This window comes from Streptomyces sp. NPDC057565, from assembly GCF_042801455.1.
Taxonomy (GTDB): domain Bacteria; phylum Actinomycetota; class Actinomycetes; order Streptomycetales; family Streptomycetaceae; genus Streptomyces; species Streptomyces yanii.
The window spans coordinates 1-57,671 of sequence record NZ_JBHVFU010000051.1 but is presented as its reverse complement, the minus strand read 5'-3'; the positions used below and the strand labels follow the sequence as shown (position 1 = coordinate 57,671).

Genomic DNA, 57,671 nt, shown 5'->3' with positions numbered 1-57,671 from the left:
CTTCGACTACACCAAGGAACGCCACCGCAAGGTAAACGGTTATCCGATCCCGGTCGGGCCGCTGCCCGGCCGCGACGGCAAGGTCGCCGGTTCCAAGATGGCACTCTTCGGAGCTTCGCCCGAGGCGACGCCGACGATCCTGTCCTACATCGCGGCAGGTGAGAAGCTGCCCTACCCAAGGCTGAACGGTCAGTGGCAGAAGGCCTCACAAGCGAGCAGCCAATCGTGGCTCGTGCTCGGCGACTTGCAGACCGACAATATTCCGGCGGCGGCCCGATTCGCCAAGGCAGCCGGTATGGACCGCATCTACTCACTTACCAGCAACTACGGCCCATGGGAGTCGAGCGGCCACTACAAGTTCGACTCGAGCCTGGGCGGGAGCGACGCCGGGGCCGCGGCAGCCGTGGACATCGCCGAGGCCAACGGCGTACAGCTCGGCGTACACACCCTGTCGGACTTCATCAGCACCGGCGACGAGCCCTACAACTGGTCCTGGTTCCCGCGCGACGACTACCTCACGCCACCCGCCGACGACCGGCTCGTGACAGGGGGCAGAGCCTCGCTCACCCGCCCGCTGACGGCCGGCGACACCACCGTGTACCTCGACTCCGGCGCGCTGCTTGCTGCGGGAGTGCACCACAGCTACTTGCGCATTGGGGACGAATTCGTCAGCTACGGAGCGGCCGAGCAGGTCGGGAAGGAGTGGAAGCTGACCGGTGTGCAGCGCGCGCGATGGGGATCGGTCGCGGTCTCACACGCTGCGGGCGACCGCGCCGCCCGAGTCGTGGCCAACAGCTACGGCGGCGCGATCGGTAACCATGCCGTCCTTGACGAGATCAGCGACAGGCTGACCACCGCGTGGAACAGCACCGGCATCACCGGTATGTCGTGGGACGGCCTGGAGTCGGCATCGGAGTCCGGCTGGGGCGCTTACGGCATGGCTCACCTCGTGAACGGGACGTTCCGGCGAACCAATGCCAAGGACCGATTCATCTCCGAGACCAGCCGGATGACCTCGAACACCTGGGACGCGCTGACCCGGGCCAGCTGGGGCGAAGTCGGCAGCACCTCGATGGAGCAGGTGTTCAAGAACAACAAGTACCTCCAGGCGAACTACCTTCCCGGAATGCTCGGCTGGATCAGCCTCAAGGGCTCGGACAGTCTGCTCACCATGGAGTGGAAGCTGGCTCGAGGCGCGGGTCTGAACGCCGGGGCAGGTTTCCAGAGCTCGGTCTCCAGCCTCGTGTCGGGCGGGGAGAACACGACGCGGCTGCTCGATGCCATCCGGCAATGGGAGACGGCCCGCAACCTGGGTGCGTTCACCGCGGAGCAGCGGGCGCGATTCCGCGACCTGTCGACGAACTGGCACCTGACCGTGGTCGAGCCGGGCAAGCGATGGTCCTTGCAGGAGCTGGACGCTGACGGCAAGCCGGCCGGCAACCCCCAGGCCGTCGTCGCTCCGACCCCGAAGCTCGACGCCGGACCACTGCCCGCGGCGGCCAAGGGAGCCCTGTACGAGGCGACCGTGAAGACCAACACGCCGGCGACCAAGCGATACGCGGTGACCTCGGGGGTTCTGCCCTCGGGTCTCGTGCTCAACGCCGACACCGGAGGGATCGTGGGTACGCCCACCAAGACGGGAACAGCGCGGTTCACGATCACGGCATACCAGAACTCCGGCCAGCCGCGCACACAGCGCGACTACGAGATCGACGTCGCCAATTAGCCCGGTCGGGCCGGACGTGCGCGGTGGATCACCGTCACGCTGAAAGCAACTGCACGTGGCGTACGCCGAGGGGCGTACGCCACGTGCTGCGCACCATCGGCATTTACCAGCAGGACTTCGGGGCGGTGTTCGCCTTCATGCTGTCTGGCCACACTACCGGTCCTGGCCTTCTACCTCGCGTTTCAGAAGCAGTTCGTGCGCGGCCTGGTCGGCGGCACCACGAAGGCTGACCGGCACGACCGGCCGGTCCATGCAATGTCCATCGAGAGGTCATGGGAGAAGCATCATGCAATTCTCGGAGCCCGCACCCAGTTCCCAGCAAACCCCGAGGAGAGCCATACTCCGCCGAACAGCCGGTGGGCTAGCAGCCGCGATGCTGCCTGCCGGCACCCTGTCTGCGGTCGGCGCACAGCCGGCAGCAGGAGCCACCGGCGCTTCCGTCGCGAAGCAGACCGCCGGGAAGAAGGAGCTGGCTGCCACCGTCGTGGACCGTCTGCTCCCCGCCTACAACGAGGTCTGGACGTCGAAGAGCGCCGACGTCACGGGCTCGATGCCGATCGGGAACGGTGTGCAGGCCGCCAATGTGTGGGTCGAGGGCAACCAACTGCGGCTGCTGCTCGCCGCAGGCGACGCCTGGGAGGAGAACGTCCGGCTGGCCAAGCTCGGACGGCTCGACATCACCTTCTCCCCCAACCCCTTCGACTCCGGCGAGTTCCGTCAAGAGCTCAGGCTCCACGAGAGCGAGGTCGTGATCACCGCGGGCAGGGACCCGGTGATCACCACCAGGGTCTGGGTCGGCGCCGACGAGCAGACGATCCACGTTGAGAGCGACGCGCCCGGCGCGTTCACGATGGACGTGCACTTCACCAACCTCCGACCCCAGGACAACCCGTCCCCGTCGCTCAACAACTTCACCTTCTACGACCTGGTCAGCTCCGAGGACGGTTACGTGGGCGTCCAGCCGAAGGTCCACGCCGACCGGGTCCTGGACCGACCCGGGACCATCACGTGGGCACACCACAACGACGAGTCGGCGTACGACGAGATCATGCGCCTGCAGAAGCTCGACCCGGGCATCCACCACGACCCGCTCACCGGTCGCACGTTCGGGGGGCAGGTTCGCGGCGAGGGCTTCGCCAGCGCCTCCGCCTCCGATCTGCGCTCCGACCACGACACGTCGCACCGGCTCGATATCACCTTGCACTCGAGCATCGACCAGTCCCCGAGGTGGCAGAAGAGGTGGGAGAAAGAGATCGGTGACCTGGTCGGCGAGAGCGCGCGCACACCCATCGACCTGCTACGCGCCGCCCAGCGCAGGTGGTGGGACCAGTTCTGGAACCGCTCGTACATCTTTGCGACCGGCGACGCCGACGCGGACAAGGTCACCAAGGGCTGGCTGCACACGCGGTACGTCCAGGCCATCGCGGGCAGGACTCCCGCGATGCCGATCCGCTTCAACGGCTCGCTCTTCGCCCCCGGGCGCCCTGACGATGCCGACTTCCGCAAGTGGAACAGCTATCACGGGTTCAACCAGAGATTCGCCTACTGGAACATGCTCGCGTCTGGCGACTTCGATCTGATGCATTCCTACCTCGACCAGTACGCCGAGTCGTTGCCGCTGGCCAAGGCGAGGGTCCAGGCGTTCTGGGGCAAACCGACCGTCGAGGAGCCTTCCAGCGTCGAGCTGCCCGCTACGCAGGGGGCAATGTGGCCCGAGGTGATGGGCCTGTGGGGCCAGGCTGTCGGGGGCGAGTATGGCTGGGACCGCACGGGCCATGCCGACAACTGGTTCGCCGGCAGCTGGACCCGCTGGCTCTACGCGAGCAACGTCGAGATCGTCACGATGATGCTCGACCACTTCTCCTACGCCGGCGACACGAAGTTCGCCCGCGAGAAGCTGCTGCCGGTGGCTCGCGAGGTTGTGAGGTTCTACGACACACACTGGCACCACAACCACGGAACGATCGACATGTACCCGATGTACTCGGGTGAGGGCGACCGAAACCTGCACAACCCCGCCGCCGACACGGCGGGTCTCCACCGGATCCTTGGCGAGCTGCAGACGTTGCCGACGTCGCTCACAACTCCCGGTGACCGGGCCTACTGGGCCGAGGTGGAGGACCGCCTCCCCAACCTGCCGGTGGGCAAGAACGCGCACGACAACGACACCTCGTGGGGGCCGGGTGACCGGCTCAAGACAGCCCACGATGTCTTCCTGGGCACCGACACCAATAACCAGAACCTCTATCCGATCTTCCCGATGCGGTTGTTCGGCGCCGGTCAGCCTCACCTCGACCTCGCCGTCGCCTCCTACCAGGAGCGGCGCGGCAAGTACCCGACCGACGGAACCCAGGACTGGCGGCACGACGCCATCCACGCGGCCTACCTCGGACTGACCGCGGAGGCGAAGTTCCAGACCGTCGCCGCGTTCCGTACCGGGGCCTGGCGCTACGCCGGCTTCGGTCCCGGGGCCGGCGACGGTGAACCCGGGGGGGAGCCTTACGCCATCGCTAAGATGGCCCTCCAATCGATGCTGCTGCACCCCGGCGCCGACGAGGACGCGATCCTCTACAACGCCTGGCCGAGTGAGTGGGATGTGCAGTTCAAGCTGCACACCACCCGCGGCCGCACGGTGCAAGGTCGGCTCGTCGACGGCAAGTCCGACCACACTGTGACCCCCGAGGGGGTCGGCAACCTGGTCGTCGACGAGCCAGAGGTCAGCACCAGTACCACCGCCGACCTCAGCTGAGTCGGTAGGCATCTCCGTTAGGGCCTGTCCGGCGGATCTTGTTGCCGTCTCGAGTCGTTGGCATGGTCATGGGGCGGGGAGAACTGACCAACCCTGCGCCGCGAGATCCTCGACCGGACTCTCATCCTCAACGAACGGCACCTGCACCGAACCCTCAGCAGTTACCTGGAGCACTACAACGGGCACCGGCCTCACCGCGCACTGAGCCAGCTCTGTCCATCGCAGGCTGAAGCCGGACCTCCGCGCCCCATCGACCTCGCCGAGCACCGCGTCCGCCGCACAGCGGTCCTCGGTGGACTCATTAACGAATACCAGATCGCCAGTTGACACCGCTACGAACCCGCAGATCAGCGGCCGAATCCTGTATTTGAGCCCCACAGGACCGGACGTTGATCTGGAACCAGCGCCACCTCTGCCACGTTCTGAGGGAGTTCGAGCGATTTTACAATTCCCATCGGCCGCATCAGGGCATCGCAAACGCCCGACCGCTGCACCCCTTGCCCAAGCGATCAACGAGCCAGGCCAGATCGCCCGCTTCGACATACGCAGACGCGAGCGCCGCGGCGGCATCCTCCACGAGTACGAACACGCCGCGTGACCTGGACGGACGAGGTTTCCGGCAAGGGCAGTGTTCAGCATCGGCGAACACCACCCCCTGCTCCGCCAGCGGCTCGGTGTGGGAGATCGCCTCGGGCTCAAGAAGTCGTCGAAGCCCGCGAGCGCGGTGCTGGCTGCCGAACTGGACTGCTTCGTCACCGAGTTGTCAGCTGTCCCCGGACACCTCGAACAGCGCTCGTTCCACCACGTCCAGCGCCAGCCGGACTCCGCCGAGCGCTGCCGCCTCGTCGCCGAGGGCGGAGGCGGCCATCTCGACCGGAAAGAGGCACAGGTGCGAGAGGTGGTCCCGGAGGGGGGCGAGTAGCGATTCGCCCGCGCGGGAGAGGCCGCCGCCGATCACGACCAGCTCCGGGTCGATGGTGAGGACCATCGCCGCCACCCCCTGGGCGAGGTCGGCGGTGAAGTCGCAGAGGTCCTGTTCGGCATGCGGGTCCCCGTCGCGTGCGGCGCTGAACAGGGCCTCCGGGGAGCCCCAGTGTTCCAGGAGGCGGCCCGGAGCGGTGTGCCAGCCGGAGCTGCGCAGTACGCCGATCTCGCCCGCCGCGCCGTTGCGCCCGGCATGCAGCCCACCGCCCAGCAGAATGCCTGCGGCGATGCGGTGGCCCGCGTGGATGTAGATCACGTCCTGGTGGCCCGTGGCCACACCCCGCCAGTGCTCGCCGAGCGCCGCCAGCGAGCAGTCGTTGCCCACGGCGACCGGGGCGCCGAACGGCTCCGTGAACGCCGCCACCAGGTCGGTGCCCGCCCAATCCGGCAGCCGCCCGCTGACGGTGACCGTGCCGGCGGCGGAGACCACACCGGTGGTGGCGACTCCGACGGCCTGTACGTCGGCGGCACGAAGCCCGGCCGCGCGCAGGGTACGGTGGCCCAGCCCGCGGGCGGCGGCAACGCGTTCGGCGGGGGAGTGGTCCGGTCCGACGGCGGTGCGGCGGGTGGCGAGCACCGTACCGCGCAGGTCGGCGACGACCGCCAGAGCCTTGTGCACGCCGATGTCGAGGCCGAGCACGCAGCCCGACTCGCTGCGGAAGCGGTAGCGCTTGGCGGGGCGGCCTACCTGGCGCGGGCCGTCGGTCGCGGGGGCCTGTTCCGTCACCCACTCCAGTTCGACGAGGGCGGTGAGCGCGTTCTCGACGGTGGCGCGGGTGACTGTGGTTGCCTGCACCAGCTCGGTGAGGGTGAGTTCTTCGGCTTCGTACAGCGCGCGCAGCACTGCGACTTGGTTCAGGCGGCGCAGCAGCGACGAGTCGCCTCCAGCGGTGGTCACGGTTTCTTACTCCCCCTTGACGCGGTTGCGTGGCCGGGTCCACGATGCTCGGGCTGAGTTATTTCAGATGGTAGCAAAAATATTTCCGGCCTCGTTCCGCTCCTGTGTCCCGGTTTCCAGCCTGGCACCGTCGCCCGAATCGAGAGCATTCGTGAATCGAATCGTCAGAACCACCCTGCCTCTCCTCGCGCTCGGCCTCACTGCCGGTGCCTGCTCGCCCGCCGGGACCGACGCCGGAGTCGGGGGCGGCAAGACGGAGATCACCTTCCTGACCTTCGAGACCCCCAACCTGGACGCTGAGTACTGGGACGACGCGATAACCAGGGCCGAGAGGAAGGTACCCGGAGTCAAGGTCAAGAAGCTTGTCGCGCCCAGCGTCGACCGTACCGGGTACGCAAAGCAGCTGCTGGCCTCCGGACAGTTCCCGGACGTGATGATCGCCGTGTCGCCCGCGGGCTTCGCGGAGGCCGGCGAGATGGCGGCATGGACGGACAAGGAGCTCGAGCCGTTCACCTTCCCCCATTCCAACACCATCGGCGGCAAGGTCTATCAGCTGCCGTACAACACTCAGCCGACGCCGCTGGTCTACTACAGCAAGAGCCTGTTCAAGAAGGCCGGGATCACCGAGACCCCCAAGACGTACAAGGAGCTTGTGGATGTCTCGGCGAAGCTCAAGGCGAAGGGCATCAATCCCTTCGTCGTCGGCGGTGGCGGTAAGGACACCTTCGCGGCCTCGTACCTGTGGACCGCGTTGGTCGGCACCGATGTCTACAAGACGACGCCGGACTGGATGAGGCAGCGCCACGCCGAGAAGGTGAAGTTCAGCGACCCAGACTTCAAGGGTGCGACGCAGAAGTTCGTCGACATAGCGAAGAAGGGATACATCGACAAGGCAGCCCTCTCCCGCGACTACGCCTCCACCGAAAAGGCATTCCTCGCCGGCAAGGGTGCCATGTACCCGATGGGCTCGTGGTTCGTGACGGCCGCGGACAAGAGTGAGAACAAGGACGCCATCGGCGTATTCGCCTTCCCGACCGACGACGGCTCTCCGGCACTCCCCTCGTACACCGGCGGCGGCATGTCCGTGAACGCCAGGTCCAAGCACTTGGACCTGGCCAAGAAGTTCGCCCTTGCCTTCCAGCAGGACAAGCAGAACCTGGATGCGGTGGTGAAGGGTGATGGCGCGATCATCGCCATCAAGGGCTACACCCCGCCCGCCGAGATGGGACCCGTCTACCAGGAGACCGTCAAGGTCTACGACCAGGCGGTCAAGGACAAGGGCATCGTCAACGCCTTTCTCGTCGAGACCGGTGACAACTCCCTGCTTCCCGGACTCGTCGACAAGTCGTTCGCCTTCGCGCAGGACATCATCGCGGGCCGCAAGAACGCCGACCAGGTCACGAAGGGCCTGGACGCGGATTGGGAGAAGGGCAAGTAAGGCGATGTACAAGACCACCGTGGAGGCCCTTCACCCATGACGATCGTCGAGGAGGGGGCAGTCGTTCGCGGGGGCGCTGCCCCCGGTTCCAAGGCCAGGACCGGCCGTCGGAGCCCGTGGCCCGGCCTCCGCCACTTTCTCAGCTTCGGGGCGCCCGGGCTGCTGGTGTACGCCTGCTTCGTCCTCGCTCCGATCCTGCTCAGCGTCGGCTACAGCTTCACCAACGCCAACCAGTTCCAGCCCAGGACCCGCTTCACCGGCTTTGAGAACTACATCGGTCTGCTGACCGACGACGCCTTCCTCACCGCCCTCAAGGTCACCACCATCCTTACCCTGATCGTGGTGATCGCCCCCAATCTGGGCGGCCTCGCCGTTGCACTCCTCCTGGACCGGCGCGGTCGGCTCTACTACGCGCTGCGCGGTGTGTTCTTCGTACCCGTCGTGCTCAGCTCGGTGGTCGTCTCCGTCGTCTGGCAGGCGATGCTCACCGACGGCGGTCTGGTCGACACCCTGCTCTGCACGCTCGGGGTCACCGCGCTGCCGGGCTGGCTCTCCGACCCCGATCTCGCCCTGTACTCGGTCGGGTTCATCATGAGCTGGCAGATGCTCGGCTTCTGCACCGTCGTCTACCTCGCCGGCCTGCAGGGTGTCCCGCAGGAACTGCACGAGGCCGCCGCCCTCGACGGCGCAGGCTCCTGGCTGCGCTTCCGTAAGGTCACTTGGCCGATGCTGGCGCCCGCGCTCACCATCAACACCGTCATGCTGCTGATCACCGGCTTCAAGACATACGACCACATTCAGGTGCTCACAGCTGGAGGCCCGGGCACCGGCACCACCGCCACCGTCGCCTTCTCCATCATCCAGACCGGCTTCACCGCCAACCGCACCGGCGAGGCCTCTGCCATGGCGATCCTCATGCTGGTGATCGTTGCGGTGATCTCCAGCGTCGCACTGCGTCTGCTGCAACGGCGGGAGGAGGAACTCTGATGCACCGCGTCCGTCTTCCGTGGCTGCGGCCCGTGGTGGCCCTCGCCGTGACCGCCGTCTTCTTCCTGCCGCTCTATCTGGTCCTCTCCAACGTCTTCAAGCCCGGCAAGGACATCACCGACCATCCGGCGTCCTTCCCCTGGCCGCCGACCCTCGACAACCTCTCCGCCGTCCTGAACCGTCCCGACGGGCTCTTCTGGAACGGCCTGATCAACTCCGTCACCATCACCTTCCTCTCCATAGTGGTCCTCACTGTCGTCTCCGCGATGCTCGGCCATTACCTGAGCCGCAGCCGCTCCCGCTTCGCACGCGCCGCCCTGCTGATCCTGCTCGCCGGTCTGATGATCCCGCCCCAGGTGATCCTCGTACCCGTCACGGACGTGCTGCAGCTGACTGGGATGATGACCACAATCCAGGGCATGGTCGCCTTCAACGTCGGCTATTACGTGCCCTTCGGCGTCTTCGTCTTCTCCGGCTTCATCCGCACCGTCCCGCTGAAGCTGGAGGAGTCCGCGGCGATGGACGGGGCCGGGCGCTGGCGCACATTTTGGCAGGTCGTCCTTCCACTACTGCGACCCGCTACCGCCAGCGTGCTGATCTTCCTCGGCGTCTGGATCTGGAACGACTTCCTCAACCCGTTGATCATCCTCGGCCCGGCCGGCGGCACTACCGTCACCGTCGGCGTCTACCGGGCGATCGGCGAACACCAGCAGGACTACGGCCAGGTCTTCGGTTTGATGTTCCTCGCTGCCCTGCCCGTACTGATCTTCTACCTCGCCCTGCAGAAGCACTTCGTCAAGGGCCTCACCGGAGGGGCCGTCAAGGGATGACCATGACCCAGCGCAGCACCGCCCCCGTCACGTCCACAGGGCAGTTCGCCAACCTGCGCGACCACCACGGCACACCGCTCGGCCGCCCGCTCACCCTCGCCATCGCCGGCGCGGGCGCGCGCGGCGCCGGGTACGCGATGCTCGCAGTCAAGGGTGACATCCCCGTCACCATCACCGCTCTCGCCGAGCCGCGCACCGGCCGCCGCGACCAACTTGCTGCCCGGTACGGTGTCCCGGCCGCGCACTGCTACGACGACTGGCGGGTGATGGCCGCTGGGCCTCGTGTCGCCGACGCCGTGATCATCGCTGTGCAGGACGCCGAACACCTCGAAGCCGCTGAGGCGTTCGCGGCCAGCGGCTACGACATCCTGCTGGAGAAGCCCATGGCGACCTCCGCGGAGGAGACCGACCGCATCGCGGCGGCGGCCGAGGCCGCCGGAGTCTCCCTCAGCGTCTGCCACGTCCTGCGCTATACGCCGTACACCATTCGCCTCAAGCAGCTCCTCGACTCCGGCCGGATCGGTGACATCGTCACGGTCCAGCACCTGGAGCCCATCGGTTACTGGCACTTCGCGCACTCGTTCGTACGCGGGAGCTGGCGGCGCGAGGACACCTCCGGCTTCCTGCTGCTCACCAAGTGCTGCCATGACATCGACTGGCTCAGCCACATCGTCGGCCGTCCGGTGCGGGCCGTCTCCTCCTTCGGTGAGCTGACCCATTTCCGGCCCGAGAACGCCCCCGAGGATGCGGGGGAGCGGTGCGTGTCCTGCACGATCGAGCCGGGATGCCCGTACTCGGCGCGCAAGCTCTATCAGATCGGACTGCGTGAAGGCGGCGTCAAGCGGTACTTCACCAAGATTGTCGCCGACGAGCTCACCGAGGAGTCCGTGGAGCAGGCGCTTGTCGAAGGCCCGTACGGGCGGTGCGTGTACCACAGCGACAACGATGTGGTGGACCACCAGGTGGTCAATCTCGAGTACGAGGGCGGGGTGACTGTCTCGTTCACTGCCATCGCCTTCACCCCACAGGAGAACCGCCACACCAAGATCTTCGGGACACGTGGCCAGATCACCGGCGACGGCCAGCACATCGAGATCTATGACTTCACCACCAACGAGCGCACCGTCATCGACACCGACAACGGCGGATCCACCGCCGCCGAAGGCCATGGCGGCGGTGACGCGGGCCTGATCACCGCGTTCGTCCGCGCCCACTACGAGGGCCGGCCCGAACTCTTGCTCTCCGGCGCCCGCGAGAGCCGCGACAGCCACCATGTGGTCTTCGCCGCCGAGGAGTCCCGGCGCACCGGACAGGTCGTACAGCTCTGATCCGTGGCGTCCATCACCAAGGGATTTGCCCACTCCGGACCGGAGCAGGCGTTGTCTGCCGCGGGCGTACATCCTTTCGCACCTCACGCCCCGGGAGGACCGGCCTCCCGGAGCGCGACGCCGCCGACAGAGGCGGGAAGGAGAAAAGATGAGACCTACGCGCATGTGGAGCGCTGCTGTCAGAGCCAGTGCGCTGGCGCTGACCGTCGGCCTGGTAGTCACCGTGCCGGCCGGCGTCGCGGAGGGCGCTGATACGAGGCCCATCGGGACATCGACGTTCGGCAAGAACGCCGCAATAGACATCTCTGCCGGATACCTGACCATCCACCTGGATTCCACCGGGACCGTAACCGGTCTCAAGGACTCCCGGACCGGAGCCGACCACCTGGCACACGACAAGTCCGCCCCGCTGGTCAGCCTGGTGATCAACGGCAAGCAGGAACGGCCGACCAAGGTGACCCGCTCCGGGAGCCACCGCGGTCTCCTCACCTTCACCAACAAGAAGGTCGGCTTCAAGATCGTCGTGAAGGTGAAGAACAAGGCCGGTTACAGCACGCTCGAGGCGGTGAAGGTCGAGGGCCCCGCCGGAGCAGATGTGCAGACGCTGCTGTGGGGTCCGCTGCCGACCTCCATCACCCAGACCATCGGTCAGACCGTCGGCGTGGTCCGCGACAACGATTTCGCCATCGGGTTGAGGCCGCTGACCGATCGGACCGAAGGTGCCTGGCCGCAGGAGTACCAGCAGTTCGGCTGGGAGAACGAGGTCGAGGACAACCCCTCTGACCTGCAAGTCGCTCTCCCCCACGGGGTCGAAGAATGGAGCGCCGCGGGCAAGACCGCATGGGGTTCGGTGCTGCGGGCCTTCACCTACGACTACACGAAGGAACGCCAGCGAAACAACATCGACGGCTACCCGATCCCGGTCGGCCCGCTGCCCGGCGACAACGGGCAGGTCGTCGGCTCCAAGATCGCTCTCTTCGGCGCCCTGCCCGAGCTGACCCCGACCGTGCTGTCGAACATCGCGACCGGGGAGAACCTGCCGTACCCGACACAGAACGGCCAGTGGCAGAAGACTGCCCAGGCCAGCAGCCAGTCCTTCCTCGTGCTCGGCGATCTGCGCAGCGACACCATCCCGGACGCGGCCCGCTTCGCCAAGGCAGCCGGGATCGACTACATCTACTCCCTGCCCAACGCAGTCGGGCCATGGCAGTCGACCGGGCACTACCAGTTCAATTCCAGCCTGGGCGGCAGCGACGCCGGGGCCGCAGCAGCGGTGGACATCGCCAAGGCCAACGGCGTCCGGGTCGGAGTGCACACCATCTCGGGCTTCGTCAGCACCAACGACCGCTACGTCATACCGACGCCTGACGACCGGCTCGCGACGGGGGGCCGCGCCTCGCTGACCCACCCCTTGACCCCCGGCGACACCACGCTCTACCTCGACTCCAACGCACTGCTCGCCGACGGACTGCACGGCCGTACGCTCCGCATCGGTGACGAGTTCATCGAATACAGCACAGCCGAGCACGTGGGATCCGAGTGGGTCCTTGCCGGAGTGCGCCGCGCCCGGTGGGGCTCTGTCGCCTCCAGCCACGCCGCAGGCGACCGCGCGGCCCGTATGATCGTCAATCAGTATGGCGGTGCGACCGGCGGGCGCGGCATCATCGAGGAGATCTCCACCCGGCTGTCCGACATCTGGAACAGCACAGGGATCATGTCCAACTCCTACGACGGCCTGGAGTCGGCTTCGGAGTCCGGCTGGGGCTCCTACGGCGTAGCCCGGCTGGTGAACGGCACCTACGAGAAGACGCGGGCGAAGGACGGCTTCATTACCGAGACGAGCCGGATGACGTCCAACACGTGGGACGCGCTCACCCGGGCGAGCTGGGGCGAAGTGGGCTCCACCAGCATGAATCAGGTCTTTATCAATAACAAGTTCTATCGGGACAACTTCCTTCCGGGGATGCTGGGCTGGATCAGCCTGCACGGCTCGGAGAGCCTGCTGAGCATCGAGGGCAAGCTGGCGCGGGGTGCCGGCCTGAACGCTGGCGCCGGCTTCCAGTCTTCGGTGGCCAGCCTCACCGAGGGTGGTGAGAACGGCAAGCGGGTACTCGACGCGATCCAGCAGTGGGAGACGGCGCGCAACCTCGGCGCCTTCACCGAGGCACAGAGGGAGCGCTTCCGCGACCAGTCCACCAACTGGCATCTCACGGTCGTCAAGCCGGGCAAGGAATGGTCTCTGCAGCAGCTCGACGCCAAGGGCAACCCCGTCGGCGCCGCCCAGTCCGTCGTAGCTCCCACCCCGGCGTTCACCACGCGGGGCCTGCCCGCGCTGAGCGCGGGTGTTCTGTACGAGGCGCAGCTGACCACCAATGCCCCCGGAACCATCCGCTACACCGTCACCTCCGGCGCCCTGCCGGCGGGCCTGAAGCTCAACCCCGACACCGGCGGCATCACCGGCATCCCGAGGTCCTCGGCGAATGCCACCTTCACCGTCACAGCAAAGGGCGGGCCTGGAACCGCCGACGCCGTCGGCACCTTCACCACCGGCACCCTGGCCACCTCCCCACATGTGACGCTGTCGTCGAAGAACCGCTTCGCCACACGCGGCGGCACCGTGACGCTGACCGCTTCCATCACCAACCCTGGCACGACCACGATGGCCGGGACGACGGCGACCATCACGCTGCCGACCGGCTGGACCACGCCCACAACGACGGCCACCGTCGGCTCGATCGCCCCCAAGGCCACCGCGACGGCCTCCTGGACCGTGAACATCGCCGCTGATGCTGCCCACGGACCCCAGACCAGCACCGTGTCAGTGGCCTACACCGGCGGGCCCGGCAACACCACGGCGCCACTGACCATACCTGTGGCGTACTCGAACCTGGCCGCGACCTTCAACAACATCGGTATCACGGATGACTCCAACCCGACACCCGGCAACTTCGACGGCTACGGCAACAGCTACTCCGCGCAGGCCCTGTCGGCGGCTGGGGTGAAGGCCGGGGCGGCGCTGACGTACAACAACACCGCATTCACCTGGCCGAGCGCGGCCTCTGGGACCAACGACAACACCACCGCCTCCGGGCAGATCATCCAGATCTCCGGCAGCGGCGCGAAACTGGCGTTCCTGGGTGCCGGCATTGGCTCCTCCTCCGGCACGGTCACCGTCTTCTACACCGACGGAACCACCTCGACCGGCACCCTCGGCTTCCCGAACTGGCTCACCGACACACCCACAGAGTTCGGCGCCCAACCGGTCATCACCACCACCTACCGGAACACCCAATCCGGCCCGGCCAATCACGGCTACGAGTACCGTGTGTACTACAACAGTGTGCAGCTGACCGCCGGTAAGACGGTCGAAGCCGTGCAACTGCCAAACCTGTCGGGACTGCACACCTTCGCCATCGGCGTCGGCTGAACCGGCCGCCGACGCGTAACCTGGGCGGGACGCCTCCGTGGGAGGCGTCCCGCCCCTTGTTTCCGGATGAGTCTGCGGCAGGTCTTCACCCGGAGCCGCACTCCAGGCCACGGCGAACAGGGGCCGTTCGCCGTGGCGGAACTGCATCCGCTCGCCTAGGAAGAGGTTGCGCCCAGGTGCGCCAGTGACCTTGTGTAAGAAGCCATCCGCTTTCCGAACGTGATCGTTGGGTTCGGGCTGGGTGGGAATGAACTCCGGCTGGCGGCGGGAGAGATGGGGCGGATTCGTTCACGTCATTTGTGGAGGCGGCTGGTGTCGTCGGTGCTCGGTCTGCTGGAGGCCCGGGAGAAGAACGCCCGGGAAGAGGCGGGGCGACTGCGGGAGGAGGCCGAGCGGGTGCAAGCCGCGCTTGGCGAGGCGGAACGTGTTCTGCAGCGGCTGGTGGATGCCCGTGTAACGGTGGCCGAGGTACTGGCCGAGCCGACCTCCGCGGTCGCGGAGCCGGCGCGGAGCGCGGTGACGGGATCGGTGGTGCCGCACCGGGCCAAGGGCATGGCGGCGTCGGTCCTGGAACCGGACTACCAGCAGATTATGCTGGTACTGGAGTCGGAAGCGGGCTGGGAGGGCATGCGCTGCCAGCAACTGGCCGTGGCCCTGGGACTGGAAATGGTCCCAGCGAAGGTCGAGGGGGGATGGCGTCGGGGGGCGCGCTGCGCTCCCCGACTGCGGTCGAAGGTGCAACGTCTGGTGGAGCGGGGCTGGTCCCAGGTCAGGGCACCTTTCTGCTGTCAGGGTGTCAGCTCGCCCAACTCCGCTGAATATCCGGGGTCAGGTGTCAGCCGCGTGGCGGGGCGTGCAGGGCGGCGAACATCTGCTGCCAGGCGTCCTGCCAGGGCCAGTTCTTTGGCAGATGGAGCCTCAGACGCCGGGCTCCGCAGGCGATCCGGGCCGGAACGCAGATGAGCTGGGCTCGCAGGGTGCATGGCCTCGGTCAGGTCTTTTCCACACCGCCGACATTGGGACCGCTCCCAGCCGGTACTGCCGATGTCCGTCCAGGCCTGATCAGGTGCGCGCCCCCGACCTCACCGACGTGAGCACGGCCAACGACAAGGCATGGGTGATGCTGTCGCACGGCTTCCCTCTGCTCGAGCGGATGCGCCTGCAGGTCCTCGACGCGCGCGGCAGGGTGGTCGCGCCAGCATCCCAGCATCGAGCGGGGCAGCGCTCCTGCGGGGCACCTTGGGGTGCCGATTATTACGTCTGAGCTGGTCAGACCGCATGTTCGTACTCGTGGTCAACGCCGCTGAGGCCGCCTCACCCCGCACCGCAACCACGGCAGCCGCGACCTACTGAACGTTGCCTGTGCCCGCGGTTGGGAGGGGCTCATCGCCAAGCGCGCGGACTCCGCCTACGTTCACCGGCGCTCCACCCTGGGGAAGCGGTCAGTGGGCGTGGATGTCGGTGCGGAGGATGTTGGCGCGGACCAGGGCGTCGCCGGGGTCAGGCTTCTGGCACGACCGAATGACGGTCGCGGTAGCGGCCATCGGGTTGATCGCGAACACCTGCCGCTTGCTGGCCCTCAGCACGGAGACCAGCAGGCCGCGGGATGTCTCGATCGCGACCGGGATCGGGTCCTTTTCGGTGTCGCCGTACTCGGAGAGCAGGTCCATGCGAGTGACGCTGTCTCAGACAGCCGCGGCTTTGATCGCGCATGCCGTCAGCGACGGAGTGGGTCGGGGTGATCTCGACGTCCGTGAAGCCAGCCCTTCCAGCTCGCGCCCTTTGGCGCTGTTCGTCTGGTCCACAACGCTGACCGCTCCCAGATGCCAGCCGCCTTCCTCGTTCACCTCGCCGGGTGACTCATCGAGGTCGCGCCACCCACCTGTTTCGCGCGCTACTCGTCCTGACGAACATCGAGGCCACTACCGACAATTGATCTCTACCGCAGGTAGCCCGCGATCAGCACATGCCCCCCGGAACAGCGTCACCGGGCCGGGATCGGCTGAGTGAGGTTCACCGGGTTGCCGTCGGGGTCCTGGATGTGGGCGACGCGCTGTCCCCACGGCATGTCGTTGGGGCCGCCGCGGACCGAGCCGCCCAGCGCCGCCACCCGGCCGAGCGTCTCGTCGACGTCGTCGACACCGATGCTGAGCAGGATCCGCGACGCCGCCCCAGTCCCCGGGTTCGCCTTGGCCACCAGCCCGAGGTCGGTGTCGCCGATGCGCAAGCCGAGGTAGAAGGCCGGGCCTTCCGCCGGTACCCGGAAGATCTCCTCAGCGCCGAACAATTTCGTATAGAAGTCGAGTAGAACGTCCTGGTCGGCAGTCACGATCACTGGCTGGATGGTGGACATGGCACTCCTGTCGAGAACGGTCGTGTCGCTGGGTAGACCGTTCGAGGACGGTGAACTCATCGGCAAAACCACCCCGCCGGACGATCTACAACACAGACTGCCGCCCACGACCAGCACGAGCACCCCGAAACGAGGTCACGTCACCCCGCTGACCAGCCACTTCAAGAGGGCGGAGCTTCATTGAGGGCCGGTTTCACGACCACCCGCACGCCGAGATCATCCTGAGCATGCCCGGCCTCGGCCCCGTCCTGGGAGCCGAGTTCATCGCCCACACCGGCGGCGAGATGAGCGTCTTCGGCAGCCCCGACCGCCTTGCCGGCGTTTCGGGACTGGCACCCGTCCCGAAAGACTCGGGACGGATCAGCGGCAACATGCGCCGACCTCGCCGCTACTGCCGCCGACTGATGCGGGTCTTCTACCTGTCCGCCCGGGTCGCTGCCCAGCACTGCCCCGTCTCAAAGGCGTTCTACGAACGCAAGAGGGCCGAGGGAAAGACCCACAAGCAAGCTGTCATCGCCCTCGCGCGCCGCCGCCTGAACGTCCTGTGGGCGCTCCTCCGCGACAGTCGTCCCTTCGAGAGCAGTTCGCCCACCCGTGCTGCCTGCCTTGGATGAGGTGACCACACTCAGTCACGAGCCAAGTTTGACAACCACATTGGGAATCAGTAGACCCTCATCGGCTTCTACGCACCCGAGTGCTGGGCGGAGTGATCGGCGAGCAGAGATACGCGGCTTGACCAGTGGCGACGAGTTTCCGAACGGCACGGGTTGTGGTTAGCCGGCGGAACGACGCCGGTGTGCCTTCTTTGCCGCGGTCTTCTTCGCCGCCTTCCTTCCGGTCGGCTTCGCACGGCGCGTCTGTGCTGCGTCCACGCTCTGTTGTAGCACCGCCATCAAGTCCACGGTGGCTCCCTCGACGCCCCGGGACTCTGGTGCGTGCGGCGGCTCCATGCCCTGAAGCCTGGCAGCGACGACCCGCTGCAGGGCGCGGCTGTAGTCGTCGTGCTGCTCCGCCAGGTCGAAGCCGGAGCCCATGGTATCCATCAGGTTGTACGCCATCTGCAGTTCCTGGCGGCGGGCCGGTGGGGTCTCCGGGACGGTGATCTCCTGAGCAGGGCGCAGTTGGTCGGGCCACAGCATGGTCTGCATTGCGATTACCTCGTCCCGAGCCCAGAGTACGGCGAGCGATTCCCGGGTGCGCAGCGCTGTCCGTGCGATGGCCACTCGCCCGGACTTCCTCATGGCGTCGCGCAGCAGGGCGTACGGGCGCGCGCCAACGGGGCCGGTACCGAGGTAGTACGCCGTGTCCAGTGCGAGCGGGTCGATCTGGTCTGCGTCGACGAACGCCAGGATCTCGATGCGTCTGGCGGTGGGAAGCGGAAGGTCGGCGAGATCGTCGGCGCTCAGTATGACGACTCGGCCGTCCGGGGCTTCGTAACCGGGCGCCACTTCCTCAAAAGGGATTTCGACGTCCTCATGTTCGCAATAGCGGCGCAGGCGCACCCGGCCACCGCCACACCGCGTGTGCACCTGGCGCAGCGGGACCTCGTGCTCCTTGGTGGCCGCGTGCACGGTCACCGGGATGGACAACAGGCCCCAGGTGATGGCCAGCTTGATGATGGTCTGCGGCATGACTCCCATCGCACCGACGCCCGCCAATGATCGCATGTCGAGCAGGCCGCATTGAGTGGTCCGTTTGGCCTGTCTGCATGCGTCGACCGAAGCACTTTGGCCATCAAGGGGCTTGGAGAACTGACCTGGAGGATGCAACATCGGTGCGGAAAGCTGCGCTCGGCGGTGGCTCGTCTACTTCGATCAAGCAGGGGGACACAACGGGATCCCTGTAGGGTTCCAAAAGTCCCACATAGGTGCTGACCTGTCTGTTCGCCAGCTGATGTCGATCTTCGACAGGCCGTGTTGGGGTAGTCGTGGATCAGGCCGCCAGGGACGTCGTGGCGCTGGATCCGCTGCACGGGGAACGGGGTGACATCCGGGTCGTCGGCGGGAGCGTGAAAGTTCAGGGCCCGGTGCGGCCATTCGGTGTTGTCGTGGTGGGCGTACTCAGCGAGTACCTGTCGCAGGTGCCACTCGTTGTAGTCGGCCGCCGGTCGGTGCACTCGGCTCGCACGGTGCGGATGAACCTTTCGGCATGGTGTGCCGTTCGGAAACTCGTCGCTGCTGGTCATGCTGCATATCGGCACTCGTTTGATGACGCCGCCGAGCACTCGGGTGCGTCGGAGTCGGTGAGCGGTCAGGCCGGTCACGGGCGCCGGATGCTTTTGAGCAAGGGGAGGAAGCTGTCCTCGAGCCTGGTGTGGGCGATGTCCGGGCGTGAGTCTCGTTCCGGATCAGCAGATGGTCCAGGACCTCGCGCCGCAGGGTCCCGATGACCCGTTCGCAGTGGGTGTTCATCCGAGGAGCCCGCGGCGCGGTCCTGACGACCTCGATCCCCCGGCTGCGAAGGCCGCGTCGAAGGACACGGTGTACTTCGCGTCCCGGTCGCGGACCAGGAAGCTCAGCGAGTCGCTGCGTACACCCAACTCGACGGCGAGGGGGCGGGCCTGCTGCACCGCCCAGGATCCCGTCGCATGGGCGGTCACCCCGGCCATGCGCAGGCGGCGTGTGCCGTGTTCGAGGAACACCAGGGAGTACACCGGCGCAGGTCGACCAGGTCGAGGTGGACGGAGTCGCAGGCGATGATGCCCTCGGCTTGCGCGGTCAGGAACTCTCGCCACGTCGGGTTGCCACGGCGCGGGGCCGGTTCAATGCCGGCCGCCGTCAGGATCTCCCAAACCGTCGTCGCACCGACCGGGTGGCCCAGGCGTGCAAGCTCTCCCTGGATCCGACGGCAGCCCCAGCGCGGATTCTCTTTGGCCAGCCGCAGCACCAGCGCCTTCACCGCGCTCGCCGTTGGCGGCCTCCCGGGCTTGCTCCGGTGCCTGCTGTAGTCCCACTTCCAGGCGATCAGCCTGCGGTGCCACGCCAGCAAGGTCCCGGGCGTCACCGGGAACACCTGCGCCCAATGACGTTGGGGGATCAGCGAGGACAGCGCCGCGAGCCACAGTCGGTCCGCAGACTCGTACCGCACCAGGCCCGCGAGCTGCCTGCGCAGCACTGCGTTCTCATGCCGCAGCACCAGCAGTTCGGCTCTTTGGCCGCGTCCCGAAGCAGCAGCACCGCCGGGACCGCGAGTAGCTTCCGTGCCACCTGGTACACCAGTGAGACAACCACCAGGACAGGGTTCCAGTAAGCCGTTGTGGCGCGCCAGACCCACTCCGAACAGCAGCGATGAGTTCCCGAACGGCACAGGGTACCGCCGGATCCACGGTGAGCTTGCGGCGCCGGGCATTGAGGTCGCCGCCTCCACCGTCTGGGAGATCCTCAAGGAGCACGGCATTCCGCCCGCGCCCGGATGAACTCCCTCATGGAGCGCTGGATACAGACCTGCCGACGCGAGCTCCTGGACCGTGCCTTGATCTGGAACCAGAGCCACCTCCTCTACGCACTACGTGAGTTCGAGACCCATGACAACGAACACCGACCACACCTGACCCTCAAGCAAGTCGCACCACTCCGCCCGCTCCCCACCCGGTCAACGGCCCACCACAGCTCGGGGACCTGGAGGTCCGCCGACGAGACCGACTCGGCGGAACTCTCCGCGAGTACCGACATGCCGCTTGACCAGGCCGGATGAGCGCACCCGCAGTGTCCCGTGGTCCCGGGTAGGCCCGGGTGTACGTGGGCCGGGGCGGGTGTGCCGTGCGTCCCCCACCGGCCCGGGGTCACGCCCGCCCCGGACGGGGGCGGCCACCGGGGTGCGGCGGGCCGCCGGAGCCACCAGGCAGGCCGGCGCAGGGCGACTGCCGGACACGGCAGGCCGGGTGGGGTGCGACCGGCAGGCTCAGGGGCGGCGGGTGCTCGCCCGGACCCTCAGCAGGCTCGGCACCACCGACGGCTGCTCCACGCTCTCGCCATTCAGCCGTCGCAGCAGCATGCCGACCGCGGCCCCCGCCTGGTCGGAGGGGCACAGATCGATCGCGGTGATCGCCGGGACGGACTGCTGGGCGAAGCGGTTGTCGATGCCGATCGCGAGCATCAGATCCTCCGGGATACGCACCCCGCGCTCCCGGCAGGCGCGGGTCGCGCCCTCGCTGTACTGCTCGGCGGAGGCGATCAGCGCGTCCGGCGGCTCGTCCGCGTCCAGCAGGGCGCAGGCGGCGTGGTACGAGTCGGCTTCCAGACGGTCGACAGAGACATGGGCGACCTGCGGCGGCAGGCCGTGTTCGGCGCACCACGACTGGTAGGCCTGCTCACCGTCGATCGTCCACGCCCAGGAGGACTGGGCCGACAGCAGGGCTATGCGGCGCGCGCCCGCCGAGTGGAGATGGTCGAGCAGGTCACGCATGTTCTGCTCGTTGTCGCCCGAGACGTAGAACGGCCGCTCGGGGCGGTCCGGGTCCCGCTCGATGGAGACGACCGGGATGCCCATCCCCTCCAGCATGTCGATCCGAGGATCACTGGCGGCCGGGTCGCAGAGCACGACGCCGTCCGGGCCGATCAGCCGCCACTCGTCCTCGGTGCTGAGCTTCGGCGTCAGCATCAGGGCGTACCCCTCGCTGAACGCCGCCCGCGCGGACCCCGAGGCGATCGTCATGTAGTAGTCCAGGCCGATCATGTCGTACTCGTTGCCGCTGACGTCCCGGTGCGGCAGGACCAGGGCGATGGTGCCCGTACGGCCCTGGCGGAACGCCTGCGCCACGCGACTCGGCCGGTAGCCCAGCTCGTTCGCGGTAGCCCTGATGCGCTCGCGGGTCTCCTGGCGGAGTTTGCCCTTGCCGTTGAGGGCGTCGGAGACGGTCGTCACCGAGACCCCGGCCGCGGCGGCGACATCGCGGATCGTCACCCGGCCGCCTGCGGTCTTGGTCACCTTCACCATGGAACCACCAGATTCACTCGTAGTCGTGCCGTCCATCGCCATGGACCGACACAGATCGACTCGGATCGACATGAGACGCTGCGGGCAAGCGCCGCGCGCGGTATTCCGCGTGCACGCCTACGGTACGACGGCGGGCGGACAGGGACGGGCGGACGAAGCCGCTCCGGGTACGGCGGCGCCACCCGGGCGTTTCGCCCCCGGCGATCCGACCGGCGCGACCCAGCCCGTCCCCGCCCGCCCTCCCGCCGCGGGCGCCGGGCCGCTCAGGCCCGTGCCGGCTCGGGCGCGGTCCACAGCTCGCCCACCCGTCCCGCCACGATCTGTCCGCCGCGCACCAGCCGGCGCGGGCCGGGCTCATTGCGCAGCGCGTCCGTGATCGTGGTCGCGGCGAGCACCACGAAGTCGGCCTTCGCGCCGGCGCGAAGCTCGCCGAACGGCACCCCGGCGGCCCGCGCCGCGTGGTCCGTGACCAGCCGCCACGCGGTCGCGATCCCCTTGTCGACCCCATCGCCCTCTCCCTCGTCGCTCAGGGGGAAGGCATGCCAGGCCAGCCGCGCCAGGTCCATCGGGTCGAGGTTGCCGAAGGGCTCCCAGTTGTCCTGGAAGTTCCCGGTCCCGACCGTGACGGTCACCCCGGCGGCCAGCAGCTCGTTCGCCCGGGAGACGCCGCGGTAGGGGTAGGAGCCGCCGAGGTTCGACGGGCAGACGGTCACCGCGATCCGGGCGTCGGCGACCTTCTCGATGACCCGGCGGGCGTCGTCGTCGGCGTAGGTCTCCAGCGCACCGACGTGGTTGGCGTTGACCATGCCCTGCATGCCGTGCGCGACAGTCCGCTCCGCCAGCGGCTCCAGCAGCCGCTCGGTCGGGTCGGTGAAGTAGTCGATGTTGATGTCGATGCCGACGCCGAACCGCTCGGCCAGCTCGAAGACCTGGTCGAGGTGGGTGAGCTGGTCCTCCTGGGACTGTTCGTTGTTGGGCCAGCCGCCCACCCGGTGGGCTCCGGCTGTGAGCGCGGCGGCGACCAGGTCGTATGCGCCGGGGTCCTGGACGAGCCCCTCCTGCGGGAACGCGGTGACCCGCAGATCCACCAGGTCGGTGTGCTTCTCGCGCGCGTCCATCACGCCCTCGAACGAGGTCAGCCCGGTCACCGTGTCGATGTCGGCCTGGCCCGCCACCGTACCGATTCCCTGCGACGCGGCCAGCCGCAGGAAGCTCCCTGCCCGGTCGGCGACCTCGTCCCTGGTGAACGTCGCCTTGAGATCGCGCTGGCGCTGCATCAGCTTCGGGCGCTCGGTCAGCCGGGCAGGCAGGCCCAGCCGCTCGATCGAGCGGCGGCTGAGCGCCTTGTCGGGGTGGCTGTGCGGCTCGGTGAACGGAGATGTGATCAGTCCGCCGTCCGCGACGATCCGCTCGCGGGCTACGACCCCGCCGCTCGCGCCGGGGCCGATCGCGGCGATCAGGCCGTCGCGTACGACGACGTCGACGCGTACGCCGTCGTGGGTCGCGTTCTCGATGATCAGGTCTGCGGGGGCTTCAGAAGCCGTCACGGTTGATGTCCTTGTAGAGGAGGTACGACGGGCGGGCGGATCCGGTCGCGTAGAAGGATTGGGGGCAGTAGGGGGCCATGTAGACGAAGTCGCCGGCGGAGACCTCGACATGGTCGTCGCCGAGGTAGTACACGCCCTCGCCTTCGAGCATGTAGAGGCCGTGCTCCTGGTGGTGGACCTCCACCATCTTGAACCGCGAACCGACGTCGAACCGCATGAAGTTCATCGCCATGTCGTACCGCTCGTCGAGCGGGAGTAGCGGGGCGTAGGTACCGCCGATGGTGTCGTCGGGGTGGTGGACGACGTCGTCCACATGGCCGACGACGCTCTCCGGGGCGGCGACCCCGTCCACGGGCTCGTAGCGGCGCTTGACCCACAGGACCCGGGTGGCGCCGGGCGTTTCGATGCCGAACTCGACGCCCTCGGGGAAGTAGGCGTACCCGCCCGGCTCCAGGGTGTGCGAGACGCCGTCGGCGCTGACCAGACCCTGGCCGTCGAGGACGTACAGGAAGTTCTCGAAGCCCGCGCCGAGGGGGCGCGTGCTGCGGCCTCCCGCCTCGAACTCCAGCAGATACTCGCCGAAGCGCGCCGGGAGCGAGCGCGGGGTGGCGAGCGGCATCGCGTTCACGCCCTCCAGATGTGGCAGCGCGTTCTCGACGAGGTTCTCCGGGCACATGAGGGTATAAGCCGCGCGGACTCGTCCGCGGCTGGCGCTCACCTGGTGGACGCTCGGGCTGTCCGTCATGGTCGACTCCTTGGGGTGCGGAAACGAATGCTGGTGCCGGCGTGGGCCTGGGCGGGGGCCGGGACGCACGTACCGGGCGAGTGTTCCGGGCTGCGGGGCTCGGGGTGCGGGGTTCGGGCGGGCGCTTCGTGGGGCGCGCTCAGATGCGGTACCGGCCTTCGTCGAGCACCACGCCGCCGTCCACCCGCACACTGGGGCGCTCGACGACCATGTCGACATGGACGCGCGACTCCCAGTCGGCCCCGGTGTACTCGGGGAAGGGGTGGCCGAAGGCGATGTGCACCCCGGGCACGTTCTCGTCGAACAGCAGATTCCCGGTGAGGGTGGGCAGGTTCCGGTTGGTGCCCAGGGCCAGCTCGCCGAGGAGCGTGCCGTTGGGGGCCTCGGTGAGCCAGTCGCGTACCGCCCGCTCCAGTACGGAGTCGGGATGGCGCACCTCGACCGCCGCGCCGCGGGCGACCTCGATCAGCAACGGCTCGGCGAGCAGCGCGGTCTCCGCGTTGAAGGGATAGCCGACCACCGAGACCGCCAGGATTCCGTCGGCGGTCAGCGGGGTGCAGAATACCTCGCCCTGCGGCAGCCTCCCACCCTGCCCACCGCACTGGTACAGCCCCGTGAACGGGGTCCAGGGACGGTCCGGGTCGCAGGTCAGGCTCAGATCGGTGCCGGTCGCGCTGGTGATCCGCAGCGACCGGCCGCCGGTCAGCAACTCCTTCACTCCCAGCGTGAACCGGGCGACCCGCGTGTAGTCGACGGCCATTCCGACGCCGAGACAGACGTCGTCGAGCGCGGGCATATGGGCATGGCGCGCGCCGAAGCGCTCCAGGTGCTCCCAGAACGTCGGGTCCCAGGCCAGTAGATCGCCCGGATCGGCCGCCGCGAAGACCGTGACGGTCGGCCGGTGGCTGTCCAGGACCCGCCCGACCTCGCGCCGCGCGGCCTCGTAGCCGTCGGCGATGTCCGGGATCACGGCCAGGCCGGCGGAGGTCACGGTATGCGCCTCGGCGGCGATGACACCGGCGAGGTGCCGGGTGCGGAGATCGGTGAGCACGAGCACCCGGTCCGCCGGGGTCACGGCGAGACACGTCCGTATCAACTCCCGGGCGCCACGGGCGAGATCGGGGGTCGCCGAGGTCAGTTCCGGCATGCGGCCCCCTCGGTCGTACGAGGAACGGCCGGGCCGGACAGGGGCAGAAAGCGGCCCGAGCCCTTCGGCGCCACGATGTTGCCGCCGACGGCGACGGTCCGGCCGCGCACCATGGTCCGCACGACCTTCACCGTGCAGGCGCGGCCGTCGTACGGCGACCAACGCTCCTGCGCGTGCTGCTGGCTCTCGGCCCTGACCACCCAGGGTGCGTCCAGGTCGAGCAGCGCGAAGTCCGCGTCCATGCCCGGCCGCAGGGCCCCCTTCGAGTCCGCCGCGCCGCAGAGCACGGCGGGTCCGCTCGTCATCAGGGAGACGATCTCGGGCAGCTCCATCCCGCGGCGCAGCGCCTCGCCGATCACCAGCGGTACGTACTCCTGGACGCTCTGGATGCCGAACGGGCAGCCGAAGACGTCCTCGGAAGCGGCGAGCTTGTCGGCGCGGCCATAGGGGCAGTGGTCGGAGACGACCGCCTGGACGTGGCCCGCCCGTACCCGGTTCCACAGCTCCTCGACATGGTCCCGGTCCCGCAGCGGGGGAGCGCACACCGCGAAGCCGCCCAGTTCGGGCAGGTCGGCCGCGTTCAGCAGCAGATGGTGGGCGGTCACCTCGCAGGTCGCGTCCAGACCTCCCGCGCGCGCCGCGGTGACCAGGTCGATCGCCTCGGGCGTGGAGAGATGGACGAGATGGACGGCGCAACCGGTCTGCCGGGCCAGCCGCAGTACGTCACGGACCGCGTCGATCTCAGTGGACGGCGGACGCGCCTCCAGCAGGGCTGCGAAGTCGGTGCGCCCGTCCGCCCGCAGCCGGGCCTCGCCCGCCGCGAGCGCGTCCCGGTCCTCGGCGTGCACCAGCACCCGGGCTCCGAGCCGGGCGGCGGTCGTCATCCCGGTCAGCAGATCGGCCTCGGTGGCGGACGGGAAGCCCATGTCGTTTTCGGGCAGGAACGCCTTGAAGCCGGGCGCACCGAGCGCGTGCTGGCCCTCCATCTCGTCGAGCGACGGCTTGGTGAGCGCGCCCCAGAGACCGAAGTCGACCACCGCGCCCGCCGCGGCCTGCCGCCGCTTGTCGCGGTAGCGCTCTGCGGTCGTGGTCGGCGGGTCGGAGAAGGGGTGCTCGACGACCAGCGTGATGCCACCGGCCGCAGCGGACCGGGTGCCGGTGTGGAAGTCGGCTTCGAGGCTGATGCCGGGGACGTCGAAGTGCACATGCAGATCGATCACGCCGGGGACGAGGTGGAGTCCGGTTGCGTCGACGGTCTCCGCCGCGCCGACCTGGGTGTGGGGCGGCACGATCGCGCTGATCCGGCCGTCGTCGACCAGGACCGTGGCCGCCCGCATGCCCTGCGGGGTCAGCACCGTGCCGCCGGTGACGGCGAGGCCGGCGCGATGAGTGCGGTCGGCGGCGGTGCCCGCGGCGGGCGGGCCGTCACCTTCGGTGGAGGGTCCGCGCGGGGTCACGTGGCCACCAGTTCCGCGGTGTGGCCGGCGGTGTTCCGGCGGCTCACCACGCGCCCGCGCTTCAGCGTGGTCCGCGCGGACGGCATGTTGGCGATCGCGGTGGCCCGGTCCGGGGCGTCCAGCAGGACCAGGTCGGCGTCCTCGCCCACCGCGATGTCGCCGGGACGCCCGCCGAGCACGGCCGCGGACTGCCCGCACACCATGTCCCACACGGTGTCCACCGCGCCCTCGTCGTGGAAACCGGCGCCGAAGAAGGTCATCTGGGCGCGATCCAGCGGGTCGAGGGTGCCGAGTGCGTACCAGCCGTCGTTCATGTTGTCGCTGCCCGCGGCGACGACCGCGCCTGCCGCCATCAGTTCCATGGGACGGGACAGTCCGCGCGGACCGCCGTCCACCAGATTGAGCGGGACGACCACGATCCGTACATCGGCCTCGGCGACCGCCGCGACGACCCGGGCCGCGTCGGCGTCCTCGTACACCTCCAGGCCGCAGCAGTGGCTGGCCAGCACCCGGCCCTGGTAGCCGCGCCGGATCGTCTCCTGCGCGATGTACTCCAGCATGGTCTCGGCCGGGTCGATCATGCAGTCGGCGTGGATGTCCACATCGACGTCGAAACGTTCCGCCAGGTCGAAGATCTCGCGGACGTTGGCCTTCTGCGCCTCGATGCCGTCCTCGACGTTGGGCCAGCTGCCGATCAGGTCGGCGCCCGAGCGCAGCGCTTCCACCAGCAGCGACCGGCTCTCCGGGTCCCGGGCGAGTCCTTCCTGCGGGAAGGCCACGATCTCCACGTCCATCAGATGGGCCACCCGTTCGCGGGCGGTCAGCACCCCGGCGAGGCCGCGCAGGCCCGCGACGGAGTCGACGTCGACATTGGCGCGCAGCCGTGTCACGCCGTTCGCGGATGCCAGCCGCAGTGCGCGGGTGGCCCGCTCGGCGACGTCCTCGGGGGTGAAACCGGCCTTGACGAGCCGGGCGCGTTCGAAGCCGTCCCGGGCCCCGGCGGGGGCGAGGGCGCGGCTGTACGCCTTGTCCGGGTGGTAGTGCGGTTCGGTGAAGGAGCGGGAGACCAGTCCGCCGCCCGCGTCCAGGACTTCGGGAGCGGCGGCCTCGGCGGCGCGGGCCGCGTCCGAGTCGTTCGGTACGACGGCGGTGACCTTTCCGTCGCGTATGTGCACGTCCACCAGCCCGTCACGGCCGTGGACGCGGCCGTCCCGGATCAACAGGTCGAGTTCGGCAGGCATGGCGTTTCACCACTCCCATTCGTTTGCGGGGACGCGGATGTCGGACGGGTTGGCGGCCACCGCCGTCACGCCCGCCCGCAGGGCGGAGATCTGGAGGGCGAGGTCCATGCTCGGCCCGTTGTGGCCGATCCGGGCCACGTGCTCCGGGGTGTCGGGCAGATGGATGAACCCGCACCGGGTCGTAAGACCGCGCAGAGCGGCCAGATGCAGCGCGGTGTACATGACGGCGTTGCAGCCATGGGTGGAGGCGGAGTTGGAGATTAGCGCGGGGACGCCCGCCTCCCGCATCGCCGTCGTCATGGCCTTGATCGGCAGGGTGGAGAGGTACGCGGCCGGGCCGTCCGGGTAGAGCGGGTCGCCGGCCGGGCGCCGCCCGTCCTCGGCGAACTGGAAGTCCTCGACGTTCACCGCTGTGCGCTCGACCGTGACGGTGGTCCGTCCCGAGAACACCCCGCAGGAGATGACCGCGGCGGGAGGCGCGCCGTCGCCGAGCAGCGGGAGCAGCGCCTCTTCGGGGCGCCTGTCCCAGGCGAGGCTGCGCGCGACCACGCGGTGGCCGCCGATCTCTTCGCCGTCGAGCGCCAGGGCAACGGCGGAGCTGGGGTTGTCGGCGTAGTGCAGCTCGGTCCGGGCCGCCGAGATGCCGAAGGCGCCGTTCCCGGTCACCAGAATCCAGGGCTGGGTCATCACACATCTTCCGGTGGATGGAAAGCATAGATCGTCAGGCGGAAGATCGATGCGACCGCCTGGAGCAGCATCATGACTCATGTCGAGCCGAAAAGAAACGTTTCTTTTTCCGAAAGAAACGTTTCTTTCGGAGTCTTGACCCTGGCAAACGGCCGGTGTTAACTGCGGCAATCAAGCCCGAGCACGATGGCTCCGCAGCGCAGCCGAGACGTTTGGTGATACTCCCGCCGGGATGGCCTCTCCGCCGCCCGAAATCCCTCTCGCCGTTTGCTGTTCCCTGCCCTGCGTGACCCCGATCCCTCGCGGAGGTACCTCTCTTGAACGCCACCCCCGTCCCCCGCGGCGCCAGACGGCTGGCCGTCACCCTGGTCGCCGGGACGCTGGCCCTCACCGCCTGCTCCGGAGTCAGCCCGGGGAAGAAACCTGCGGGGCAGCAGGGCCTGACCGTCACCGCGCTGACGCCGAAGGCGTCCGGCCCGCTCGACCGGATCACCTGGGCTGTGACCGCCGAACCCACGTCGTTCGACTGGATCTACAACGCCAGCTTCGAGACCGGCCAGATCATGTCCAACGTCTGCGAGGGGCTGCTCCGGCTCGCCCCCGACCTGTCTCTCGAACCCGCGCTCGCCGAGTCCTTCGCCAACCCGACCCCGACGACCTGGGTCTACAAGGTGCGCTCGGGGGTGACCTTCCACGACGGCACCCCGCTGACCGCCGAGGACGTGGCCTTCAGCCTGGGCCGCAACCTCGACGCCAAGGCGGGATCCTTCTGGTCCGGCGCCTACGAAAACGTTTCTTCAGTGAAGGCCACCGGCCCGCTGGAGGTCACCGTCACGCTCAAGCAGCCCGACGTCCTCTTCAACTCGTACATGAGCAGCCCCGCCGGAATCGTCGACAGCAAGGCGACGGTCACCGCCAAGAGGAAGGCATACGGAACACCCGGCGGCGGCGTCAACTGCGTCGGCCCGTTTTCCCTCGGCAAGTGGGAGAAGGGGCAGTCCATGACCCTGACCCGCGACGACAAGTACTTCGACGCGGCCCGCCGGGCAAAGGCGAAGGAGGTCGTGTTCCGCTTCGTCCGCGACCCCGCGGCCATGGTCAACGGCCTGCTGTCCGACTCGATCGACGGCAGCTGGTTCCTGCCGCCGTCCGCGCTCAAGCGGCTGTCGACGAGCGGCAAGGGTACTGTCTACTACGGCAAGTCGACCCAAGGCTTCAACGCCATCGTCATGAACACCGACGGCCCCCTCAAGGACGTCCGCGTCCGCCAGGCCCTGTCGATGGCCATCGACCGCAAGGGCATCATCGACGCCGTCATCAGCGGCGCCGGCGAACCCCAGAAAGCACCCGCTGTCCCCGGCTCGTGGGGCTACGCCGAGAAGACGTACCGGAGTGCCTGGGACGGGCTGAAGGCCACCGAACAGGACATCGAGGCGGCGAAGAAACTCGTCGCCGAGGCGGGCAGGCCCGCGAAGCCGATCGTCGTCGCCACCACCAGCGCTGAGGCCGAAGTGCCGGTCATCGGAGCAGAGATCCAGTCCGCCGCGAAGAAGATCGGCCTCGACGTCCAGATCAAGGCCGTCCCCGCCGACCAGTACAACGGCGTCTACACGGACAAGAAGGCCCGCGAGGGCATCGACCTCTATCTGACCGGCTGGGGCACGGACTTCGCCGACCCGCTCCAGATGTACCAGTACTTCCAGACGGACCACTTCTACAACTTCTCCGGGTTCTCCGACCCGAAGTACGACGAACTGGTCGTCAAGGCGGGCAAGACGTCCGACGAGGAGGAGCGGGCGAAACTCGTCACCGCCGCCCAGCAGATCGTCGTCGACGAACTGGTGTGGATCCCGCTGTACGCGCCGTACAACACGCTCTTCGTCAACAAGCGGCTGACCGGCACCCCCGCCTCCTACATGCAGCTGCACTACCCGTGGGCCGCCGATCTGGGAGCGTCCTCGTGACGGCCGCGGCGACCGGCGCGGAGCCGGTCCAGAAGACCCCCGGGACGGCCGGAACACGCGGGGCCGGAAAGGCCCCCAGGCGCGCCCGGAAGCAGGGCGCGACGGCCGGATTGCTCGTCACCGTCACCAAACGGCTCTCCGCGCTCGTCCTGCTGATGCTCGCGACCTCGTTCATCGTCTTCTCCGCGATGTATCTGGCCCCCGGGTCCCCGGAGTCGTTCCTCGCCCGCGGCAACTCCGTCACCGCCGACACCCTCCAGGCCATCCGCGACCAGTATCGGCTCGACGACCCGTTCTTCGAGCGGTACCTCGCCTGGCTCGGCGGGATCGTCACCGGCGACTTCGGACAGTCGCTGCAGTTCCGCCAGCCCGTCGGCGATCTGATCGCCTCCCGGGTCGCCACCACCGGCTTCCTGGTGGCGTACTCCTTCGCCCTCATCCTCGCCTCCGGCATCGTCATCGGCGTGGTCGCCGCCGTGAAGCGCGGCAAGGTCGACAGCGCCGCCATCATCGCCACCACCGTCGCCATGGGCACCCCCGCCTTTGTCATGGCGATCGGCCTGACCTCGCTCTTCGCCGTCACCCTCGGCTGGTTCCCCGCCTTCGGCGCGGGAGAGGGCTTGTTCGGCCGGATCCAGCACCTCACCCTCCCGGCCGTCGCGCTCGCACTGTCGTCGGCGGCGCTGGTGGCCCGCGCCACGCGCTCCTCCATGCTCGCCGAGCTGGGCAAGGAGTACGTGGAGACCGCCCGCGTCCGCGGCATCCCGCAGCGCCGCATCATCTGGCGGCACGCCTTCCGCAACGCGCTGGTCCCCGTGGTCACCCTCGCCGGCCTCGTGGTCTCCGGGCTGCTGGTCACCACCACGCTCGTCGAGACCGCGTTCGGTCTCAACGGCATGGGCTCGCTGCTGGTGCAGTCCGTCAACGCCAAGGACTTCCCGGTCACCCAGGCGATCGTGCTGATCATCGTGGGTGTGTTCGCGCTCTGCAATCTCCTCGTCGATCTGATCTACCCGCTGGTCGACCCGCGGGTGCGCGGAAAGGTGGGTGCCTGATGGCTGTCGTCACCGACACCCCGGACATCACGACGGACCCCGAGAAGGGTCCCCACAAGGACAACGGACTGGTACGCCGCCGCTGGCTCGGCCGCATGCTCGGCGGCAGCAGGACCATGGCCCTGCCGATCGGGGTACTGGCCCTCTTCGTCCTGGTCGCGGTCTTCGCCCCCTGGCTCGCCCCGCAGGACCCCAACGCGGTATCGCTCGCCGACAGCCTCCAGGGCACCTCGGCCGACCACCTCCTCGGCACCGACCAGTCCGGCCGCGACGTGCTGTCCAGGCTGATCTACGGCGCCCGCACCTCGCTGCTCGGCCCGCTCGGTGTCGTCGTCGGCGCCACCCTGCTCGGCGTCACCATCGGCGTGATCGCCGCCTGGCGCGGCGGCTGGGTCGACAGCCTCCTGTCCCGGGTGATCGAGCTGATCTTCGCCTTCCCCGGCGTGCTGCTGGCGATCCTGCTGGTCTCCGTGCTCAGCGCCGGACTGAAGGCGACCGTGCTGGCCCTCGCCATCGCGTACACCCCGTACATGGCCCGGATGACCCGCAGCGCCGCCCTCACCGAACGGCACCGCCCCTACATCCGCGCCCTGGAGATCCAGGGATTCTCCGCCGGCGGCATCATCGTCCGGCACCTGCTCCCCAACATCGCCCCGCTCGTCCTCGCGCAGGCGTCGCTCTGCTTCGGCTACGCGATGATCGACCTCGCGGGTCTGTCCTTCCTCGGCTTCGGCGTCCAGCCCCCGCAGGCCGACTGGGGCGCCATGATCTCCGAGGGCCAGGTCGCCCTCCTCCAGGGCGCACCCCTGTCCGCACTCGCCCCCGGCGTCCTGATCGTCGTCGCCGTCGTCGCGTTCAGCCTCATCGGCGAGAGCGTCGCCGACCGCATCAGAAGGGCGGACCGATGACCACCGCACCGGAGAAGACCGCCGCGCCGGACACCGCGATGCTCGCCGTCGAGGAACTGTCGCTCACGGTCCATCGCGGCGAGATCGCCAAGCCGATCCTCGCGTCAGTCTCCCTGACCTGCGCCAAGGGCGAGATCGTGGGCCTGGTCGGCGAGTCCGGCTCGGGCAAGTCCATGACCCTGCGCACGGCCGTCGGCCTCACCCCGGCCGGCGCGGACGTGAGCGGGCGGGTACGGGTGTCGGGCCGGGACATGCTCGGCGCCTCCCCGAAGGAGCTGACCGAGGTCCGATCGCGGACCGCGTCCATGATCTTCCAGGACCCGCGAGCCCACATCAATCCGTTCCAGCGCATCGGCACCTTCCTGGCCGAGGGGCTGCGGATCCACCAGGGCAAATCCAAGCAGGATGCCGCCCGCGCGGCTATCGCCCTCCTGGCCGAGGTCGGCCTGCCCGACCCCGCCCGCCACATGCGCCAGTACCCGCACGAACTCTCCGGCGGCATGCTCCAGCGCGTCATGATCGCCGCTGCGCTCGCGAGCGAGCCCGAACTGCTCCTCGCCGACGAGCCGACGACCGCGCTCGACGTCACCACCCAGGCCGAGATCATGTCGATCCTGCTGCGGCTGCGCCGCGAGCGCGGACTGTCGATCGTGCTGGTGACCCACGACCTCGACCTGGCCGTCTCCATCTGCGACCGCATCCATGTGATGTACGCGGGCTCCATCGTCGAGGTCGCCTCCGCCGCCGAACTCGCCCGGCGGCCCCAGCACCCGTACACCGCGGCCCTGTTCGCCGCGCGGCCCGGGCCCGACCGGCAGGAACTCCGGTCGGTCTCCGGGCGTCCGCTCGGTCTGTACGAGGTCGAGGGCGGCTGCGCCTTCGCGCCGAGGTGCCCGGCGGCGGACGATCTGTGCCATGAGACACCCCCCGTGGCACGGCTGGTCGACGGCCACCTGGTGGCGTGCCATCTCGCCGGGGAGCCCGGTACGGACACCGGGCCCGCCCATGCCGCCGGTACGGCGCCGGCCGGCGGCACCGAGCCGGAGGCCGGCACGGGACCCGCCCCGGCCGCCGGGACCGATCTGCCCGGCCCGTTCACGAAGGGAGAGCGGCCGTGACCGCCACCCAGCCCGTCATCCGGGTCGAGTCACTGCGCAGGACGTATGACCACGGCAGGGTCGTGGCCGCGAACGACGTCTCCTTCGAGGTACCCGTGGGCGGCTCGCTCGGCATCGTGGGGGAGTCGGGCTCCGGCAAGACCACCACGGCCAGGATGATCGTCGGCCTGGAGAAGCCCGACGCGGGCCGCATCTTCTTCGGAGGCGTCGAGTTCGGTGCCGGAGGCGGCCGCAGGCTGCGCCGTGAGCGCGCCCGTACCGTACAACTCGTCTTCCAGGACCCGTACCAGAGCCTGGATCCGCGCCAGAGCGTCGGCGACGCGATCGATGAGGTGCTGCGACTGCACACCGGTTTGGAGACGTCCGCGTTCGACAAGCGGCGGGCCGAACTGCTCGAACAGGTCGGTCTCGGCACCCGCGAGGCCGCCGCCCTGCCGCGCGAACTCTCCGGCGGGCAGCGGCAGCGCGTTGCGATCGCCCGGGCGCTGGCCGCCAACCCCCGGCTGCTGGTGCTGGACGAGGCGGTCGCCGCGCTCGACGTCTCCATCCAGGCCCAGATCCTCAATCTGCTCTCCGAGATCCGCCGCGACACCGGAGTGGCGCTGATCTTCGTCAGCCACGACCTGGAGGTCGTGCGCTGGGTCGCGGACGACGTGATCGTCATGTTCCGCGGCTCGGTGATCGAGAGCGGGTCCACCGCCGATGTACTCCAGAACCCCGAACACCCCTACACCCGGCTCCTGTTGTCCAGCGTCCCGCACCTGGGCTGGGACCCCGCCGACGTGTCGCAGGCGCGACGCGACTTCCTCGCCGCCACCCAGTGACGTCCCGCCCGCCCCGTGGAGGAAAAGCCATGTCCCGCTACACCAAGCGACACCGCACCACGATCGGCGTCGCGCTGACCGCCTGCACGGCCCTCGCCCTCTCCGCCTGCTCAGGCGTCGAAGGCGCTGGAAAGACGGGTGGCGCGAGCACCCCCAAGCTCACCGAGTCACTGCCTCCGGCGGGGGGCGAGGTCGCCTCGCTCAGATGGGCGCTGTACGCCGAACCGTCGTCGCTCGACCCCATCTACAGCAACGACTTCCCGCCGATGGAGGTCCTCGCCAACGTCTGCGAGAGCCTGCTCCAGATCAGCCCCGACCGCACCTTCCGTCCGGCGCTGGCCGCGTCCTGGACCAACCCCGACCCGCGCACCTGGGTGTACAAGCTGCGTGAGAACGTCACCTTCCACAGCGGCGCCAAGCTGACCGCCGAGGACGTCGCGTACAGCCTCGGCCGCAACCTCGACAAGTCGCTCGGCTCCTACTACGACGGCATCTACGCCAACGTCGAGTCGGTGAAGGCGACCGGCGCGGGGGAGGTCACCGTACGGCTGAAGCAGCCGGACGCGCAGTTCAACCAGGCGATGGCGACGACCGCGGGCCGGATCGTCGGCAAGGCCGCCTCCGAGAAGGCGGGCAAGAAGCTCGGCCGCCCGGACGGCGGCGTCGACTGCACCGGACCGTTCAAGCTGGCGAACTGGTCGGCGGGCAAGTCCATCACCATCGACCGCTTCGACGCCTACTGGGACAAGGCGCGCAAGGCCAAGCCGGAGAAGGTGGAGTTCGAGTTCATCCGCGACCCCGCGGCCCGTACCACCGCGATGCTCGCCGGGGAAGTCGACGGCTCCTGGTTCGTCCCCGCCTCCGGCTACGGCAAGCTGCTGGGATCCGACAAGGGATCGCTCTACTTCGGCCGCACGTCCGGCAGTTACGTCGGCATGGTGACCGACCTCAAGGGCCCGCTCGCCGATGAGCGGATCCGCAAGGCGCTCTCCATGGCCGTCGACCGCAAGGGCATCATCTCCGCCGCCGTCTCCGGAGCCGCCGAACCGCTCAAGGCGCCCGCCGCGCCTGGCACCTGGGGCTACGCGCAGAAGGAGCTGAAGGCCGCGTACGACGCCCTGCCCGACCCGAACGCCCCGCTGGAGGAGGCCAAGAAGCTGGTGAAGGAGGCGGGTGTGCCGGGCGAGGCCATCACCATCGCCGTCACCGGCTCCCAGTCCGAGATGCCGATCATCGGCACCGAGGTCAAGCGCGCCGGCGAGTCCATCGGGCTCAAGGTCGACATCAAGACCCTCCCGGCCGACAACTACAACGCTCTCTACAGCGACGCGAAGGCCCGCGAGGGCATCGACATGATCTTCTCGCTGTGGCAGGCGGACTACCCGGACCCGACCGCGATCTACCAGTACCTCCAGACCGGCAACACCTTCAACCTCGCCCAGTGGTCCAACCCGGAGTTCGACCGTCTGATCAACGAGGCCAAGGCAACCGCGGACACCGCCAAGCGGGCCGAACTGATCGTCCAGGCGCAGAAGATCGCCGTCGACCAGGTCGTCTGGATGCCGCTGTACTCGCCGTTCAACCCGCTCTACCAGAAGAAGGGGCTTACCGGGGCGCCGCTCGCCTCCGTCCAGCTCAACTACCCGTGGGCCGCCGACATCGGCACCGCCCAGTAGAGCCACGCCGGGGGCGTGGGAGCGAGAAGGGAGGCGACTCGCCGAGCCACCGCACAGGTTGCCGCCGAGCGCACCTCGCTCAGGGGGAGGCCCCCGGTCCGATTCCTTCCGTTCTAGTGGTCGTCGCAACACCCCAGCTCAGGGGATGCGATGGACTTCAAGATCAGGGAGAACCGGGCCCAGTCGCAGGGCTGCAAGCCTTTGGTCCGTGAGCGGGAGGAATACTTCCGGCTCATGGATCAGGGGCTGAGCAGTCGGGAGGCACGCCGAGTAGTCGGCATCAACCTGCGGACCGGTAAGCGGTGGCGGACCGGACGGGCCCGCCGACGCCCCCACCGCCAGGCACACAAGCGGCAGCCCCGGTTCACCGCCCCCATGGTGATGATCAGCGACCGGCCCGCCGAAGCCGCCGATCGTGCCGTTCCCGGCCACTGGGAAGGCGACTGCATCGTCGGCGCCGGCCACCGCTCCGCGGTCGGCACACTCGTCGAGCGCACGACTCGCTTCACCATGCTGGTGCACCTGCCCAACGGACACCGGGCAGAACACTTCCACCATGCCCTCACCGCCACCATCAGCCAGCTGCCGCCCCACCTGCGACGGTCACTGCCCTGGGATCAGAGCAACGAGATGGCGGGGCACCAGCTCTTCTCCACCGCGGTGAACATGCCGGTCTACTTCTGCAACCCCGCCAGCCCCTGGCAACGCGGCTCGAACGAGAACACAAACGGCCTGCTCCGGCAGTACCTTCCCAAGGGCACCGATCTGTCCCTGCACAGCCGCGAGCACCTCGACACCGTGGCCGCCGAACTCAACAGCCGACCACGCAAAACGCTCGGCTGGGAAACCCCAGCCGAGCTCGCGGGAATTCGGCTCGCTCAATGTGCTCGTCTTCGATCAGCTCTCGCTGTCCGCTCCCTGGGAGGACCCGACGGTTGCCGTCGGCGTGGTCGCCTTCGTCGTCGACCACCACGGCGACAGCGCTCGCCTGGAGCCTCGTGATGACGGCGATGGGCCAGACCGCCGCGATCGCCGCCCTGGCACCCGTGCTCGGGCTCGTCGTGCAGCAGATCGTCCGCACCGCCCGTACCCAGACCGGGCCGCCCTCGCGGAACGGCGTGGACGCGGTGCCCGACAAGGAGGGCAGCGTCCCGTGACGACCCCCATCGAGCCACCGGTACCCCCGCCAAGCCGACGCCGCTGCGGCCCGGGCGCAAACTCGGACCGATCGCCGACGGCGTGGGTAACATCCACCGCGCCTGGCTGGAGCCGCTGCGCTACACCTACCTGAAAAGTGGACTGACCCTCAGCGACCTCAGCACCAGGGTCCCGCTCGCCAAATCGAAGCTCTCCGAGCTGCTGCGAGGAACCGGGCTCTACCCCAGGTGGGAGATCATCCTCAGCCTGTCCCTCCAGCTGCAGATGCCCGGATGGCCCCTGTACCAGCTGTGGTGCCAAGCGGCGTTCGAGGCCCAAAAGTCCAGCGACTGGGTTGAACGGTGCGGCGACAAAACCTCGGTCACCACGTCTCAGGTGCCACCCCTGGACCACCGCGCGTTCCGCGAGATCGTGGAAAACGACTACCGCCTCTATGCGCAGGTCTTCCTCGACGACGACCAGCGCGAAACCGCCGTCTCCAACACCTTCGACATCCTCTGGCTGCGCTGGAACGAGGCCCTCGCCAGCCCCGACATCCGGCGCTTCGCCTGGAACACCCTGCGCACCACCGTCATGGCCCGCACCCCGCACATCGACGGCCGGCCCGAGTTCGGCGAAGCCGCCTTCGACACCGTCGCCCTGCAGCACCTGACCACCAACACCGAGCGCCTGCGACAGCTCGAGGAGAGCCTCCAACTCTTCAAAGCCATGAGCCGACTCCCCGACCAGCAGCTCGACATCATGGTGCTGCGCCCGCACTACGGGATCTGCCTCGAGCCCGCCTCAACCCTCATGGGCGTCCCGCTGGCCACCATCCGCTCCGGAGAGCGCCACGCGATCCACTTCCTGGAAAGCGTCATCTGCCCGCCGCCCGAGACCGAAGGGAACACCGCATGACACACATTGAAGAAATCCTCTCCCGGGCCCTGCTGGTCCGGGACCGCACAGTGCCCCGCGACATCATCCCGCCCTCCACGCCCCCATCACCCGCCCTGGCCACCATCGGCGATGCACCCGTGAAGACCCACACCTCCAACGCAGCCGCAGAAGATCTGCGTGCCCCGTGCGAAACCCTCGTCTCCCACACCCCCGCCGACGACGTCGCCGACTTCGTCACTGAACAGCTGCCCGAACCTCGCAGCGCCATGATCCTCGCCTGCGTCCTACAGCTCACCGACACCGACGACGGCGCCCGCTTCTGGTGGCAGTACGCCGCAGGCGCCGGTCAGGCCGCCGCTGCGTACTGCCTCTACCTCCACCACCTCGCCCTAGGCGAGAAAGACGCCGCCGACTGGTGGCACCAGCAGACCGACGACGTCCCCCACCCCGACCAGCCACCCCAACCGGCAGCACCGTCCTGACATACAGCAGGCAGGCAAATCACCAACGCCTCCACCACCACCATGCTGCGCATCCTGCGCCACCTCGCGAAGAACACCACCCGCCCTCAATCCGCAGCAGTCACCGAACTCATGGCCTACATCCCCACCGCCGTCGCAGCCGGCTACCTACGCCAGCCCGAGATGGACCTGTCCATGCCCGGTCCCGACTTCGCCCACCGCATCAGCACCCTCCTCGACATCGCCGCAGACCGGCCCACCATCCCCGGCAGACTCCGACCCGCCGGCCTCCGCGCACACGCACCGCCGCCCGAGACACCCCCCAGTCCGCCCCCGGACCACACTCCACCGACTCGGCACAGCCAGTGCACTCACAGACCAGCGAGACCGCCAACCGATGAGCCGACGCGTTAGTTGACGGGAAGCCAGCCGAACTGAGCTGTCGTGACGGATGACGTGGTGCGATGTTCGCGGCGCAGCATTCGCACGCCACGCGGGACTGCCTGGACATGCGAAGTCCTGAGCCCCGCACCACACAGCAACGGTCCCGGCCTGGATGCAGGCGGGGACCGTCGCCGCCCCTATCACCTCTACGAACGACTGGATCGCCTGGAGGCCGCGCCCGCGATCCTGGCTGACCGGGCTGCCAGGGGCTTGCCCGGCCCTGACGGGCATCCTGCTACTCCTTGACGCCCCGGTCGTGGTGGGCCGGGAGGGTTTCTCTCCGGCGGGAGCTGTGGGAGTCACCTGACCGTCAAGGTCACCTCTGTGCCCAGGGCTTCGGCGTGAAGACACCGCAAGGAGCCGACCGAAGGCCGCCAGCCGGCGGACTCACCACGGTCCTCGTCGTCCCGGCCACCCCGACCTTCGGGCGGGCGCCACCTTCAGGCCGGCCCTGTACCCGCCGTAGAGCCGCGTGACCCTCGGCATGGGGGATTCCCTGAAAAGGCGTGGAGCCTTGGCGCGTCCTTGACGCGTCTCGCCGTGGTGGCCCGGTCACACTGGCCCCGAACAGCACGCATCCCCCCGCACCCTGCACCGCGAGGTCCCTCATGGCGTACGGCCTGGCCCGCCGCGAACTGCGGCCGAGAGTTCCGTTGCGGCCCGGGGAAGGTGAACGGCACCACCTGACCAGCATCGAGGGGCTCGCCGCGCTGTCCCTGGACGCGTTGAGCTCGGTCGCGTACGGGCCCGAGGCGATCGTGCTCGTCCTGATCGCCGCCGGGACCGGGGCGCTGACCGCCACGCTGCCGGTGACATTGGTCATTGCCGCACTGCTGGCGGTGCTCGTCGTGTCCTACGGGCAGGTGATCGCCGTTCACCCGGACGGGGGCGGCGCGTACGCGGTGGCGAAGAAGGATCTCGGCCCCAGGACGAGTTACCTCGCGGCGGCCAGCCTCGTCGTCGACTACGTGCTGACCGTGACCGTCAGCCTGGCGGCCGGCGCGGCCAGCCTCGCCTCTGCCTTCCCTCCCCTCGGCTCGCATCTGCTGGAAATCTGTCTCGTCGGGCTTGCTCTTCTCACGGCCGTGAATCTGCGCGGTGTGGCCGAGAGTGCGCGGGTGCTGATGCTGCCCACGGTGCTGTTCATCGTGAGCATCCTCGGCATCATCGTGCTCGGGCTGCTGCGCTCCCACCCCGTGGCCGTCGTCGGGACCGCCCAACCCGCGCATGGCACTGAGGTTTTGGGTGTGCTGCTGCTCCTGAAGGCGTTCTCCTCCGGCTGCTCCGCGCTGACCGGGGTGGAAGCCATCGCCAACGGTGTGCCCGTCTTCCGCGAGCCGCGCGTCAAGCGGGCGCAGCGTACCGAGCTGATGCTTGGCGCGCTGCTCGGGCTGATGCTGATCGGGCTGGCCGTCCTGATCCGCCGCGATCATGTGGCCCCCCGCGGCGGCGTGACAGTACTCGCGCAGCTCACCGCGGGCTCGTACGGGACGGGCTGGCCGTACTACACGACCAACCTCATCGTCACCCTCGCGCTGGCCTTCGCCGCCAACACCAGCTTCGGCGGCCTGCCCGTCCTGATGAGCCTGCTCGCCAGGGACCACCGACTGCCTCATCTCTTCGGTCTGCGCAGAGAGCGCCCCGTCTACCGCTGGGGAGTGGTGGCCCTCGCTCTGCTCGCGGCACTGCTACTGATCGCCGTGAACGCGGACACGCACCGGATGATCCCGTTGTTCGCGATCGGGGTGTTCATCGGCTTCACCATCAGCCAGGTCGGGCTCGTACGGCATTGGGCGCGGGAACGGCCGCCCGGCTGGGTGCGGCGCGCGGTGCTCAACGGGGTCGGCGCGATCCTGACCACCGTGGCGGGCATCGTCCTGCTGTCCACCAAGTTCCTGGAGGGGGCCTGGGTGGTGGTTGCCGCCGTTCCGCTGCTGATGCTGCTGTTCGCCCGCGTTCAGCGGTACTACACGGAGGTCGGCAGGGAACTGGGGCTGGGTGAGGTCCCGCCGCCCGTGCGCGTTACCGACTCCCTCGTCATCGTGCCGGTCGGCGAGGTCAGCAAACTCACCCAGCACGCGCTGACGGCCGCCCGCGCCCTCGGTCACGAAGTCGTCGCGGTCGCGGTGCACGGTGATCCCGCCAAGGCTCGTGCATTGGAGCAGAGTTGGACCCGCTGGGATCCCGGTGTACGTCTGGATGTCATCGACAGTCCGCAGCGCTCGCTGGTGCAGCCCATCGTCGACTACGTTCGGCGGGCGGCGGAGGGAGGACGGCAGATCGCCGTCCTCATCCCCGAGGTGGAGCCCCTCCACCGCCGCTACCAGATCCTGCAGAATCAGCGGGGCCTGCTGCTGGCGGCCGCGTTGAGGGCCCGTACCGACGTCGTTGTGTGTGTCGTGCCGTACCGGCTGAGTCTGTGAGGGTCGCAGGCTCAGCCGGTACTCGGGCCGCTACAGCAGTCCGTCTCGACCGTGGCGGGGGCGGACATCAGAACTTCTCCGGCTTGATCAGGGCAAAGATCAGATAGGCGAGCAGTGCGACGGCCACGACAAGGTCGACGGTGTTTTCGACGGTCATCGAGACCTCGTCCTCACACATTGGGGTATGCGAATAGGGGTACTTGGTGATCTTTCGGGCCATCAGCGGGTGTGTTGAGCGGCGTCCGCTGAGAGGGGGTTTCGGCGGAAGCCGGGTGTGGGGGCGGGTGTTACAGGCCGATGTCTCTGCGGCTCATGTCATCAAGTGATTCGCGGCGTATGAGTACGCGTGCGGTGCCGTCGGACACGGCGATGACGGGGGGTCGGCCGATCATGTTGTAGCCGGAAGCCATGGACAGGTGGTAGGCGCCGGCCGCGGGAACGGCGAGGAGGTCGCCGGGGCGTATGTCGCCGGGGAGTGCTACGTCGTCGGCGAGGACATCGCCGGCTTCGCAGTGCCGGCCCACGACGGTGACTAGGCGGGGCGGCGCGGATGAGGGGCGGCCGATGAGGCGGGGCGCGTACTGCACGCCGTAGAGCGCGGGCCGGGGGTTGTCGCTCATACCTCCGTCGACGGCGACGAACGTGTGCTCGCCGGTTCGCTTGACGGCGAGTACGTGGTAGACGGCGACTGCGGCTGGTCCGATGATGGCGCGGCCGGGCTCGAGGGTGAGCCGGGGGACGGGGAGCTTGGCGCGGGCGCAGCCGTCCTCGAGTTCGGCGCGGACCCGTCCGGCGAGCTCGGCGACGTTCATGGTCTCCTCGCCGGGCCGGTAGGCGATGGCGTGGCCGCCGCCGATGTTCAGCTGGGGGAGGGTGATGCCGTGCTGGTTTTTGATCCGGGCCATCAGGCCGATCATGCGCCGTACGGCGGCGACGTACGGTTTGACTGTGGCGATCTGTGAGCCGATGTGGCAGTGCAGGCCGACGAGTTCCAGGTGTGGCTGGTCGAGTATGCGGGTGACTGCGTGTCGTGCGGATCCGTCGGTGATCGAGAGGCCGAACTTCTGGTTGTCGGTGCCGGTGCGGATCTTGGCGTGTCCGCCGGCGGCGACGCCGGGGACGACGCGCACCATGACTTTCTGGCGGGTGTCGGCTGGGGTGATCGCGGCGAGGCGTGCGATCTCGGAGGGGCTGTCCACGACGATGCGTCCGACACCGAGCCGGATGGCGGTGCGCAGGTCCTCGGGGCTCTTGGCGTTGCCGTGCATCACGATGTTCTCGGCTGGGAAGCCGGTGGTGACGGCGAGCGCGAGCTCCCCTGCGGAGCAGACGTCCAGGCCCAGGCCTTCTTCTTGCACCCAGTGCGCGAGCGCACGGCACAGGAACGCTTTGGCGGCGTAGACGGCGTAGACGATGTCGGCTTCGGGGAACGCCGTGCGGTAGGTACGGCAGCGCTCGCGGACTTCCTGTTCGTCGAGGAGGTAGAGGGGGGTGCCGAAGCGGTCGGCCGCCTCGGTGAGGGAGACCCTGCCGACAGAGACGTCCCCGTCGGCCTCGGGGCGGGTGGAGCGGGGCCAGACGGAGAGGCTGTCGGCGTTGCCGAGGATCCGGGACAGGGCCTGGGGGCACGAGGGTAGGGAGTCCGGAAGGGGCGAGGAAAAGGAAAGGGTCATGGCGGGCGCCTCCTCAGCCGACCAGCAGGTTCAGACACGCGACGACAGCAGCGGCGCCAGTCACTCGCAGGGCACCGACCTGCTGGGGATGCCAGCGGCTCCAGGAGTTCTCGCGCTCACGGACCTTGGCCGCGGTGCGGTCGGTTGCGGGGGCGGAGAACTGCGGGTCGACGGTGAGGGCGGTCACACCCAGGGGGGCCGCGAGAGCGCGCAGTGCGGGTTCGGAGAGCCTGATGCAGGCCTGGTCCGTGCCCAGGGTGGCGGTGAGTTTCGCCGCCGAGGTGAATCCGACGGCCGTGCGGCCGCCCAGGGGGGTGCGGAAGAACCGGGTCGTACATCCAGAGGGCCCCGACCGGACAGGGACGTAGAGAAGTCCGGCCGGGAACCGTTCAGAAGGCTCGGGGTCCTCGGGAAACTCGACTGGAGACATGGGGTTGCTCCTCGCAGAAGGCGACTGGGGCGCCCGGTCGGTCCGGCCGTGCGCTCCACTGAAGTTATGCCCGCCCACCGGGGACGGGCCGCCACGCTGACGGATGCTTGACGCCTAGCCCGCACCCCGTAACGCGACGCTGACGGGCCACGGTGTTCCTGGTCAGCGTGGCGTCAGGGCCTTCGGGCAGAACCCACGGGGACGGCCTCCACGGCCGGCGTCGCGGACCTGGGCGAGGCCGGCGACAGAGCCGCCAGCCACTCGTTCTTGTGCAACAGGCTCTCCACAACACCCCTGGGGCCATACAGCTACGCCCTAGCCTGCCCGCTGCCCGTGGGCGCAACGGAGATCAGCCGCGCGCGACGCTACTTGTCCTGGTGCGCCGCACCACACGGTCGATCGCTGTATGCCGCGGAGCGCCAAGAGGGCGGAAGTCCGCCGAGGACGCGATACACCCCAAGGGTGCTTTTGAGGGGTCGGGGCCGGTGTCGTCGAGTGGAGCGGCCCGGAGGGGCGCACCATGGAAGGGCACGAGGACGGCATGGAGGGCGACCTGGCAGGAGTCCGTCGGTGGCACGTGGACGACGCAGTCGGAGAGGATCGCGACCGGGTACTGACCGGTGAACACCGCATGCTTGACGATCTTGCGGTGCAGGTTGATCTGGGTGCGTGAGATGACCGCCGCACGGATGTCCGGCCGCCAGGTCGGACGGGACAGTGCCCGCCACGGCTCGCCGGGCCGCCGGCCTTCGCCCCGGGGCCGCTCGCGCAGCTTGCCCAGCCCGCCCTTCACCGTTGCTTTGACGGCGGACACCACGATCGCCAGCTCCGGGTCACGGCCGCGGTAGCCGTCCATTGCCGCGAGGAAGTCCTCGGGCGACAGGGCCGCGTCGACGCCGAGGTCGGCCATCGTGGCGAGGTAGGCGTCCCTGAGCCGGTTGTACCAGCCGTCCAGGTAGCGGCCGTTCTCGTGCCGCACCCACGCCTCGGTCGGCGCGACGTCGTAGCCGAGCTCCACCGCGTAGGCGACGGTCGGCGTCGCGTACCAGGCAGACCCCTCCATCGGATTCATCGGGCTTACCACTTCATAATCCATCTGAGCCAGAAGGCTACGTTGGCCCAGATGTGACTGTCCCGTGGCGATGTCCAGCATCCGAAAGTCGAGCATGCCCCCGGCGGCGGCCGGACCGGTGAGCGGAGCCGGGTGGCGGGGACATAGTCGGGGCCGGGATGGGCGCGTTGGATGGCGCTCTGCGGCTGGTCGGTGCTTCGCTTCGGGGGGCGAGGATGAGGGTGGCGGCTGCCGTCCGGCGTGCGGCCGCGGATGCTTCGGCTTGGGGCCGAGAACGAGAAGGGAACCACTGCCTTGGGCGATTACGGGACTGCCCAGCAGGATGGCGACCGGGAGACCCAGTGTGATGCCACCGCGGTGTGGACGGTGCCCGGTGGCACGCGGGCCTACGTCCTGCTCGACGGCGTCGGTGGCTCTCCGGCTACTCCGACCATGCCGCCCACGTCCCCCTTCCTGCGGCCGACCGCGCCGCCTTCGCAGGCCACTGAACGCTCAGGCCCGCGGGGGTGCCAACCACCGTTCCGCGCGGCCTTGCTTGTCGGAGTCCCCAGAGCGGCGCGCGTGCGCCAGCAGACGGGCGCGCAGCGGTTCGGGCAGGCCCGCGACGTCCCGCTTCTGGCGCGGGCGGGTCTTCCATCCCACCAGATGCCGCACGGCTCCGGCGTCGTGCCGCTCCTCAGCCTGCGGGTCGGCCAGCCCGGCGAGCAGTTCGGCGATCGGCACCCTGCCGAGCAGCTCGCCAGGCACGCCCTCGTGGACGGGGTAGCCGGAGCAGCGCCCGCTGCCGGAGCCATACCAGTCGAGCAGGGCCAGCACCCGCTCCACCGGGTCGGGGAACGTCAGCTGCAGTCGGTCCGTGAGTTCCGCGAGCAATTCGGGGGAAGGCCTGCCGCCGGTGCGGGAGAGGTCGAGGATTCGGTCGGCGAGCCCCTCCAGTCCGGCGGGCATCGCGGCCAGCCAGCTGCGCTCCTCTTCGGCCCCTTCCTCCGCTCGTAGCCGGTCGGCCTCGAACTGCTGCATGGGGCCGGGCATGCCGTGCCCGTCCAGCCACGCCAGGAGCAGTCGGCCGTCGGCGAGGACGGCGTCGCTCTCCCACTGCCCCCACCTCAGTGTCGCCCCGTGGTGCAGGACAACGACTGCAAGCTGCCCACCGGACCGGTCGAACAACTCGAAGCGGACGTCCCCAAGGCACATGCAGTGGAACCCAGGCAGCGATTCCACGGCCATGGCCGTCCTGAGCTGCGCCGACTCCGCCGGATCGGAGAGGTCCACCCGGATCTCTCCGTCCATCCCGAACCCGCCCACCGAGCCCACCTGGACCATGTGCGCCTGCTGTAGCACTCTGTCCAGCGCTGCCGTCCCGTCCATGAACAGCCCTCCCCGCCCGGGCCGCAGGCCTCCGCTGCGCAGCCCGCCCGATTCCACCGCAGCCCCGACCGCCTCGCAACCCGGTTCCCCCGCGCCCGCACTTCAGCTCGTGCGCCGACAGGCGGATCCCTCCGGTGTGAAGGTGAAGCCGTCCGTGAACAGGGTGCCACCGTCGCAAGCCACCCTGATTGGGGCCTGTTCGGGGCTGGGGAGGGTTGCACCCACGGTTGTCTGCACAGGTGGCTTGAGAGGTGCGCCCAGGGTTGTACCGGAGGTGTGACCGGACGGCGCCCCGATCTACGTGATCTTGGACAACCTCTCCGCCCACAAGGGCGACAAGATCCGGCGCTGGGCGAAGAGGAACCGTGTCGAATTGTGCTTCACCCCGACCTACGCGTCATGGGTGAACCCGATCGAGGCGCACTTCGGGCCGCTGCGGCAGTTCACCATCGCCAACTCCGACCACCGCAACCACACCGTCCAGGCCCGGGCCCTGCACGCCTACGTGCGCTGGCGCAACGCCAACGCCCGCCACCCAGACGTCCTGGCCGCTCAACGCCGCGAGCGGGCCCGCGTCCGCAGTGAGAAGGGCGTCCGCCGGGGCGGGCGCCCCGTCCCTGAAGCCGCGTGACCTTCGGTCCCCAGGCCTCAACGATCAAGGCCCAGTGCATTGGGAATGCCCCGGATCCAGGCGGCCTGGCCCGGCTCTTCCGCGGCGATGCGCTCCAGCACCTCGATGAACCGCCGGCGCTCACCCGAATCCATCCTGCCGAGTTCATGGGCGATGTCTTCCAGGGTGCTCAACGCCGAATGCGAGTCATGCCCCACCTTGACGAGATCCTCCAAGGTCGCCATCGCCGTCAGAAGGGCCCTGACCACTTCGTCACCCTGAACCACAGCTTCGCCCTCTTCAACACGAGTGATCACGAGACGATGCTGCCACCCGCGCAGGTGTCCAGGACACCATCAGTACCAAAGCCTCACGACTTCGTTTTCCCATGGATCGATTTGACGGGTTTGGGAGGCAACCCGATCCACGGGCGGGTGGTGTTGTTGAGTTTGGGAGGCACCGGGTCTCAGGAATCGAGCACGGCGGCGCCGGCTCGGCAACTGGATCCACAACTTCAGCCCTTCGGCCGCCGCTCCGACCACGCACCTCGACCTCGAATCCCGTGTTCTGTTCGCTCCGTGACGCTCTTGTAGCTCCTTCGACGCGGGACGGGGTCACCGGTGTAGAGGGTGCGCAGTCAGCCGCTATTAAGGTCAGGGCATGTCGATTCGGAAGCAGGCCGCGCCACCAAGGCCACTCACGGTCGGCGACGTCGTGGCCGCTCATTCGCGGGATCTGGGGGAGTGGACGGTTGCGCAGATAGTCCGACTCGATGCCGATTCACAGACGGCGGCCGTGCTCGAGTTGGACTGGTCCGGCCCCGAGCCGTCGTCCGTGGCCGACCTCGGCGACGTCGCCCCGCTCAGGCTGACCCACCACTCATGGAACGGAGCGCTGTCCTTCTGCAACCAGGAATGGGTCCTGCCCCGCAGCCACAAGGTCGTCGGTGCGATGCCCTTGCTCCATGACAGACCGGCGAACTGCTTGACCTCCGGATGGCACCTGGGCGATCAGCTCGCCCGACAGAGGCGGTGGGACAGCGGCGTCCGTGAGGACCCGGTCGCAGCCTGGAAGGCGGAGCACACCGGAGAGACGGTCAATGAATTCCTCAGCCAGCCGACAGCACCACGATCAGAGGTCACGCAGCTGACGATCAGGGACATCGACTCCCTTGACTGCGCTCAGCTCGTCCAGCGTTTCCCCGGGGTGACCTGGCTCCATCTGCACGGGCGCCTTGGCCTCCTCTTCGCCGCGGGCGAGCTGAACCGGCTGGCCTCTCTCCAGGGGATCCGCATCGTCGACCTGTTCGGGATGACCAGAGAAGACCGTCTTCGACCACAGTGCGTGCCAGAGCTGGAATCAGTGGACCTCCACAGCATCCCTGCCGCATACGCCTCGGCCATGCGCAGCACCTGGCGACCCGAGATCCCAGCAGGCACCCACGTGTCTATCCTGCGGGCGCGCAAGCCTGAATGGGTCAGGGGGAACCGGAACAACCCGTTGCGCGACTGGGACGGCCGCGAACAGATCAGCACGACCATCTACAACAGGGCTGTCACTCAGTACAAGACGACACGGAAGGCGATCCTTCTGGAGGTCGCTGAAAAACCCGCAGACGGCCGATCGACACGCATGGAGGAGATCGGGCGTGCCTACGGTGAAGCGTTCAACCGGCTTGACCGCCGATCGGGCTTCATCGAGACCGTCGAGCGCGAAGAGCTCTTCGCCGCCCTCGACCACATCGTGAAAGAGACCGAAGCACTCCACGGCCCTGGCCTCGAAGACGCCCGCGACAGCCTCATCTTCGGAGTGGAGTCCGTCCGAGACTGGTAGCGAGGTACCCATCGTCTTGCCAACGCCCCCGTCGGTTCCCGCCCGCCCTTTTCTTCGCCGCCCTACGGCAGTGCCGTCATTTCTGCTCGACATTCACGAGCCGAGTGAACACCAACTGGCTCCGGATCCCGTCGAGAAGCGTTGTTCCTAGCGATCGACGAAGCCAATCGGGAGTTGCGAGCGTGCGCTACTGGAGGCGATCGCCACCCGGATCCCGGCCATGAACTTCCAGGGCACCGTCACCATCGCCGCGATCCGGCTCTGGCTCCGCCCGTGAATCACCGACTGACAGACCATCAGGTCGCCCGCGTCAGGGGCGGGGCGACCGGATCCTTTGTTTCTGCCGCCAGTTGACGAAGGACGCCTCTTCCGGCAGGACTACGCTGATCGTCTGCTCCTGGAACGAGGCATCGCCGAGAAGCCTGTGGAGGAACTCCACCATTCCGAAGGGGTGCAACTGAAAGGTCGGGTTGGTGTGCCTCCCGCACACCAGGACAGGCCACCTGTCTGGATTGTCGTCCGTGGTCACCCAGCAGTAGATATCGGCGCCCGACGTCACGCCCCATGCCACGATGGATGAGGGGTCCAGATCGAAGTCGGCAAAATCGCGTTCCATCTCCCACGTGTGACGAAACGCGAGGTCATCGCGGCTTTGGATGCCGACGGCCCATACGAGGACACCGCCGAAGGGATTCTCCGCGAGCTCCTGCCAACGCGCCCGTGCGGTCCGCCTCCTGCCCACCCTCGCCGAAGGCCACGCGGCCCGCGAGCACCCCGACCAGCACACCGCGTGCCACCGGTCCGCGCCGGGCCACCACCTCGCGGCCCGTGCCGCCCTGCGGGGCGGTCCGTACGCCCTCGTGAACCGCTTCGCCGCCCGTCATGACACGCGGCTACCCGGGCTCGACCGCTCCACGCCCGGGGGACGTCCAGGCGGCGAGGCCGTCGAGGACCAGGCCCAGGCCGAGTTCAAAACCGCGGTCGTCGAGTTCGGCCAGGCCGGCGCCGGTGGCCGCGGCGCCGGTCAGGGAGTCGGCCAGGGCCGGGTAGTCGGGCCGGTACTCCCCGGCGGGGCGGGTGAATCCCGCGGTGAAGGTCTCCAGCGCCGAGCCGAGCACCAGGTAATCGATGGCGGCGGCGGCCTCGGCCGCGCGGCCCGGCGTGCAGCCCGCCCGGATCAGGGCTGCAAGCAGCGCGTCGTAGCCCCGCAGGGCCGGGGCTGCCTCGACCGCGCGCCGCGCCGCCGGGGCGATCACGTTCGGGTGGCGCAGGTAGACCTGGCGGTAGCCGCGCGCGTAGGCCGTGATCCCCTCCCGCCAGTCGGGCCCATCGAGCGGGCTCAGATCGATCTCCTCGTTGATCAGCTCCGAGACCGCGTCGAGGACGTCGTCCTTGGATGCGACGTGGTGGTACAGGGAGGCGCCCCTGACCCCGAGCCGGTCGGCGAGCGTACGCATCTTCAGCGCCTGGGGGCCCTCCTCGTCGAGGAGTTCGAGGGCCGCGCGCGCGATGTTCCCGCGGCTGAGCAGCGGCTGGTTCGGTCGGCCCACGTGTGATCCCCCTCGTCATCGGCCGCCAGATTACCCGTACGGAGGGGTTTCCCAAGGGGTCCGGGCCGGGTTAGGGTCCCCGCATTCCCGCAACCTAACAACGTTAGATTTAGCTTCCGGGACGCGCCGGCCGATCGGCGCGTCCCGCTTTGCGAGAGGTGCACCATGCCCGACCTTGCCCCCGCACGCCCTGAACCGGGCGGCGCAGGTGCCGACACCGGCGCCGGAACCGGCCCCGATACCGATGCCGCCCGCTTGGCCGATCTCGGCTACACCCAGGAGCTGAGCCGCAGCCTCGGCATTCTGGGGAACATCGCCGTGGGCTTCGCGGTCGTCTCGCCTGTCGTCGCCCTGTACGCCGTCTCGATGGTCGGCACGATGATCGCCGGGCCCGCCTGGGTCTGGGCGCTGCCGATCGTGCTTCTCGGCCAGTGCCTGGTCGTGAACGTCTACTCCGAGCTGGCCTCCCAGTGGCCGCTCGCCGGCGGCCCGTACCAGTGGGGCCGACGGCTGCTCGGCCCGTCCTTCGGGTGGATGAGCGGCTGGGTGTGGCAGTTCGCCGTGATGTTCGGCAACACCACCGTCGCGTACCTGGCGGCCCCCTGGGCCTTCGCCCTCGTCGGCGCCACGCCCACGCCGGGCTCCCTGGTCGTGGTGGCCGCCGGGATCCTGCTCGGCTGCATGCTGGTCAACGCGTACGGGATCAGGATCCTGAGCTGGTTCGTCTCGCTCGGCATCGCCGCCGAGGCCATCGCCTCCGTTCTGGTCGGCTTCGCGCTGCTGCTGTTCTTCCGCGAGCACGGATTCGCGCTGTTCACCGAGACCCTCGGAGCCGAGGAGTTGTCCGGCGGATCGACTGTCGTGGCCTTCCTCGCCGTCCTGGCCGTCGCCGGCTGGGGCTTCATCGGATTCGACGCCTGCGTCTCAACCGCCGAGGAGACCAAGGACGCGGGCCGACAGGTGCCCCGCGCCATGTGGTGGGCGCTGCTCAGCGTCGGCCTCGTGGTCATCCTCAACGCGATGGCGGTCGCCCTCGCCCACCCCGCGCCGCAGGCCGTCGTCGCGGGCGAGGACCTCGACCCGGTGACCACCGCCGTCACCACGGCCTTCGGGTCCTGGTCCGACAAGCCCTTTGTGGCCGTGGTCCTCGTCGGATTCCTCGCCTGCGCCATGGCCTCCCAGGGTGGGGCCGCCCGTGGGGTCTACTCGCTGGCGCGCGACGGCGTCTTCCCCTTCTCCCGCCAGGTGCGCAAGGTCAACCACCGACAGGCCCCCATCGGGGGACTCGTCGCCTCGACCCTCGTCAGCTGCACGGGACTATTGCTCGGCCTGAACGCCACCGCGATCGGCAGCCTGATCGCCTTCGGCACCGCGGCCACCTTCCTGCCCTTCTTCCTGGTCAGCCTGGCCGCCCTGACCGCCCGGCTGCGCGGCACCTGGGTCCCGTCCGGCCACATCCGGCTGGGCCGCAAGGGCACCTTCCTGAACGTGCTGGCCGTCCTCTGGACCGCCTTCGAGGTCGCCAACGTGTGCTGGCCGCGGGCGACCCTCGCCCCGCCAGGAGCCCCCTGGTACCAGATCTGGGCGGGCCTGCTGGGAACCGGCGTGGTGATCACCGCCGGGCTGGTCTACCTGGTGGTGAGGAAGCCCCAGGACGCGCTGCGCGCCGCCCAGGTTCGCGAGGATGGCGGCCGAAGCGTGCAGGGCGGGGACGGGCCGACGGGTGCGCTCGCCACCGAGCACCCCTGATCCCCCCATTCTCCGCATCCGTCATCTACACATCCGCAATCGGCCATCCGACAGGGTCGTCCGGCCCTATCCGCAAGGGAAATCCCACCGAAGAAGCAATGTCATGAACCTGCCAGGCATGACGCGTGGGGCGGACTGCTCGGCGGCGTCCAGGCCGAGGTGGCCGGCATCGCCCGGGCCATCGCCTGCTTCGAGCCGGTGATCATGGTCGCCGAACCGGGCAAGGCCGCGCAGGCGCGCGAACAGTGCGGCAGCGGGGTCACGGTCATCGAGTACCCGGTCAACGACTGCTGGGCCCGGGACACCGGCCCGGTCTTCGCGGTCAATGCCGCGAAGACCCACCGGATCGGCCTCGACTTCGCGTTCAACGGCTGGGGCAACAAGTACCCGTACGACAAGGACGACTTCCTTCCCGTCGGCGTGTGCACACACCTGGGGGACGCCCGGATGCGCGTCGCCATGGTCTTGGAGGGCGGGTCCGTCCTCACCGACGGGCAGGGAACCCTCACCACCGAAGAGTGACGGGGGATCGCGGCGGTGAGGGTGTGCGGTCGGCTCGGGGCGCGGTGACGACGTTGCCGTTGTTCCGATTCCCCGAGCCGCCGACCCGAACCGGACGTGCGGTTGGGTAGGCCGCCAGCGAGGTGCCTGTAACCAGGCCCTTTTCCAATGGCCCCCACCGAACCGGACGTGCGACGTTAATCGCATCCGGCTCTCCAGTGCCTTTTCTCTCTCATGAGTTCTGCCGCGAGGGCGCCCGCTGTAGTGGATTCCCTCGTGGCAGGCACGGCAGACGACCAGGGTTTTCCGACTGCGCGCGGCCATCACCTGAGCCCAGGCGGGCTTGGCAACCCGCCGTGAACGCGCAGGCCCCGACGTCTTGGCGTCGGGGCCTGCGGTGCGTCCGCAGAATGAGTAGCGTGCGGCCATGCGCTTTCACTGGGGCTGGATCGAGCCTGTGATGCCGGTGCCGTATGTGCCGACCCTCGGCCCCGTCCATCCCGATGATCCGGTTCCCGACCTCTTCGCGGCCGTCGTTGAGACTGCTGGCATCGGCCGTTTCCTCCGGTACGACAAAGATCGCCGTTGGTCCGACGCCAAGACCGAACGCGTCCTGACCGATGCCATCGAGCACGACCAGCGCCAGACCCTGATTCCCACCCTCGCCGAGCGCGGCGCAGGCGCGGTCAAGGTTCACGTGTACGGGGCCGCGCCCGACAGCGTCTCCGCCGGCGCCGACCTGGCCCGGAAGCTGGCCCCTGCCCACGGAGTCGCAAAGGCCCGCGTCGTCTGGTTCCTCAGCCCCGACCAGCCCGAGGCGTACGCCCACGGCGTGGGCACCCGCGTCCAGCTCAAGGACTTCAGCACCGGGCCCGGGAAGGCCCCGGCCGCGCCGGTCCAGGAGCACAAGCAGCTTCCCGAGGACGTCCGCGCAGACTTCGCGGCCTTCGCGGAACAGATGGCCGCTGACGGGTTCGCGTTCCTGTACGAGCAGATGCAGGCGGGAACGGTTGGCCCCGTACTCACCGTGCTGCATGACGGCCACGTGGCCGGCGCCATCGGCCCCATGGAGACCATGACCGATCCCAGCGGTGCCGCACGGCTGCTGCCCCAGTACTTCGGGGTGCTGCCGCAGCATCGGGGGCATGGCTATGGCCGGGCCCTGTGGCGCGCGGCGATGCACTGGGGGCACCAGCACGGTGCCGCCTACCAACTCCTACAGACCGAGGTAGGCGGCGCATCAGACCGCCTGTGCGCGACCGAAGGACTTACGTCGCTCGGGTTCGTCAACCAGAAGGACGTAGGACCCCGGCTGCGGAGAGCACGACGTCGACCAGGCGCTCGGCGGCGTCGGGGCGCCCATAAGAACGGGCACGCTCGGCCATCGCCGTGCGTTGCTGTGAGTCCGTCAGCAGCGGTGCCACGGCTGCCCACAGCCGCTCGGCGGTCACGTCACCCGCCAGCGTGACGGCGGCACCGTTGGTCGCCAAGTGCTCAGCGTTGTGTACCTGTTCGTTCCCGGCCGATGTGGCGAGGGGGACGAATACGGCGGCCTTGCCGAGCGCGGTCAGCTCGGCGATCGTCCCGGCACCGCTGCGAGAGACCACCACATCGGCCAGAGCGAGCACGTCGGGGAGCTCGGCACCGACGTACCCGGTGAGGTAGTAGCGCGCCGCGCTTTGTGCGGGCAGCTGTACCGTGTGCTGGCGCAGGCCCTCGACGTTGTCCGGGCCGCACTGGTGAATCACGTTGGCGTGGTCGAGCAGCCACGGCAGTGCGTCGCGCACCATGCTGTTGATCTGCTGCGCCCCCTGGGCGCCGCCGGTGACGTAGACGGTTGGCAGCCGCCGGTCGAAGCCGTGCCAGTTCAGAGCCTCGATCGCCTTGTCGGCCTGCCCGGTGAGCACCTCGGGCCGGACCGGGTTTCCGGTGACCACCGTCGAAGCGCGTACCGCTTCCGAAAGGAGCGGCACAGTCGATTCGGAAGAGACTGCAACTCGAGTTGCTGCGACAGCCAAGATTCTATTCGCCAGGCCCAGCCGCACGGTCTGCTCGTGCACAACCAAAGGGATTCGGCACAGCCTCGTTGCGGCCACGCCCACGGGGACCGCGACATAGCCTCCCGTGGCCAGCACCACATCGGGACGGAAGGCGTTGATCGCCCTGCGCGACTGGAGGACACCGAGCGGGACGCGGCCCATGCCTGCCATGTTCGCCGACGAGGCCAGCTTCAGGGGGTTCTTCGAGCGGCGGATCTTGCCCGTCGCGACTGCAGTGAACGGGATCCCCTCAGCTGCGGCGACGCGTGACTCCAGGCTGTCGGCCTTGCCCACCCAAAGGACTTGCAGCGCACCACCCTGAGCCGCGAGTCGGGCCTGCAAAGTACGCACCGCTGTGAGAGCCGGGTACGTGTGCCCGCCGGTACCACCGCCCGTGACGATTAAGCGGAAGGGCCTCTCGACCCCGAACGAGAGGCGGTGAACGTCGCTGGTCACAGGTAGGGCTCCAGCCTGATTCGATCACTGTGCAGCCCCTGAGCCTGCCACATGCAAGGTGATTTCGGACCGCACTCGCAGAAGCTGCGCGAGGCGTTCGGGACGCGGACATGCGTTTGCCCTCCGGTCCGTGGAACGACCGTGAGCCAGCGGGCGGCATCGCGGATCTCACCTCGTAGCTCCGACGGCATTTTTTGGTCAGCATGGCGGCTGATGCGGGCTCGTGGAGCCCCGGAGAGGTATCTGCAGATAGTGCTCCCGCGGAAGCAGGGGATGGCCCGGCACGCGGTCGCCCCGGGGGACGCTCTCTGCGTGGACCGGTAGGCCCCGGGCAGACCACTGCCCCGGCACCAGGAGTTGGTGCCGGAGCCTGCCGCGCGCGCGTGAGACAGGTTTTTAGCCAGCTTGGCGCCTGGCGCGGGTTCATGGAGCCCGGGTGTGGATACCGCAGGTCAAGGCACTTCGCGTTCGCTGTTTTCCCATGGCTTTCCCGTGGGAAAACAGCGGCGGGCCGAAACGGCTCGGGACGGGTCGGGGCGGAGCGATACGGGCCGAAGCGCTGAGCATTCGCGCAGGTCAGAGGAAAACCACAGGTCAGTGCGCTGTGAGGGGCCCACTCGTCGACGAGTCCGGCCCGAACTGCGGTCCCCTCCCGACCAGGGCGGACACTGCCCGGACACACCCCCTCGCGACGGCCGTCAACCCGCTGCTCGCCCCGGTCGGCGCCACTATGTCGTTCCTGGTCGAAGGGTGGGCCGACGAATCGCCGACGTGAACCGTCGGCGACCGCGCCACCACGGCCCGCGCCATCGCCCGCGCCGCCCTTGGTTGCCCACCGGGCTCGCCCCGCCCGTGCCCTGAACTTCAGCGACCGCGCCGTGACCCGCCGCATCACCGCCCTCCAGGCCGCTCCGCCCCCGCACCTGTGGCCGCTCGCCACCGTCATGCTGCTGGGTGTCCTCCCGGCCCTCGGCGCCGCCGACGCCACGGGTGACCTGATGCGCCTGCTGAAGCGCCTCGCCGTCTGGATCGCGCGCATCGGAATCAGGACAACGACCCGATCGACACTGGACGTGGTCGGGATACGTGCATTCGATCAGCTGTTCATCCTGTCTTCACAGGCGCCTGATGGTCTGACCTGCGCCAGTCATCTGTACTGGTGCGCAGTCGCACCAAGGAGTGGAATCCATGCCCAAGCCCACCCGCCGTCATCTTGCTGTCGCCACCGCTCTGGTCGCCGCGACCGCCGTGGCCGTGACCGTCACGTCGACCGCCGGCGCCTTCGACAGCGCCCAGCAGGCGAAGGCGGCGATCACGGACGGCAAGGCGAAGAACGTCATCCTGCTCATCGGTGACGGCATGGGCGACTCGGAGATCACCCTCGCCCGCGACTACACGGTCGGCGCCAACGGCCGCCTGAACATGGACAAGTTCCCGCTCACCGGCGCGTACACCACGTACGCGGTGCACGAGGACGGCACCCCCGACTACGTCACCGACTCCGCGGCCAGCGGCAGCGGCTGGGCCACCGGCGTGAAGACGGTCAACGGCCGCATCTCCAAGACGCCCGGCACCGACAAGGCCGTCCCCACCCTCCTGGAGCTCGCCCAGAAGAAGGGGTACGCCACCGGCAGCGTCACCACCGCCGAGCTGACCGATGCCACCCCGGCCGTGCTCGCCTCCCACGCCACCGACCGCTCCTGCCAGGGCCCGGCCGACATGGCCAAGTGCCCCACCGACACCATCGCGGCCGGCGGCCCCGGCTCCATCGCCGAGCAGTCGGTCAACCACAAGGTCGACGTCCTGTTCGGCGGCGGCAAGAATCGCTTCGACCAGAAGGTCACCGCCGGCGCGTACAAGGGCCTCACCGTCACCGAGCAGGCGCAGAAGCTCGGCTACCAGGTCGTCACCGACAACGCGGGCCTGCAGAGCGTGAAGCCCGGTCAGCCCGTGCTCGGCCTCTTCGCGTCCGGCAACGTGCCGGTCGAGTGGGCCGGCAAGCCCGCAGCGGTCGGCGGCACCGACCCGCAGCGCTGCGCCACCACCAACCCGAACCGCCCGGCGAGCACCCCGAGCCTCGCGGACTCCGCCACCAAGGCCATCCAGCTCCTCGAGGCCAAGCAGAAGCACTCCAAGCAGGGCTTCTTCCTCCAGATCGAGGGCGCCTCGATCGACAAGCAGGACCACGCCGCCGACCCCTGCGGCCAGATCGGCGAGACGGCCGCCTTCGACCGCGCGGTGAAGCTCGCCCGCGACTACGCGGCCAAGCACCCCGACACCCTCGTCGTCACCACCGCCGACCACGGCCACACCAGCCAGATCGTCCCGCTGGAGGCCACCCCGCCCGGCCTGTCCTCCACCCTGGTCACCAACGAGGGCCAGCAGCTGAAGGTCAACTACTCGACCAACACCCCGGGCCAGTCCCAGGAGCACACCGGCACCCAGGTCCGCATCGCCGCGCAAGGCCCGCAGGCGTACCGCGTCCTCGGAGTCACCAACCAGACCGACCTCTTCACGACGATCAGCGAGGCACTGCGCCTGAACTGACCGTCCGCGAACGAGCAGGAGTTAGGGGAAGGCCGACGACCGGCCTTCCCCTACAGTCGTCACAATGTGGCGGGCGGTCTGGCTTCGGGCGAGCGCGTGCCACGGACGTGATGTCCAGGAAAGGTCGAAGGGCTCCTCCGATTCGCTGGGCCTCGAAGGCGGTCAGTGCGCGCATGATCGGGTTGGCCGGTGTGGTCGTTGCGGCGCGATGCCACAGCCGGCCGCCCAGGGTGTGAGGTGCGGCGAATCCTTCAGCAGATCGTCGGTCTTCAAGTTAAGTGCGGTCGCGAGGGAGTCCAGCTCTGTCTTCACACGCCGACGTTGGACTCTCTCGCCCTTTGCGCGCAGGTGAACCGTTCCTAGTGCCGCATCAGGCAACGTTTGCCCTGTCGACGAGGGCTTGTAGGCGTTGGTCCTCGGCATGGCGGTTTCGCCAGATGATGTAGCGGCGGAT

At 68.8% G+C, this 57,671-nt stretch carries 45 protein-coding genes and 9 pseudogenes (1 of these 54 running past the window's edge); 33 read left to right on the top strand and 21 right to left on the bottom strand.

The annotated features are described in order from the left end of the window. The 4 genes and pseudogenes from ACFU8W_RS41480 to ACFU8W_RS41465 form a co-directional block, all read left to right on the top strand. Nucleotides 1-1,726, top strand: part of the annotated coding region (locus ACFU8W_RS41480; RefSeq protein WP_384049298.1) for an Ig domain-containing protein (this coding region is incomplete at its 5' end). The annotated region extends 195 nt beyond the left edge of the window; 1,726 of its 1,921 annotated nt are in view. A gap of 373 nt (nt 1,727-2,099) precedes the next feature. After that, nucleotides 2,100-4,475, top strand: coding sequence for a DUF5703 domain-containing protein (locus ACFU8W_RS41475; RefSeq protein ID WP_384049295.1), 2,376 nt, complete (start codon nt 2,100-2,102; stop codon nt 4,473-4,475). Nucleotides 4,476-4,568: 93 nt separating this feature from the next. Next, complete coding sequence (locus tag ACFU8W_RS41470; protein ID WP_384049304.1) at nt 4,569-4,802, top strand: integrase core domain-containing protein; 234 nt, start codon at nt 4,569-4,571, stop codon at nt 4,800-4,802. Nucleotides 4,803-4,855: 53 nt separating this feature from the next. Continuing rightward, nucleotides 4,856-5,073: pseudogene (locus ACFU8W_RS41465) on the top strand (hypothetical protein); the annotation flags it as partial. Between the two features lie 165 nt (nt 5,074-5,238). On the opposite strand, the gene ACFU8W_RS41460 reads toward ACFU8W_RS41465, so the two are convergent. Then, nucleotides 5,239-6,357, bottom strand: a complete 1,119-nt coding sequence (locus ACFU8W_RS41460) for an ROK family protein (RefSeq protein ID WP_384049292.1) — start codon at nt 6,355-6,357, stop codon at nt 5,239-5,241. 151 nt (nt 6,358-6,508) lie between these two features. On the opposite strand from ACFU8W_RS41460, the gene ACFU8W_RS41455 reads away from it, so the two are divergent. The 8 genes and pseudogenes from ACFU8W_RS41455 to ACFU8W_RS41420 all read left to right on the top strand — a co-directional run. After that, on the top strand, nt 6,509-7,795 hold the full coding sequence (locus ACFU8W_RS41455; protein WP_384049289.1) for an ABC transporter substrate-binding protein: 1,287 nt from the start codon (nt 6,509-6,511) through the stop codon (nt 7,793-7,795). Between the two features lie 36 nt (nt 7,796-7,831). Beyond that, the gene (locus ACFU8W_RS41450; RefSeq protein ID WP_384049287.1) at nt 7,832-8,782 is read left to right on the top strand and encodes a carbohydrate ABC transporter permease; all 951 of its coding nucleotides are present in this window, start codon (nt 7,832-7,834) and stop codon (nt 8,780-8,782) included. Further along, nucleotides 8,782-9,612 (top strand): carbohydrate ABC transporter permease, encoded by an 831-nt coding sequence (locus tag ACFU8W_RS41445; RefSeq protein ID WP_384049284.1) that lies wholly within the window; start codon nt 8,782-8,784, stop codon nt 9,610-9,612. The genes ACFU8W_RS41450 and ACFU8W_RS41445 overlap by 1 nt, the downstream gene beginning before the upstream one ends. A 2-nt stretch (nt 9,613-9,614) precedes the next feature. Then, nucleotides 9,615-10,940, top strand: coding sequence for a Gfo/Idh/MocA family protein (locus ACFU8W_RS41440; RefSeq protein ID WP_384049281.1), 1,326 nt, complete (start codon nt 9,615-9,617; stop codon nt 10,938-10,940). A gap of 148 nt (nt 10,941-11,088) precedes the next feature. Beyond that, nucleotides 11,089-14,367 carry an NEW3 domain-containing protein gene (locus ACFU8W_RS41435; RefSeq protein WP_384049278.1) on the top strand — a complete coding sequence of 1,093 codons (3,279 nt, stop codon included), beginning with the start codon at nt 11,089-11,091 and terminating at the stop codon, nt 14,365-14,367. A 312-nt stretch (nt 14,368-14,679) separates the two neighbouring features. Beyond that, a complete protein-coding gene (locus ACFU8W_RS41430; RefSeq protein WP_384049275.1) occupies nt 14,680-15,330 on the top strand; it encodes a hypothetical protein in 651 nt (216 codons plus the stop codon). Between the two features lie 103 nt (nt 15,331-15,433). Then, a complete protein-coding gene (locus tag ACFU8W_RS41425; protein ID WP_384049272.1) occupies nt 15,434-15,631 on the top strand; it encodes a hypothetical protein in 198 nt (65 codons plus the stop codon). A 46-nt stretch (nt 15,632-15,677) separates the two neighbouring features. Beyond that, nucleotides 15,678-15,794, top strand: a pseudogene (locus ACFU8W_RS41420) (ATP-dependent DNA ligase); the annotation flags it as partial. 18 nt (nt 15,795-15,812) lie between these two features. Here the strand turns inward: ACFU8W_RS41420 and ACFU8W_RS41415 are convergent. Together ACFU8W_RS41415 and ACFU8W_RS41410 are read right to left on the bottom strand one after the other, a co-directional pair. Further along, nucleotides 15,813-16,037, bottom strand: a pseudogene (locus ACFU8W_RS41415) (IS110 family transposase); the annotation flags it as partial. A 314-nt stretch (nt 16,038-16,351) separates the two neighbouring features. Continuing rightward, complete coding sequence (locus tag ACFU8W_RS41410; RefSeq protein ID WP_384049269.1) at nt 16,352-16,720, bottom strand: VOC family protein; 369 nt, start codon at nt 16,718-16,720, stop codon at nt 16,352-16,354. A gap of 173 nt (nt 16,721-16,893) precedes the next feature. Here ACFU8W_RS41410 and ACFU8W_RS41405 point away from each other — a divergent pair. Then, nucleotides 16,894-17,334 (top strand): annotated as a pseudogene (locus tag ACFU8W_RS41405) (transposase); the annotation flags it as partial. Nucleotides 17,335-17,493: 159 nt separating this feature from the next. Here ACFU8W_RS41405 and ACFU8W_RS41400 read toward each other — a convergent pair. Continuing rightward, nucleotides 17,494-18,351, bottom strand: coding sequence for a Ku protein (locus tag ACFU8W_RS41400; protein WP_384049266.1), 858 nt, complete (start codon nt 18,349-18,351; stop codon nt 17,494-17,496). 550 nt (nt 18,352-18,901) lie between these two features. After that, nucleotides 18,902-19,950, bottom strand: a pseudogene (locus tag ACFU8W_RS41395) (helix-turn-helix domain-containing protein). A 23-nt stretch (nt 19,951-19,973) separates the two neighbouring features. Between ACFU8W_RS41395 and ACFU8W_RS41390 the strand changes: the two are divergent. Next, on the top strand, nt 19,974-20,135 hold the full coding sequence (locus ACFU8W_RS41390) for a hypothetical protein (RefSeq protein WP_384049263.1): 162 nt from the start codon (nt 19,974-19,976) through the stop codon (nt 20,133-20,135). A gap of 8 nt (nt 20,136-20,143) precedes the next feature. Then, complete coding sequence (locus tag ACFU8W_RS41385) at nt 20,144-20,413, top strand: hypothetical protein (RefSeq protein ID WP_384049260.1); 270 nt, start codon at nt 20,144-20,146, stop codon at nt 20,411-20,413. 207 nt (nt 20,414-20,620) lie between these two features. Here the strand turns inward: ACFU8W_RS41385 and ACFU8W_RS41380 are convergent, their stop codons facing one another. The 7 genes from ACFU8W_RS41380 to ACFU8W_RS41350 all read right to left on the bottom strand — a co-directional run bounded on the left by ACFU8W_RS41380 (nt 20,621) and on the right by ACFU8W_RS41350 (nt 28,479). Further along, on the bottom strand, nt 20,621-21,646 hold the full coding sequence (locus tag ACFU8W_RS41380) for a LacI family DNA-binding transcriptional regulator (protein ID WP_345516189.1): 1,026 nt from the start codon (nt 21,644-21,646) through the stop codon (nt 20,621-20,623). A 272-nt stretch (nt 21,647-21,918) separates the two neighbouring features. Then, nucleotides 21,919-23,202, bottom strand: a complete 1,284-nt coding sequence (locus tag ACFU8W_RS41375; protein ID WP_384049257.1) for an amidohydrolase family protein — start codon at nt 23,200-23,202, stop codon at nt 21,919-21,921. Beyond that, the gene (gene allE, locus ACFU8W_RS41370; protein ID WP_345516186.1) at nt 23,189-23,947 is read right to left on the bottom strand and encodes a (S)-ureidoglycine aminohydrolase; all 759 of its coding nucleotides are present in this window, start codon (nt 23,945-23,947) and stop codon (nt 23,189-23,191) included. Before allE ends, ACFU8W_RS41375 begins: the two co-directional genes overlap by 14 nt. Before the next feature lie 139 nt (nt 23,948-24,086). After that, a complete protein-coding gene (locus ACFU8W_RS41365) occupies nt 24,087-25,094 on the bottom strand; it encodes an aminopeptidase (RefSeq protein ID WP_384049253.1) in 1,008 nt (335 codons plus the stop codon). After that, nucleotides 25,082-26,551 (bottom strand): allantoinase AllB, encoded by a 1,470-nt coding sequence (allB, locus tag ACFU8W_RS41360; protein ID WP_384049250.1) that lies wholly within the window; start codon nt 26,549-26,551, stop codon nt 25,082-25,084. The genes ACFU8W_RS41365 and allB overlap by 13 nt, the downstream gene beginning before the upstream one ends. After that, nucleotides 26,548-27,792 (bottom strand): amidohydrolase family protein, encoded by a 1,245-nt coding sequence (locus tag ACFU8W_RS41355; RefSeq protein ID WP_384049247.1) that lies wholly within the window; start codon nt 27,790-27,792, stop codon nt 26,548-26,550. The genes allB and ACFU8W_RS41355 overlap by 4 nt, the downstream gene beginning before the upstream one ends. Before the next feature lie 6 nt (nt 27,793-27,798). Continuing rightward, nucleotides 27,799-28,479, bottom strand: a complete 681-nt coding sequence (locus tag ACFU8W_RS41350; RefSeq protein WP_384049244.1) for a hypothetical protein — start codon at nt 28,477-28,479, stop codon at nt 27,799-27,801. Nucleotides 28,480-28,796: 317 nt separating this feature from the next. Here ACFU8W_RS41350 and ACFU8W_RS41345 point away from each other — a divergent pair, with 317 nt between their 5' ends. The 11 genes and pseudogenes from ACFU8W_RS41345 to ACFU8W_RS41295 all read left to right on the top strand — a co-directional run bounded on the left by ACFU8W_RS41345 (nt 28,797) and on the right by ACFU8W_RS41295 (nt 41,389). Continuing rightward, a complete protein-coding gene (locus ACFU8W_RS41345; protein ID WP_384049242.1) occupies nt 28,797-30,443 on the top strand; it encodes an ABC transporter substrate-binding protein in 1,647 nt (548 codons plus the stop codon). After that, nucleotides 30,440-31,498, top strand: coding sequence for an ABC transporter permease (locus ACFU8W_RS41340; protein WP_345516181.1), 1,059 nt, complete (start codon nt 30,440-30,442; stop codon nt 31,496-31,498). Before ACFU8W_RS41345 ends, ACFU8W_RS41340 begins: the two co-directional genes overlap by 4 nt. Beyond that, nucleotides 31,498-32,406 carry an ABC transporter permease gene (locus tag ACFU8W_RS41335; RefSeq protein WP_384049238.1) on the top strand — a complete coding sequence of 303 codons (909 nt, stop codon included), beginning with the start codon at nt 31,498-31,500 and terminating at the stop codon, nt 32,404-32,406. Before ACFU8W_RS41340 ends, ACFU8W_RS41335 begins: the two co-directional genes overlap by 1 nt. Beyond that, complete coding sequence (locus ACFU8W_RS41330) at nt 32,403-33,524, top strand: ABC transporter ATP-binding protein (RefSeq protein WP_384049235.1); 1,122 nt, start codon at nt 32,403-32,405, stop codon at nt 33,522-33,524. Before ACFU8W_RS41335 ends, ACFU8W_RS41330 begins: the two co-directional genes overlap by 4 nt. Further along, nucleotides 33,521-34,348, top strand: coding sequence for an ABC transporter ATP-binding protein (locus ACFU8W_RS41325; protein ID WP_384049232.1), 828 nt, complete (start codon nt 33,521-33,523; stop codon nt 34,346-34,348). The genes ACFU8W_RS41330 and ACFU8W_RS41325 overlap by 4 nt, the downstream gene beginning before the upstream one ends. 29 nt (nt 34,349-34,377) lie before the next feature. After that, complete coding sequence (locus ACFU8W_RS41320) at nt 34,378-36,024, top strand: ABC transporter substrate-binding protein (protein WP_384049229.1); 1,647 nt, start codon at nt 34,378-34,380, stop codon at nt 36,022-36,024. Nucleotides 36,025-36,330: 306 nt separating this feature from the next. Next, nucleotides 36,331-36,882: pseudogene (locus ACFU8W_RS41315) on the top strand (IS30 family transposase); the annotation flags it as partial. Nucleotides 36,883-37,025: 143 nt separating this feature from the next. Then, on the top strand, nt 37,026-37,181 hold the full coding sequence (locus ACFU8W_RS41310) for a hypothetical protein (RefSeq protein ID WP_384049226.1): 156 nt from the start codon (nt 37,026-37,028) through the stop codon (nt 37,179-37,181). A gap of 82 nt (nt 37,182-37,263) precedes the next feature. Continuing rightward, nucleotides 37,264-38,079 (top strand): sigma-70 family RNA polymerase sigma factor, encoded by an 816-nt coding sequence (locus tag ACFU8W_RS41305; RefSeq protein ID WP_384049223.1) that lies wholly within the window; start codon nt 37,264-37,266, stop codon nt 38,077-38,079. Continuing rightward, complete coding sequence (locus tag ACFU8W_RS41300; RefSeq protein ID WP_384049220.1) at nt 38,076-38,543, top strand: hypothetical protein; 468 nt, start codon at nt 38,076-38,078, stop codon at nt 38,541-38,543. Before ACFU8W_RS41305 ends, ACFU8W_RS41300 begins: the two co-directional genes overlap by 4 nt. Nucleotides 38,544-39,574: 1,031 nt before the next feature. Continuing rightward, nucleotides 39,575-41,389, top strand: coding sequence for an APC family permease (locus ACFU8W_RS41295; protein ID WP_384049217.1), 1,815 nt, complete (start codon nt 39,575-39,577; stop codon nt 41,387-41,389). A gap of 67 nt (nt 41,390-41,456) precedes the next feature. Here the strand turns inward: ACFU8W_RS41295 and kdpF are convergent, their stop codons facing one another. From kdpF to ACFU8W_RS41270, 5 genes and pseudogenes are all read right to left on the bottom strand, one after another. Further along, on the bottom strand, nt 41,457-41,546 hold the full coding sequence (gene kdpF, locus ACFU8W_RS41290) for a K(+)-transporting ATPase subunit F (RefSeq protein WP_384049214.1): 90 nt from the start codon (nt 41,544-41,546) through the stop codon (nt 41,457-41,459). A 130-nt stretch (nt 41,547-41,676) separates the two neighbouring features. Next, nucleotides 41,677-43,062, bottom strand: a complete 1,386-nt coding sequence (lysA, locus tag ACFU8W_RS41285) for a diaminopimelate decarboxylase (protein ID WP_384049211.1) — start codon at nt 43,060-43,062, stop codon at nt 41,677-41,679. A 13-nt stretch (nt 43,063-43,075) separates the two neighbouring features. Further along, a complete protein-coding gene (locus ACFU8W_RS41280) occupies nt 43,076-43,492 on the bottom strand; it encodes an SAV_915 family protein (protein ID WP_384049208.1) in 417 nt (138 codons plus the stop codon). Nucleotides 43,493-44,069: 577 nt separating this feature from the next. Next, a pseudogene (locus tag ACFU8W_RS41275) lies at nt 44,070-44,552 on the bottom strand (transcriptional regulator); the annotation flags it as partial. A 504-nt stretch (nt 44,553-45,056) separates the two neighbouring features. Beyond that, complete coding sequence (locus tag ACFU8W_RS41270) at nt 45,057-45,932, bottom strand: hypothetical protein (RefSeq protein WP_384049205.1); 876 nt, start codon at nt 45,930-45,932, stop codon at nt 45,057-45,059. Nucleotides 45,933-46,212: 280 nt separating this feature from the next. Here ACFU8W_RS41270 and ACFU8W_RS41265 point away from each other — a divergent pair. Further along, nucleotides 46,213-46,563: pseudogene (locus ACFU8W_RS41265) on the top strand (transposase); the annotation flags it as partial. Nucleotides 46,564-46,580: 17 nt separating this feature from the next. Here the strand turns inward: ACFU8W_RS41265 and ACFU8W_RS41260 are convergent. After that, nucleotides 46,581-46,859, bottom strand: coding sequence for a hypothetical protein (locus tag ACFU8W_RS41260; protein WP_384049202.1), 279 nt, complete (start codon nt 46,857-46,859; stop codon nt 46,581-46,583). 667 nt (nt 46,860-47,526) lie between these two features. On the opposite strand from ACFU8W_RS41260, the gene ACFU8W_RS41255 reads away from it, so the two are divergent. Next, nucleotides 47,527-48,375 (top strand): hypothetical protein, encoded by an 849-nt coding sequence (locus ACFU8W_RS41255; RefSeq protein ID WP_384049199.1) that lies wholly within the window; start codon nt 47,527-47,529, stop codon nt 48,373-48,375. 310 nt (nt 48,376-48,685) lie between these two features. Here ACFU8W_RS41255 and ACFU8W_RS41250 read toward each other — a convergent pair whose 3' ends face one another. Beyond that, on the bottom strand, nt 48,686-48,991 hold the full coding sequence (locus ACFU8W_RS41250) for a hypothetical protein (RefSeq protein WP_384049196.1): 306 nt from the start codon (nt 48,989-48,991) through the stop codon (nt 48,686-48,688). Nucleotides 48,992-49,268: 277 nt separating this feature from the next. Beyond that, on the bottom strand, nt 49,269-49,925 hold the full coding sequence (locus ACFU8W_RS41245; RefSeq protein WP_384049193.1) for a TetR/AcrR family transcriptional regulator: 657 nt from the start codon (nt 49,923-49,925) through the stop codon (nt 49,269-49,271). 165 nt (nt 49,926-50,090) lie between these two features. Here ACFU8W_RS41245 and ACFU8W_RS41240 point away from each other — a divergent pair, with 165 nt between their 5' ends. The 3 genes and pseudogenes from ACFU8W_RS41240 to ACFU8W_RS41230 all read left to right on the top strand — a co-directional run. After that, nucleotides 50,091-51,674, top strand: coding sequence for an APC family permease (locus tag ACFU8W_RS41240; RefSeq protein WP_384049190.1), 1,584 nt, complete (start codon nt 50,091-50,093; stop codon nt 51,672-51,674). A 45-nt stretch (nt 51,675-51,719) separates the two neighbouring features. Further along, nucleotides 51,720-52,196 (top strand): agmatine deiminase family protein, encoded by a 477-nt coding sequence (locus ACFU8W_RS41235; RefSeq protein ID WP_384049301.1) that lies wholly within the window; start codon nt 51,720-51,722, stop codon nt 52,194-52,196. A gap of 406 nt (nt 52,197-52,602) precedes the next feature. Beyond that, nucleotides 52,603-53,328 (top strand): annotated as a pseudogene (locus ACFU8W_RS41230) (GNAT family N-acetyltransferase); the annotation flags it as partial. A 133-nt stretch (nt 53,329-53,461) separates the two neighbouring features. Here ACFU8W_RS41230 and ACFU8W_RS41225 read toward each other — a convergent pair. Then, nucleotides 53,462-54,670: a glycosyltransferase gene (locus tag ACFU8W_RS41225; RefSeq protein WP_384049187.1), complete on the bottom strand. Its 1,209-nt coding sequence runs from the start codon at nt 54,668-54,670 to the stop codon at nt 53,462-53,464. A gap of 604 nt (nt 54,671-55,274) precedes the next feature. Here ACFU8W_RS41225 and ACFU8W_RS41220 point away from each other — a divergent pair. Beyond that, the gene (locus ACFU8W_RS41220; RefSeq protein ID WP_384049184.1) at nt 55,275-55,445 is read left to right on the top strand and encodes a hypothetical protein; all 171 of its coding nucleotides are present in this window, start codon (nt 55,275-55,277) and stop codon (nt 55,443-55,445) included. A 413-nt stretch (nt 55,446-55,858) separates the two neighbouring features. After that, nucleotides 55,859-57,217: an alkaline phosphatase gene (locus ACFU8W_RS41215; protein WP_384049181.1), complete on the top strand. Its 1,359-nt coding sequence runs from the start codon at nt 55,859-55,861 to the stop codon at nt 57,215-57,217. Nucleotides 57,218-57,671: the final 454 nt, after the last annotated feature.

Coding starts and splice junctions, on each gene's coding strand:
- ACFU8W_RS41475 (WP_384049295.1), top strand. CDS start 2,100: ATGCTGCCTGCCGGCACCCTGTCTGCGGTCGGCGCACAGCCGGCAGCA.
- ACFU8W_RS41450 (WP_384049287.1), top strand. CDS start 7,832: ATGACGATCGTCGAGGAGGGGGCAGTCGTTCGCGGGGGCGCTGCCCCC.
- ACFU8W_RS41445 (WP_384049284.1), top strand. CDS start 8,782: ATGCACCGCGTCCGTCTTCCGTGGCTGCGGCCCGTGGTGGCCCTCGCC.
- ACFU8W_RS41440 (WP_384049281.1), top strand. CDS start 9,615: ATGACCCAGCGCAGCACCGCCCCCGTCACGTCCACAGGGCAGTTCGCC.
- ACFU8W_RS41435 (WP_384049278.1), top strand. CDS start 11,089: ATGAGACCTACGCGCATGTGGAGCGCTGCTGTCAGAGCCAGTGCGCTG.
- ACFU8W_RS41410 (WP_384049269.1), bottom strand. CDS start 16,720: ATGTCCACCATCCAGCCAGTGATCGTGACTGCCGACCAGGACGTTCTA.
- ACFU8W_RS41400 (WP_384049266.1), bottom strand. CDS start 18,351: ATGCCGCAGACCATCATCAAGCTGGCCATCACCTGGGGCCTGTTGTCC.
- ACFU8W_RS41385 (WP_384049260.1), top strand. CDS start 20,144: ATGGAGCGCTGGATACAGACCTGCCGACGCGAGCTCCTGGACCGTGCC.
- allE (WP_345516186.1), bottom strand. CDS start 23,947: ATGACGGACAGCCCGAGCGTCCACCAGGTGAGCGCCAGCCGCGGACGA.
- ACFU8W_RS41365 (WP_384049253.1), bottom strand. CDS start 25,094: ATGCCGGAACTGACCTCGGCGACCCCCGATCTCGCCCGTGGCGCCCGG.
- ACFU8W_RS41355 (WP_384049247.1), bottom strand. CDS start 27,792: ATGCCTGCCGAACTCGACCTGTTGATCCGGGACGGCCGCGTCCACGGC.
- ACFU8W_RS41350 (WP_384049244.1), bottom strand. CDS start 28,479: ATGACCCAGCCCTGGATTCTGGTGACCGGGAACGGCGCCTTCGGCATC.
- ACFU8W_RS41335 (WP_384049238.1), top strand. CDS start 31,498: ATGGCTGTCGTCACCGACACCCCGGACATCACGACGGACCCCGAGAAG.
- ACFU8W_RS41330 (WP_384049235.1), top strand. CDS start 32,403: ATGACCACCGCACCGGAGAAGACCGCCGCGCCGGACACCGCGATGCTC.
- ACFU8W_RS41320 (WP_384049229.1), top strand. CDS start 34,378: ATGTCCCGCTACACCAAGCGACACCGCACCACGATCGGCGTCGCGCTG.
- ACFU8W_RS41310 (WP_384049226.1), top strand. CDS start 37,026: ATGACGGCGATGGGCCAGACCGCCGCGATCGCCGCCCTGGCACCCGTG.
- ACFU8W_RS41300 (WP_384049220.1), top strand. CDS start 38,076: ATGACACACATTGAAGAAATCCTCTCCCGGGCCCTGCTGGTCCGGGAC.
- ACFU8W_RS41295 (WP_384049217.1), top strand. CDS start 39,575: ATGGCGTACGGCCTGGCCCGCCGCGAACTGCGGCCGAGAGTTCCGTTG.
- kdpF (WP_384049214.1), bottom strand. CDS start 41,546: ATGACCGTCGAAAACACCGTCGACCTTGTCGTGGCCGTCGCACTGCTC.
- lysA (WP_384049211.1), bottom strand. CDS start 43,062: ATGACCCTTTCCTTTTCCTCGCCCCTTCCGGACTCCCTACCCTCGTGC.
- ACFU8W_RS41280 (WP_384049208.1), bottom strand. CDS start 43,492: ATGTCTCCAGTCGAGTTTCCCGAGGACCCCGAGCCTTCTGAACGGTTC.
- ACFU8W_RS41270 (WP_384049205.1), bottom strand. CDS start 45,932: ATGGACGGGACGGCAGCGCTGGACAGAGTGCTACAGCAGGCGCACATG.
- ACFU8W_RS41250 (WP_384049196.1), bottom strand. CDS start 48,991: ATGGAACGCGATTTTGCCGACTTCGATCTGGACCCCTCATCCATCGTG.
- ACFU8W_RS41240 (WP_384049190.1), top strand. CDS start 50,091: ATGCCCGACCTTGCCCCCGCACGCCCTGAACCGGGCGGCGCAGGTGCC.
- ACFU8W_RS41215 (WP_384049181.1), top strand. CDS start 55,859: ATGCCCAAGCCCACCCGCCGTCATCTTGCTGTCGCCACCGCTCTGGTC.